General features: G+C 60.2%; 51 protein-coding genes and 1 tRNA gene (1 of these 52 running past the window's edge). 23 read left to right on the top strand and 29 right to left on the bottom strand.

What is annotated here, in order from left to right; genetic code table 11:
* Positions 1–60: 60 nt before the first annotated feature.
* From JDW18_RS04425 to hemA, 7 genes are all read right to left on the bottom strand, one after another.
* Positions 61–498 carry a reverse transcriptase-like protein gene (locus JDW18_RS04425; RefSeq protein ID WP_425514774.1) on the bottom strand — a complete coding sequence of 146 codons (438 nt, stop codon included), beginning with the start codon at positions 496–498 and terminating at the stop codon, positions 61–63.
* 44 nt (positions 499–542) lie between these two features.
* Positions 543–863, bottom strand: coding sequence for a Grx4 family monothiol glutaredoxin (gene grxD / locus JDW18_RS04430; RefSeq protein WP_218242505.1), 321 nt, complete (start codon positions 861–863; stop codon positions 543–545).
* Positions 864–997: 134 nt separating this feature from the next.
* Entirely contained in the window at positions 998–1,864 is an 867-nt protein-coding gene (gene prmC, locus JDW18_RS04435; protein ID WP_218242506.1) for a peptide chain release factor N(5)-glutamine methyltransferase, read from the bottom strand.
* A 23-nt stretch (positions 1,865–1,887) separates the two neighbouring features.
* Complete coding sequence (locus JDW18_RS04440) at positions 1,888–2,421, bottom strand: SUKH-3 domain-containing protein (RefSeq protein WP_218242507.1); 534 nt, start codon at positions 2,419–2,421, stop codon at positions 1,888–1,890.
* 10 nt (positions 2,422–2,431) lie between these two features.
* Complete coding sequence (locus tag JDW18_RS04445; protein ID WP_218242508.1) at positions 2,432–4,420, bottom strand: PEP/pyruvate-binding domain-containing protein; 1,989 nt, start codon at positions 4,418–4,420, stop codon at positions 2,432–2,434.
* Position 4,421: 1 nt separating this feature from the next.
* Positions 4,422–5,501, bottom strand: a complete 1,080-nt coding sequence (prfA, locus tag JDW18_RS04450; protein ID WP_218242509.1) for a peptide chain release factor 1 — start codon at positions 5,499–5,501, stop codon at positions 4,422–4,424.
* Between the two features lie 141 nt (positions 5,502–5,642).
* The gene (gene hemA, locus JDW18_RS04455; RefSeq protein ID WP_218242510.1) at positions 5,643–6,947 is read right to left on the bottom strand and encodes a glutamyl-tRNA reductase; all 1,305 of its coding nucleotides are present in this window, start codon (positions 6,945–6,947) and stop codon (positions 5,643–5,645) included.
* A 754-nt stretch (positions 6,948–7,701) separates the two neighbouring features.
* Here hemA and JDW18_RS04460 point away from each other — a divergent pair.
* Together JDW18_RS04460 and JDW18_RS04465 are read left to right on the top strand one after the other, a co-directional pair.
* On the top strand, positions 7,702–9,330 hold the full coding sequence (locus tag JDW18_RS04460) for an SEL1-like repeat protein (protein ID WP_218242511.1): 1,629 nt from the start codon (positions 7,702–7,704) through the stop codon (positions 9,328–9,330).
* Positions 9,331–9,506: 176 nt separating this feature from the next.
* Positions 9,507–10,490, top strand: coding sequence for a Bug family tripartite tricarboxylate transporter substrate binding protein (locus JDW18_RS04465; protein WP_218242512.1), 984 nt, complete (start codon positions 9,507–9,509; stop codon positions 10,488–10,490).
* Between the two features lie 292 nt (positions 10,491–10,782).
* Here JDW18_RS04465 and ugpQ read toward each other — a convergent pair whose 3' ends face one another.
* Entirely contained in the window at positions 10,783–11,559 is a 777-nt protein-coding gene (ugpQ, locus tag JDW18_RS04470; RefSeq protein WP_218242513.1) for a glycerophosphodiester phosphodiesterase, read from the bottom strand.
* Positions 11,560–11,764: 205 nt separating this feature from the next.
* Here ugpQ and JDW18_RS04475 point away from each other — a divergent pair, with 205 nt between their 5' ends.
* A complete protein-coding gene (locus JDW18_RS04475) occupies positions 11,765–13,201 on the top strand; it encodes an aldehyde dehydrogenase family protein (RefSeq protein WP_218242514.1) in 1,437 nt (478 codons plus the stop codon).
* 58 nt (positions 13,202–13,259) lie between these two features.
* Here the strand turns inward: JDW18_RS04475 and JDW18_RS04480 are convergent, their stop codons facing one another.
* The 4 genes from JDW18_RS04480 to ugpB form a co-directional block, all read right to left on the bottom strand.
* Positions 13,260–14,267, bottom strand: coding sequence for a sn-glycerol-3-phosphate import ATP-binding protein UgpC (locus tag JDW18_RS04480; protein WP_218242515.1), 1,008 nt, complete (start codon positions 14,265–14,267; stop codon positions 13,260–13,262).
* Positions 14,268–14,319: 52 nt separating this feature from the next.
* Positions 14,320–15,171 carry a sn-glycerol-3-phosphate ABC transporter permease UgpE gene (gene ugpE, locus JDW18_RS04485; protein WP_218242516.1) on the bottom strand — a complete coding sequence of 284 codons (852 nt, stop codon included), beginning with the start codon at positions 15,169–15,171 and terminating at the stop codon, positions 14,320–14,322.
* A 2-nt stretch (positions 15,172–15,173) separates the two neighbouring features.
* On the bottom strand, positions 15,174–16,055 hold the full coding sequence (gene ugpA / locus JDW18_RS04490) for a sn-glycerol-3-phosphate ABC transporter permease UgpA (protein WP_218242517.1): 882 nt from the start codon (positions 16,053–16,055) through the stop codon (positions 15,174–15,176).
* 119 nt (positions 16,056–16,174) lie between these two features.
* Positions 16,175–17,488 carry a sn-glycerol-3-phosphate ABC transporter substrate-binding protein UgpB gene (ugpB, locus tag JDW18_RS04495; protein ID WP_218242518.1) on the bottom strand — a complete coding sequence of 438 codons (1,314 nt, stop codon included), beginning with the start codon at positions 17,486–17,488 and terminating at the stop codon, positions 16,175–16,177.
* 595 nt (positions 17,489–18,083) lie between these two features.
* Between ugpB and JDW18_RS04500 the strand changes: the two genes are divergently transcribed.
* The 16 genes from JDW18_RS04500 to JDW18_RS04575 all read left to right on the top strand — a co-directional run bounded on the left by JDW18_RS04500 (position 18,084) and on the right by JDW18_RS04575 (position 35,919).
* Positions 18,084–22,001 (top strand): DUF3683 domain-containing protein, encoded by a 3,918-nt coding sequence (locus JDW18_RS04500; protein ID WP_218242519.1) that lies wholly within the window; start codon positions 18,084–18,086, stop codon positions 21,999–22,001.
* Positions 22,002–22,005: 4 nt separating this feature from the next.
* On the top strand, positions 22,006–22,449 hold the full coding sequence (locus JDW18_RS04505; RefSeq protein ID WP_218242520.1) for an HIT family protein: 444 nt from the start codon (positions 22,006–22,008) through the stop codon (positions 22,447–22,449).
* A 74-nt stretch (positions 22,450–22,523) separates the two neighbouring features.
* Positions 22,524–22,943 carry a gamma-butyrobetaine hydroxylase family protein gene (locus JDW18_RS04510; RefSeq protein WP_218242521.1) on the top strand — a complete coding sequence of 140 codons (420 nt, stop codon included), beginning with the start codon at positions 22,524–22,526 and terminating at the stop codon, positions 22,941–22,943.
* 243 nt (positions 22,944–23,186) lie between these two features.
* Positions 23,187–23,918 carry a bifunctional demethylmenaquinone methyltransferase/2-methoxy-6-polyprenyl-1,4-benzoquinol methylase UbiE gene (gene ubiE, locus JDW18_RS04515; RefSeq protein ID WP_218242522.1) on the top strand — a complete coding sequence of 244 codons (732 nt, stop codon included), beginning with the start codon at positions 23,187–23,189 and terminating at the stop codon, positions 23,916–23,918.
* A 51-nt stretch (positions 23,919–23,969) separates the two neighbouring features.
* A complete protein-coding gene (locus JDW18_RS04520; RefSeq protein WP_218242523.1) occupies positions 23,970–24,986 on the top strand; it encodes a Tim44 domain-containing protein in 1,017 nt (338 codons plus the stop codon).
* Between the two features lie 138 nt (positions 24,987–25,124).
* On the top strand, positions 25,125–25,733 hold the full coding sequence (locus JDW18_RS04525; RefSeq protein WP_218242524.1) for a hypothetical protein: 609 nt from the start codon (positions 25,125–25,127) through the stop codon (positions 25,731–25,733).
* Entirely contained in the window at positions 25,730–27,298 is a 1,569-nt protein-coding gene (gene ubiB / locus JDW18_RS04530) for a ubiquinone biosynthesis regulatory protein kinase UbiB (RefSeq protein WP_218242525.1), read from the top strand. The genes JDW18_RS04525 and ubiB overlap by 4 nt, the downstream gene beginning before the upstream one ends.
* Before the next feature lie 37 nt (positions 27,299–27,335).
* Positions 27,336–28,787: a high affinity choline transporter 1 gene (locus JDW18_RS04535; protein ID WP_218242526.1), complete on the top strand. Its 1,452-nt coding sequence runs from the start codon at positions 27,336–27,338 to the stop codon at positions 28,785–28,787.
* Positions 28,788–28,887: 100 nt separating this feature from the next.
* The gene (locus tag JDW18_RS04540) at positions 28,888–29,154 is read left to right on the top strand and encodes an FmdB family zinc ribbon protein (RefSeq protein WP_218242527.1); all 267 of its coding nucleotides are present in this window, start codon (positions 28,888–28,890) and stop codon (positions 29,152–29,154) included.
* A 14-nt stretch (positions 29,155–29,168) separates the two neighbouring features.
* Entirely contained in the window at positions 29,169–29,813 is a 645-nt protein-coding gene (locus tag JDW18_RS04545) for a DUF502 domain-containing protein (RefSeq protein WP_218242528.1), read from the top strand.
* An 18-nt stretch (positions 29,814–29,831) separates the two neighbouring features.
* Positions 29,832–31,637 (top strand): aspartate--tRNA ligase, encoded by a 1,806-nt coding sequence (gene aspS, locus JDW18_RS04550; protein ID WP_218242529.1) that lies wholly within the window; start codon positions 29,832–29,834, stop codon positions 31,635–31,637.
* A 236-nt stretch (positions 31,638–31,873) separates the two neighbouring features.
* Entirely contained in the window at positions 31,874–32,380 is a 507-nt protein-coding gene (gene nudB, locus JDW18_RS04555; RefSeq protein ID WP_218242530.1) for a dihydroneopterin triphosphate diphosphatase, read from the top strand.
* A 14-nt stretch (positions 32,381–32,394) separates the two neighbouring features.
* Positions 32,395–33,159 (top strand): endonuclease/exonuclease/phosphatase family protein, encoded by a 765-nt coding sequence (locus tag JDW18_RS04560; protein WP_218242531.1) that lies wholly within the window; start codon positions 32,395–32,397, stop codon positions 33,157–33,159.
* A gap of 227 nt (positions 33,160–33,386) precedes the next feature.
* Positions 33,387–34,112, top strand: a complete 726-nt coding sequence (folE, locus tag JDW18_RS04565) for a GTP cyclohydrolase I (RefSeq protein WP_218242532.1) — start codon at positions 33,387–33,389, stop codon at positions 34,110–34,112.
* A 196-nt stretch (positions 34,113–34,308) separates the two neighbouring features.
* Positions 34,309–35,199, top strand: a complete 891-nt coding sequence (locus tag JDW18_RS04570) for a DMT family transporter (protein WP_218242533.1) — start codon at positions 34,309–34,311, stop codon at positions 35,197–35,199.
* A gap of 72 nt (positions 35,200–35,271) precedes the next feature.
* Complete coding sequence (locus tag JDW18_RS04575) at positions 35,272–35,919, top strand: LysE family translocator (protein ID WP_218242534.1); 648 nt, start codon at positions 35,272–35,274, stop codon at positions 35,917–35,919.
* A gap of 147 nt (positions 35,920–36,066) precedes the next feature.
* Here the strand turns inward: JDW18_RS04575 and JDW18_RS04580 are convergent, their stop codons facing one another.
* Genes JDW18_RS04580 through JDW18_RS04600 form a run of 5 tightly spaced genes read right to left on the bottom strand, consistent with a single transcriptional unit; the run spans position 36,067 to position 41,424 of the window.
* Complete coding sequence (locus JDW18_RS04580; RefSeq protein ID WP_218242535.1) at positions 36,067–37,554, bottom strand: ABC transporter substrate-binding protein; 1,488 nt, start codon at positions 37,552–37,554, stop codon at positions 36,067–36,069.
* Complete coding sequence (locus JDW18_RS04585) at positions 37,554–38,522, bottom strand: ATP-binding cassette domain-containing protein (RefSeq protein WP_218242536.1); 969 nt, start codon at positions 38,520–38,522, stop codon at positions 37,554–37,556. Before JDW18_RS04585 ends, JDW18_RS04580 begins: the two co-directional genes overlap by 1 nt.
* The gene (locus tag JDW18_RS04590; RefSeq protein ID WP_218242537.1) at positions 38,519–39,556 is read right to left on the bottom strand and encodes an ABC transporter ATP-binding protein; all 1,038 of its coding nucleotides are present in this window, start codon (positions 39,554–39,556) and stop codon (positions 38,519–38,521) included. The genes JDW18_RS04585 and JDW18_RS04590 overlap by 4 nt, the downstream gene beginning before the upstream one ends.
* A gap of 18 nt (positions 39,557–39,574) precedes the next feature.
* The gene (locus JDW18_RS04595; RefSeq protein WP_218242538.1) at positions 39,575–40,465 is read right to left on the bottom strand and encodes an ABC transporter permease; all 891 of its coding nucleotides are present in this window, start codon (positions 40,463–40,465) and stop codon (positions 39,575–39,577) included.
* The gene (locus JDW18_RS04600) at positions 40,462–41,424 is read right to left on the bottom strand and encodes an ABC transporter permease (protein ID WP_218242539.1); all 963 of its coding nucleotides are present in this window, start codon (positions 41,422–41,424) and stop codon (positions 40,462–40,464) included. The genes JDW18_RS04595 and JDW18_RS04600 overlap by 4 nt, the downstream gene beginning before the upstream one ends.
* Before the next feature lie 300 nt (positions 41,425–41,724).
* Here JDW18_RS04600 and JDW18_RS04605 point away from each other — a divergent pair, with 300 nt between their 5' ends.
* Positions 41,725–41,985 carry a YfhL family 4Fe-4S dicluster ferredoxin gene (locus JDW18_RS04605; RefSeq protein WP_218242540.1) on the top strand — a complete coding sequence of 87 codons (261 nt, stop codon included), beginning with the start codon at positions 41,725–41,727 and terminating at the stop codon, positions 41,983–41,985.
* 92 nt (positions 41,986–42,077) lie between these two features.
* Here the strand turns inward: JDW18_RS04605 and pth are convergent, their stop codons facing one another.
* The 7 genes from pth to JDW18_RS04640 all read right to left on the bottom strand — a co-directional run bounded on the left by pth (position 42,078) and on the right by JDW18_RS04640 (position 47,904).
* Positions 42,078–42,710, bottom strand: coding sequence for an aminoacyl-tRNA hydrolase (pth, locus tag JDW18_RS04610; RefSeq protein WP_218242541.1), 633 nt, complete (start codon positions 42,708–42,710; stop codon positions 42,078–42,080).
* A gap of 129 nt (positions 42,711–42,839) precedes the next feature.
* Positions 42,840–43,466 (bottom strand): 50S ribosomal protein L25/general stress protein Ctc, encoded by a 627-nt coding sequence (locus tag JDW18_RS04615; protein WP_218242542.1) that lies wholly within the window; start codon positions 43,464–43,466, stop codon positions 42,840–42,842.
* Positions 43,467–43,622: 156 nt separating this feature from the next.
* Complete coding sequence (locus JDW18_RS04620) at positions 43,623–44,582, bottom strand: ribose-phosphate pyrophosphokinase (protein ID WP_218242543.1); 960 nt, start codon at positions 44,580–44,582, stop codon at positions 43,623–43,625.
* Between the two features lie 43 nt (positions 44,583–44,625).
* Positions 44,626–44,702: transfer RNA gene (locus JDW18_RS04625), tRNA-Gln, on the bottom strand.
* Positions 44,703–44,732: 30 nt separating this feature from the next.
* Positions 44,733–45,596, bottom strand: coding sequence for a 4-(cytidine 5'-diphospho)-2-C-methyl-D-erythritol kinase (gene ispE, locus JDW18_RS04630; RefSeq protein ID WP_218242544.1), 864 nt, complete (start codon positions 45,594–45,596; stop codon positions 44,733–44,735).
* A 53-nt stretch (positions 45,597–45,649) separates the two neighbouring features.
* Entirely contained in the window at positions 45,650–46,153 is a 504-nt protein-coding gene (locus tag JDW18_RS04635) for a lipoprotein insertase outer membrane protein LolB (RefSeq protein ID WP_218242545.1), read from the bottom strand.
* The gene (locus tag JDW18_RS04640; RefSeq protein ID WP_246610277.1) at positions 46,150–47,904 is read right to left on the bottom strand and encodes a tetratricopeptide repeat protein; all 1,755 of its coding nucleotides are present in this window, start codon (positions 47,902–47,904) and stop codon (positions 46,150–46,152) included. Before JDW18_RS04640 ends, JDW18_RS04635 begins: the two co-directional genes overlap by 4 nt.
* Before the next feature lie 83 nt (positions 47,905–47,987).
* Here JDW18_RS04640 and mutM point away from each other — a divergent pair, with 83 nt between their 5' ends.
* From mutM to mutY, 3 genes are all read left to right on the top strand, one after another.
* Positions 47,988–48,818 carry a bifunctional DNA-formamidopyrimidine glycosylase/DNA-(apurinic or apyrimidinic site) lyase gene (mutM, locus tag JDW18_RS04645; RefSeq protein WP_218242547.1) on the top strand — a complete coding sequence of 277 codons (831 nt, stop codon included), beginning with the start codon at positions 47,988–47,990 and terminating at the stop codon, positions 48,816–48,818.
* Positions 48,819–49,083: 265 nt separating this feature from the next.
* The gene (locus JDW18_RS04650; RefSeq protein ID WP_218242548.1) at positions 49,084–51,078 is read left to right on the top strand and encodes a dynamin family protein; all 1,995 of its coding nucleotides are present in this window, start codon (positions 49,084–49,086) and stop codon (positions 51,076–51,078) included.
* Between the two features lie 4 nt (positions 51,079–51,082).
* Positions 51,083–52,150, top strand: coding sequence for an A/G-specific adenine glycosylase (gene mutY, locus JDW18_RS04655; protein ID WP_218242549.1), 1,068 nt, complete (start codon positions 51,083–51,085; stop codon positions 52,148–52,150).
* 49 nt (positions 52,151–52,199) lie between these two features.
* On the opposite strand, the gene JDW18_RS04660 is transcribed toward mutY, so the two are convergent.
* The 5 genes from JDW18_RS04660 to rapZ all read right to left on the bottom strand — a co-directional run.
* Positions 52,200–52,499 carry a hypothetical protein gene (locus JDW18_RS04660; RefSeq protein ID WP_218242550.1) on the bottom strand — a complete coding sequence of 100 codons (300 nt, stop codon included), beginning with the start codon at positions 52,497–52,499 and terminating at the stop codon, positions 52,200–52,202.
* Positions 52,496–53,983, bottom strand: a complete 1,488-nt coding sequence (gene creD, locus JDW18_RS04665) for a cell envelope integrity protein CreD (protein WP_218242551.1) — start codon at positions 53,981–53,983, stop codon at positions 52,496–52,498. Before creD ends, JDW18_RS04660 begins: the two co-directional genes overlap by 4 nt.
* Positions 53,984–54,066: 83 nt before the next feature.
* On the bottom strand, positions 54,067–55,533 hold the full coding sequence (gene creC / locus JDW18_RS04670) for a two-component system sensor histidine kinase CreC (protein WP_218242552.1): 1,467 nt from the start codon (positions 55,531–55,533) through the stop codon (positions 54,067–54,069).
* 5 nt (positions 55,534–55,538) lie between these two features.
* The gene (locus JDW18_RS04675) at positions 55,539–56,252 is read right to left on the bottom strand and encodes a winged helix-turn-helix domain-containing protein (RefSeq protein ID WP_218242553.1); all 714 of its coding nucleotides are present in this window, start codon (positions 56,250–56,252) and stop codon (positions 55,539–55,541) included.
* Positions 56,253–56,255: 3 nt separating this feature from the next.
* Positions 56,256–56,721 carry the 3' portion of an RNase adapter RapZ gene (gene rapZ / locus JDW18_RS04680; protein WP_218242554.1) on the bottom strand. 449 nt of this gene lie beyond the right edge of the window, so 466 of the gene's 915 nt are visible here — the last part of the coding sequence; its start codon lies beyond the right edge, outside the window; the stop codon is at positions 56,256–56,258.

Genomic DNA, 56,721 nt, shown 5'->3' on the forward strand with positions numbered 1-56,721 from the left:
TATTCGACCACATAAAGTGTGTCGAGGGCGCTGGCATAGGCTTACGGTGCGGGCGGTGGCCTAGGCAGAAGCTGCATGGGCGGCGCGTGCCAGTGCATCAGCTTCGGTGTTTCGATGGCGCGGAACCCATTGCAGCACCAGTTCTTCAAAGCCGGACATTTGTGCGCGGGCCTGCTCGAACAGCGGGCTCAGGCGGGTGATGGGGCGGGCAGGCTTGGGGCCGGGCGGGCCTAGCTGCTCTAGCAGCACTTGCGAATCCGTGCGAATGCTCAGGTGCTGCGCGCCCAGTGACTGTGCCAGTTCGAGGGCAGCCATCAGGGCCAGCAGCTCGGCCTCGTTGTTGCAGCCGCTGCGGTGCAGGCTCTGCGACAGGCGGTGTTCGCTGCCGTCCGGCATGCGCAGCAAGGCACCCAGACTCATGGGGCCGGGGTTGGGCAAGGCACTGCCATCAATATGAATGCAGCAGTGGTGAGGCGGGGGAGGAGGAAGGGCTGGCATGAAAAAAGCCACCGGGGTGCCGGTGGCTTGTCTGGTGGTGTGGCTTACTTGGCGGCCAGCACTTGCTGCAGCTCACCCGACTCGTACATTTCCATCATGATGTCCGAGCCACCGATGAATTCGCCCTTGACGTAGAGCTGAGGGATGGTGGGCCACTGGCTGTAGTCCTTGATGCCCTGACGGATTTCCTGATCTTCCAGCACGTTCACGGTGGCGATGGACTTGGCATCCACGCCGCAGGCCTTCAGGATCTGGATGGCACGGCCAGAGAAGCCGCACTGTGGGAAGCTGGCGTTGCCCTTCATGAACAGCAGGATGTCGTTGTTCTTGACCAGGTCGTCGATGCGTTGTTGGGTGTTGCTCATAGTGGGCTCCGGATTCAATGAATGGCGGCCTGAGCCGCAATGTCTGCAATTATTTCACCGTCTTTAACAAGGCGGTAGTGTGAGGTGATTGAGAAAATTCTGCGCGATCATAGATCGGGTTGCAGGCCGCCAATTCAAGCCCTGCCAGGCCATTGCCCGCCGGTGCAGCGGTCTGTGCCGGCCAGGTCCTGGCGGTGCTGCACCTGTGCAAAGCCCGCATCCCGCATCAGCTGGGCTACATCGGCGGCCTGATCCCAGCCATGCTCGAACAGCAGCCAGCCACCGGGTTTGAGCACCTCAGGCGTCTGGCCGATGATGGTGCGAATATCTTCCAGACCGTCTTCTCCGCTGGCCAGTGCTGACAGTGGCTCATGGGTGAGGGCGGCCAGATGGGGGTCATCCGAGCGGATATAGGGCGGGTTGCTGACTACCAGATCGAAAGCAGCTTGACCCATCAGGGGCTCCAGCCAGCTGCCATGGGCAAACTGCACGGGCAGTTTCAGCTGCTGGGCATTGCTTTGGGCAACCGCCAGAGCGTCGGCGCTGGCATCGACGGCAATCAGCTGTGCCGCTGGGCGCTGGCTTTGCAGGGCCAGTGCAATGGCGCCGCTGCCGGTGCCCAGATCGACCACGCGGGTGGCTGCGCCTTCGGGCATCAGCTCCAGCGCCCAGTCCACCAGGGTTTCGGTATCGGGTCGGGGGTCCAGCACGCGGGCGTCTACGGACAGGTTCAGGCCATAGAACTCTTTGTGGCCGGTCAGATAGGCCACAGGCGTGCCTTGCTGGCGCTGGGTGCAGAGATCGACCCAACGCTGCTGTTGCTCGGTGCTCAGAATATCGGTGTCATGCGTGATAAGCCAAGCACGGGCATGCGCTGGCTGCTGCATTAAAGATAGCAGCAGCATTTGCGCATCTACGCGCGCCATGCCTTGCTGGGCAGCTTGTTGCAGCGCCTGGGCAACGGTGAGAGGGTAGGAGAAAGAGGAAGCGGAATCAGTCATGGCTTCGCCGTGGGCGATCTTCTTCAATAACGGTAAATCTCGGGGTCGCCAGCTTTGTATTTGCTGCCATACAGCGTGGCACTGGACTGGCCGGGCTCCAGCATGGGGCGCGAGCGTATGCCCAGCAGCAGATGTTCGATGGCTTGCTCTAGGCTATCTGCCTCGAAACTGAGGCCGACAAAAGACCAGGAAAAGCAGCGCCCGTCACGCGCCATCAGCAACTGGCTGTGGCAGTGGTGAACTTCCGCAATCGGTATCAGTCGGGTGTTCAGGCGCTTTTCCCAGGCAACGAGGGTGTCATCGACATCTTCGCCCGTGAAATGGTCTTCACACCAGTCAAACGCTATATCGCTGCAGGCGCATTCCCGGCCTGTGCCGACCTGGCCTATATGCAAATCCGCCAGACTTTGCAGTGCTGCCACTGCGGGATGGCGGGCCAGTCGGGGCTGAGCATCAAGAGCGCTTTGAATGACTGTAGGAATGGCGACTTCTCGCTCAGGGTTCCAGCCTTTGGCTTTCAGCGGCTTGAGCACGACAGGGGAGTCAAGGTACAGCATGGCGAATTCTTTAGCGCCCGGGCGCAGAAATAAACGGGCGCGACTGCAGGATGATGACCTGATTGCCTTGCACGGCCCATTCAATGTCCTGATCCTTGCTGCCAAAGCGTTGCTTGATGCCCGCACCCGCGCGGGCCAGACGCTGCACCAGCTCATCGCTGAGCACGGCGCGGCCAGCAGCTACGGGCACTTCGCGCACGCCGCCTTTGCTGTCCAGTTGCAGGGCAATATCGTCGTCCGAGCGGTTGAGCACCTGCACCGCCTTGCTGCGGCTGTTGTAGAGAATTTGCTCTGCCACGCGCTTGCCTTCCACCACGCGAATGCCAATGCCGCGCTTGGCGGCGATATAGGTGGCGTAGCGGCGGCTGGCATCAAACGGGTCGCGGGTAATCATCACGCCCGAGGCGGTGGAATCCACGGCTTTTTGCACAAAGACGGACATGACGACCTGCTGGTCATCAATGCCTGCGGCCTGGCGGGCCTCCCAGGCTTCGAAGTTATAGACCGAGGCCCAGACCTTGCGCACGGCGGCGGTCAGATCGGTGCTGCTGCGCACATTGGGCACGGTGGTGTACAGGCCCGCGCCGCTGAAGTTGGGCAGGTCTTCCGAGCTGGAAGAGCTGCGCACAAACACGCCCTGGCTGCCCAGTTGGTCGGCCCAGCGTTTGGCCCAGGCGTCAGCCGTTGCAGTATTCACAGGCCATTGTTCAATTTCGGCCTGCAGCGCAGACAGGGCTTGCCTGCGAACTCCTGCATCTGTAGCAAAGCCCGGCTGCTGGCGCATGCGGGCAATGCGCTCGCTCAGGCCGTTGCCGCGCATAAAGTCGGCATAGGCGGCAAAGGGAATGCAAAAACCGTCGGGCACGATGACATCGGCCAGCCGGGCCGATTGAATCTCGCCCAGATTGGCGGCCTTGGCGCCGCAGCGCTGACGGTCCGCACCGCGCAGGCTGGCCAGTGGCACCAGGTCGGCGCGTTTCAGATCAGGCTTGATGAGCAGGCGGTTGCCGTTGGCGGGTTTGGCTTGCGCCTTTTTCTCGGCAGCCTGGCGCTCTGCATCCGTAGCAGCGCGCAGTTGCAGGCCAGAGGCTTGCACGTCGATATGCACCCACTGGCCGTTGAAGGGCGCATATTGCTCGGCCGCTTTTTGCACATAGGCGTTGGGCACGCCCCAGCCCCGGGCCAGCAGATTGACGTGAGAGAGCACGGTGGATGGGCGCTCTGTGACAACGCCAGCCACGGGCGGCAGGCTGATGGGCACTTCGCGCAGCAGCACAATGTCCTGCGGCTTCAGGTCGTTGAGGCCTTCAACCGAGTTCACAATGCGCAGCCGCCCTGTGGCCTGGCCCAGGTTTAGCGGCAAAAAGGTCTGCGAGCCCAGCAATTGCGCCTGAGTGACGGCATCAATGCCAGCGGCTTTAGCGACGGATTCGTGCAAGGTGGAGTTGGCCTTGAAGCGCACCGGGGCGAAGAAGCCGGTTTTCAGCGCATCGGCTGTGGTCTTGAGCAGCTCTGGCGTGAGCTGGTCGCCTTCCCAGTACTCAAAACTGTAGTCCTTGAGCACGGGCTGCCAGCTCAGTGTGCCCAGAATGAAGCGCCGATCAGGCTCACGGTAATTGCGGTTGAGTGCCTGCTTGCCGCTACGCAGCAGCCCCTTGGCGTGCAGAAAGTCTTCGTGAAAAGCGTAGCGCGGTGTATTGATGAAATACAGCCTGGCGGGCTTGCTTTGTCGGTCAATGGCAAACAGCACATGGGGCATGGCGCTGCTGGAGTTGACCGGGTCATAGGTGCGTGCCAAGCGGTCAAAATCTGCGCGGCTGGTCAGGGTGCTGAGGCTGGCAGGGGCCACGCGGTTGCCACTGGCATCGACCGGGCTGCCTGCGCCCGAGTCATAGGCCGAGGGCTTGCGCAGCAGTTGCGCCTGGGCGGGGGCTGCGCAGGCTGCCAGCAGGGAGAAGGAGAGTAAAAGCGGTCCCAGTTCTGGCAGCAGTCGTTTCATATCAATGCGTTTCTAGTTCGGCAAGCAGTTCGGCTTCGCGGGCATGTTGCAGGGCTTCGATCACATCGCCCATATCGCCTTCCATCACGGCCAGCAGCTTGTATAGCGTCAGGTTGATGCGGTGGTCGGTCAGGCGACCTTGCGGGAAGTTGTAGGTGCGAATGCGGTCGCTGCGGTCGCCAGAGCCTATCAGACCCTTGCGAAGGGCGGCTTCCTTGGCGGCGCGTTCGCTGCGCTCTTTTTCTTGAATGCGGGCCTGCAGCACTTGCAAGGCCTTGGCCTTGTTGCTGTGCTGGCTGCGGCCGTCCTGACACTCGGCCACGATGCCGGTGGGCAGGTGAACCACGCGCACGGCGGAGTCGGTCTTGTTGATGTGCTGGCCGCCAGCGCCGCTGGCACGGAAGGTGTCGATGCGCAGGTCGGCGGGGTTGAGCGTGATGGCTTCGGCCTCATCGGGCTCGGGCATCACGGCCACGGTGCAGGCGCTGGTGTGGATGCGGCCTTGCGTTTCGGTGGCGGGAACGCGCTGCACGCGATGACCGCCGGACTCAAAGCGCAGCGCGCCATAGACGTTGTCGCCTTCTATGCGCAGCACCACTTCCTTGTAGCCGCCAATTTCGCTTTCGTTGGCGCTCATGACCTCGACCTTCCAGCCCACATTGGTGGCGTAGCGGGTGTACATGCGGGTCAGGTCACCTGCAAACAGGGCCGACTCATCACCGCCGGTGCCAGCGCGGATTTCTACAAAAGCGGGGCGGGCGTCGTCCGGGTCTTTGGGCAGCAGCAGGCGCTGCAGCTCGGCTTCCAGCTTGATCAGTTCCTGCTCGCCGCTGGCAATTTCTTCCTGCGCCATTTCGGCCATGTCCGGGTCGTCCAGCATTTCACGGGCGGCACTCATGTCGGCCTCGGTCTGCTGATAGCGCGCATAGCGGCTGGCAATGGCCGTGACATCGGCATGCTCGCGCGAAATGGCGCGGTACTGCTTCATGTCGCCCATGATGTCTTCGCGCGAGAGCAGGAAGTCCAGCTCCTGCAGTCGTTGGGCATAACGTTCGAGCTGGTTGCGCAGAAAGTCTTGCATGGTGTTTACCAAGGGCAAGGAACAGGCTGCGCTGCAGCATGTTCCTGAAGAAGATGGGAGAGATGGAGGCAGGCCGAGGGACGACCTTGGCACCGCAGCAGCATTGGGAGCTGCGGCAGTGCGATAAGCGGGCGAGCGCCGCTAAAGCTTGGATGCGTTGCGGCTGGAGCGCAGGAACAGGCGGGAGACGGCATCGGCCGTCTGGGCGCGCTCGTCGGCGTCGCCCTTGTGCAGCTCGGCCATGGTGCCGTGCAGCATTTTCTGTGTCAGGCCGCGTGAGAGGGCTTCCAGCACAGTATCAATGTCTTCGCCCTTGGCCAGCAGCTTCTTGGCGCGGGCGATTTCCAACGCGCGCCATTCGTCAGCCTGGGCGTTGACCTGCTGAATCAGGGAGACCGAGCCACCCATGGGGCTGCGCTGGTCCATCCACTGCATGAAGTTCTGCACGCCAGTGTCGATGATGACTTCGGCCTGCTGCACTGCAGCCTGACGCTGTGCCTGACCGGTGCGCACCACGGTGGCCAGATCGTCCACGGTGTAGAGATAAACGTCGTTGAGGTTCTTGACCTCGGATTCAATATCGCGTGGCACCGCCAAGTCCACCATGAAGATGGGGCGGCGTTTACGCTTTTTGAGAGCAGACTCCACAGCACCCAGGCCGATGATGGGCAGGCTGGAGGCTGTGCAGCTGATGATGGCGTCGTATTCGTGCAGATGCTCGGGCAGGTCGGCCAGACGCATGGTGCCCGCACCAAACTGGGCGGCCAGCTTCTCGCCGCGCTCCATCGTGCGGTTGGCGATGGTGATCTGCTTGGGGTTGCGTGCGGCGAAGTGGGTGGAGACCAGCTCGATCATTTCGCCCGCACCCACGAACAGCACGCGGATCTTGGTCAGGTCTTCAAACAGCTGACCGGCCAGACGCACGGCCGCTGCAGCCATGGAGATGGAGTGTGCGCCAATTTCGGTGGACGAGCGCACTTCCTTGGCAACGGCAAAGCTGCGCTGGAACAGTTGGTTGAGCGTGGTGCCCAGAGCGCCCGCAGTCTCTGCAGCACGCACGGCATTTTTCATCTGGCCGAGGATCTGTGCCTCGCCCAGCACCATGGAGTCCAGGCCGGAAGCCACACGGAAGGCATGGCGGGCGACGGAGCCGTCTTGCAGCAGATAAGAGTGCTGGCGCAGCAATTCAGGCGCCACACCACCGCTTTGGGCCAGCCAGCGCACGGTGTGCTCCATGGCGGGCGCGTTGGCGGCGCAGTAAATCTCGGTGCGGTTGCAGGTGGAGAGAATGGCGGTTTCCACAGCGTCATGGCTGCGACCCGAGGTCGTCAGAGAGCTGCGCAGACCCTGCAGCGTCGGCGCGATCTGATCGAGCGCGAACGCAAAACGGCCCCGCATATCGAGCGGCGCCGTGTGGTGATTGATACCTAAAGCCCAGACTGCCATAAGTGCCGATTATAAAATTTCGTACCGAATTGGGTATCCATCCGATTCAAAGCCTTGGAATCGATTGCTGTCATGGGCCTTGTTGCGAGCGTGAATCATTTATTGAACTTTGTGGCCCCGGCTTTCTTCCTGGCTCTGGGTCTGGCTGTGTGTGCTCGCATTTTCAAGCAAAACAAGGCTGGAGCCCAATCCTTTATTGCGCAGGTAGCTATCAATTTCATACTGGGAAGTCTGGTTTTGCTGGCCGGTCTCTGGCTGTTTTCACGAGATGGAAAGATGGCCAGCTATGCAAGTCTGGTGCTTGTAAGTGCCTTTTGCCAGTGGGTGCTTTCACGCAGCTGGCGCTGATTGCAGCCTGTAGCGCAGGGCTGTTTTGCGCCAAAGCTTGATGTGACTCAAGGCCGGAGAGGTCTTTGAGTCGGCGCTTTACAACACGCTGCGCCCGGACTGGGGCTTTGGCAGGGCGGATGTGCCCTTCTATTAAGCAATGCGGGGGCCTGTCTGCCGTGCACCTGATGATGGAGGGCTGCGGTCATCGTTTATCTGACGGGTGATTTCCCGCAGTGCCTACCCATTTTGCGGGCGTGCCGGGCATTTTCATGGCCTTCGGAAATGTCAAAAAACTGTGGTGAGGAAGCTGCGATTGAGGGATTCCTTACCTCATCTGCTATCAGAATCAGTTACGCTCGCAGGTTAGTGTCATCGTATATCTGATGTAACAACACGAAAACAAGCGTCTAGGAATCGTACCGGAATGAAGTTCAATCCCATCGCAGCGTTGGTCATGTCGAGTCTGGCGGCCCTGGCCCAGAGCGCATACGCGCAAGCCGGTGCGGAAGGTCGTATGAACTTCCTGCGCGATGCCCGTGGCAGCACTTCCGGCCCTCAGTTCGAGTTCAGCCGCCTGCAGTACGGCCCGTTGCCGATTTCTGGCGCACGTGTGGCTTCTACCGCAGGCCCGCTGCAAGCTGCCGAGCGTGGCGATGCCAAGGCGCAGAACCAGCTGGGCGAGATGTATGTGCATGGCCAGGGCGTGCCCCAGAACGCTGCCACGGCGGCCCAATGGTTCCGCAAGGCGGCTGCCCAGAACCACGCTGGTGCGCAAAACAGTCTGGGCGCCTTGTATGCCAACGGCCAGGGCGTACCGCAGAACTACCGCGAAGCTGCCCAGTGGTACGGGCGCTCTGCCCAGCAGGGCAATGCGGTTGCACAGTACAACCTGTCTCACCTCTATCAGGAAGGTCTGGGCGTGCCCCAGAGCTTCAGCACCGCCGCACAGTGGCTGGAAAAATCTGCCGCGCAAGGTCATGTGACTGCCCAGTTCGAGCTGGGGCAGCGCTACCTCAAGGGCAATGGCGTGGCCGTCAATTACATGACGGCAGCCGACTGGTTCAAGAAAGCCGCCGATCAAGGCCATGCCGAGGCGCAGAACCAGCTGGGCTCCATGCTGTCTGACGGCGTAGGCGTGAAGTTGGATCCTGTGCAGGCCGCCCAGTGGCTGCAGCGCGCTGCCGAGCAGGGCGACGCACGCGCACAGAACAGCCTGGGCCGCATGTATATGGATGGTGTGGGCGTTGCGCGCAACTACCAGACGGCAGCGAGCTGGTTCACCAAGAGTGCCGAGCAGTGGAATGCCGATGGCCAGAACAATCTGGGCCGTCTGTACCTGTATGGCCTGGGTGTGGAGCAAAGCCCCGCCTACGCCGCGCAGTGGTTCCAGCGCGCAGCAGACCAGAATCACGCAGACGCTCAGTACAACCTGGGTACTGTCTATGCCGAAGGCCTGGGCACGCCCCAGAACTACGGCACAGCACTGCAGTGGTATCAGAAGGCAGCCGAGCAAGGCCATGCCGCCGCGATCAACAACGTGGGTGCGCTTTACGCCGAAGGCCGTGGCGTGCCGCAAAGCTATGCCAGCGCCATGCAGTGGTTCCGCCGCGCTGCGGACAAGGGCGATGCGTCGGCCCAGTTCAATCTGGCGCGTCTGTATGCCGATGGTCAGGGGGGCGCAGCCAGCCCGGCACAGGCTGTGAAGTGGTACACGGCTGCGGCAGAGCAGGGGCATTCCGGCGCGCAGAACCGTCTGGGCGTGATGTACGCCGAAGGTCAGGGCACAGCGCGTGACTACGGCAAGGCCGTGCAGTGGTATCAGCGCGCCGCCGAGCAGGGCGATGCCGCAGCCCAGTTCAATCTGGGCATGGTCTATGCACAGGGCCAGGGCGTGCCGCGTGACAACGCCAAGGCCTACTTCTGGTACAACCTGGCAGCCATGGAGCTGGGTGGCGATGCCGCCAAGCGCCGTGACGAAGCGGCCAACAAGCTGACCATTGCACAAGTGGCAGAGCAGCAGAACAAGGCGCTGGCCTGGCAGCCCAAGCGCTGAGCGAGTTCAGCCTCCATCCCGAAAACGCTTCTCTGTGAGAAGCGTTTTTTATGCCCGCCATGCCTCAAATGCAGGTGTTGAACGGCAGGGATGGGCGCTACAGTACGTTCCGGCGGACTCATGCGGTGCAAACGGATGAGCCGCAAAGCACACACGCAAAAATCTAGGAGACATTGATGAAAAAAATCACCATGAACATTCTGGCGGGCCTGCTGGCGGGCACAGGTTTGCTGATGGCGGCGGGCGCGCAGGCGTCTGATGCCTTCCCCAGCAAGCCGATTCGTCTGGTGGTGGGCTTTCCTGCAGGCGGCCCGCTGGATCAGCATGCCCGTTTGCTGACGGACAAGCTGCAAGCCGTGCTGGGCCAGCCTGTGGTGGTGGATTACAAGCCGGGCGCCGGTGGCTCTGTGGGCGCGCAGGATGTTATGCGCTCGCCTGCGGATGGCTACACGCTGATGCTGGCCAATACCGGCGTGATGGTCATCAACCCAGCGCTGTACAGCAAGCTGCCCTACAACACGCTAAAGGACTTCACCCCCATTGCCCGCACTGCCATGCAGCCGCTGGCGCTGCTGGTGAACAACAAGGTGCCCGCCAAGACGCTGGGCGAGTTCACAGCCTATGCCAAGGCCAACCCCGGCAAGGTCAATTTCGGATCGGCAGGCAATGGCGGCATCAGCCATCTGGTGCCTGAGATGTACAAGAGCGCGGCGGGCGTGGACCTGGTGCACATTCCCTACAAGGGCAGCGCACCTGCGTTCACCGATCTGATCGGCGGTCAGGTGCAGTTCATGGCTGAGAGCATTCCTCAGGCTGCTGCCTATCACAAGCAAGGCAAGGTGCGAGCGCTGGCGGTGACCAGCAAGGAACGCAACCCTGCGCTGCCCGAGGTGCCGACCGCGATTGAATCCGGCCTCAAGGGTTTTGAGGTGGTGGGCTTCTACGGTTTCCTGGCCCCAGCCGGAACACCCAAGCCTGTGGTGGACAAGCTTAGCGGCGCTTTCCAGCAAGTCATGAACAACCCGGAGGTCAAGAACCGCATGGTGGAGCAGGGGGCCGACCCCGCGTTTCTGGGCTCTGAAGCTTTTGGCAAGTTCCTGAGCAGCGAAATGCCACGCTGGGCGGCGGCGGTGAAGGCTTCAGGCACAAAACTGGACTGACACCCCCTGAGCGGCTGCGCCTGGGCGGCCCCTCCGCTTCCACCTCTCTCTACGCGCTTTGCGCTATGGGAGGGGGACGACAGCTTCGGTGCGGGGCGGCCCTTCCTCGCTGTCCCTTGGCCGGGGTACGCCAGTTTTTGATGTCTTTGAGCGCAAAAAAGCCCAGTCACTTTGCGGTGGCTGGGCTTTTTTGTTTGCTATCGGGCTGGAAGCTGTTTTCGCATGTATTTAAAGAATTTCAGATCTAATCATTGCTGAAATCCAGTCAATGCATACGTAGGCAGCTCCTGATTTAGATGCGGTCGCCAGTTTGCGCGGGGCTGAACAGGTCCACGCGGTCGGTGATGATGCCGTCGGTGCCCAGGTCGATCAGGCGCTGTGCGGCCCATTCATCGTTGACGGTGTAGCTGCTGCAGCGCAGGCCTGCGCCGTGCACCTTGGCCACCAGCTCTGGGTTCCACAGGCCTTGGTTGAGCACCATGGCGCTGCAGTCCAGATCCAGCGCAATCTTCAGGTCGGCGTCGCCTGTGCCATCGGCAAATTTGTCCACCAGCAGGCCGCGCGGAATGTGCGGGGCCACGTCTTTGGCGCCTTTGAGTGAGTCGGGCTTGAACGAGGTGAACAGCGGCTGGACGATGTCCTTGGGCCAGATGCGGTTCATCAGCTCGCCACAGGCGCGGCCTGTTTCTTCGTCCTGGCCGGGCGTGGGCTTGATTTCCACATTCAGATGCAGATGGTTGGCCAGGCACCAGCGGGCCAGTGCTTCCAGCGTGGGCAGGTTTTCACCTGCATAGGCGCGGGAGTGCCAGCTGCCAGCGTCCAGCTGGGCGATTTCGCCCATGGTCAGCTCGCCACCAATGCCGTGGCCGTTGGTGGTGCGCTCCAGCGTGGCATCGTGCATCAAAAACAGCACGCCATCCTTGCTGAGCTTGGCATCGCATTCAAAAAAACGATAGCCGTGGTGCGCGCCCAGGCGAAAGGCGCTCAGGGTGTTTTCCGGTGCCAGCTTGCCAGCGCCGCGGTGGGCTACCCAACGTGGGTAGGGCCAGGGTTTCAGTGCAGTAGTCATGACCATATTGCGCCCCGGTGCGCAGGGCGCCAGGGCATTGGTAAACAGTGATAGCAATGGTACTGCGCTGACTCTTGCGCCGGGTGCTTCGGGATGTATTCCATTACTTCATTTAAACGATGAGTGCGGGCTGCGGCGGCCAGACCATGCCTGCTGTCACAACCGTTATTGGCAACCTCATGGCCAATGCATTCAAGGAGATGGGATGAACCAGCGCGTGTTGCCGGATTCTCTGGAGGAGGAGCTGATTGCCCAGCAGTTGCAGCTGCAGAAGGCGGCGTTTGTGGCCGAGGGGCCGGTGCCCGCTGCCGTGCGCCAAGACCGCCTGCAGCGCTGCGTGGATTTGCTCAAGACCCATGCCGATCGCATCTGCGAAGTCATCAGCGAAGACTTTGGCGGGCGCCATCCGGTCAGCACCTTGACCATGGATGTGCAGACCCCCATCGGGCACCTGAAATACGCGAAGAAAAACGTGGCGCGCTGGATGCGCCCGCAGCGCCGCGCCAGCGTCTTCCCCTTCAATCTGTTTGGTGCGCGGGCGGAACTGCGCTTTCAGCCCAAGGGCGTGGTTGGCATTGCGGGAACGTGGAACTGTCCGCTGTTCATGCTGTTTGGCCCGCTGGCTGGGGTGTTTGCGGCGGGCAACCGGGCCATGCTCAAGCCTTCGGATTTGTCGCCAGCAACCTCGCAATGGCTGGCTGAGACCGTGCCTCAGTATTTCGACCCGCTGGAGCTGAGCGTGATTACCGGCGGCGTGGCGACGGCGCAGGCATTTACGCGCCAGGCTTTTGACCATCTGGTGTTTACCGGCAGCACCCAGGTCGCCAAGCAGATCATGCGCGATGCGGCAGAAAACCTGGTGCCGCTGACGCTGGAGCTGGGCGGCAAATCGCCCACGGTGATTGGGCGTTCGGCTGATATCCAAAAGGCCGCGCTGAGCGTGGCGCTGGCGCGAATTCAGAATGGCGGTCAGGTCTGCGTGATGCCCGATACCGTCTATGTGCCCCGCGAGCGCATGGCCGAGTTTGTGGCGGAGTTCAAGGCGCTGTGGCAGCAAATGCTGCCCACGGTGGCGGGTAACCAAGACCTGACGGCCATTGCCAATGCGCGGCATCTGGAGCGGCTGGAAGGCAAGATTGCGCAGGCTGAGGCTGCCGGTGCCAAGGTGGAGAGCCTGGGCGCAGCCAGTGTGAATGCGGCAGACAGGCGGCGACCACTGCGGCTGGTGCAGGATGCACCCACTGACACGGCCTTTGCACGCGAGGAAATCTTTGGCCAGGCCATGGCGCTGGAGAGCTATGACGATGTGCAGGCCGTGGTGGCGCGCATCAACGTCGGCGCCAGACCGCTGGCGCTGTACTACTACGGCAAGGACAGGCAGGAGCAGGAATATGTGCTGGGCCACACGTTGTCTGGCGGTGCTTGCGTGAACGAGGCCATGCTGCATGTGGCGGTGCATGACATGCCGTTTGGCGGCATTGGTGCATCAGGCATGGGCTGCTACAACGGCCCGGAAGGCTTTGCAGAGTTCAGCCACTTGCGCGGCGTGTATCACGCGGGCTGGTGGGATCCGCGAGTGAAGCTGGGCATGGTCCCGCCCTATACGGACAAGCTGGTGCAGATGCTCAAGAAAGCGCTGTAAAGGCGTAAAAAAAGAGAGTCCTGAGACTCTCTTTTTTGTAGCTGCTGGCGCAGGTGTATCAAGCGCGCTTGCCGGTTTCGGCGTTAAACCAGTGCAGGCGGTCTTCGCGTGCGCTGATGCGGGCGGTTTCGCCGGGCTTGGGGAAGGGCTTGCCTTCTTCCACGCGCACGGTCACGTCTTCATCGCCCACCTTGCCGTACACCAGGCGCTCGGCACCCAGCAGTTCCACGGTGTGCACCTTGAACTCCCAGCCGCCAGCATCGACCAGGTCTATGTGCTCTGGGCGGATGCCCAGAATCATGCCGGGCTTGCCGTTGGGGGCGTTCTTGAGCAGGTTCATGGGGGGCGAACCAATGAAGCCAGCCACAAAGGTGGAAGCAGGCGTGTGATAGACCTCTTCGGGCGTGCCGAACTGCTCCACATAGCCGCCGTTCATCACGACCATGCGCTGGGCCAGGGTCATGGCCTCGACCTGGTCATGGGTCACGAACAAGGAGGTGATGCCCAGTTCGGCGTGCAGCTTTTGAATTTCCAGACGGGTCTGGCCGCGCAGCTTGGCGTCCAGGTTGGACAGCGGCTCGTCAAACAAAAAGACCTGAGGCTGACGCACGATGGCGCGGCCCATGGCTACGCGCTGGCGCTGGCCGCCGGAGAGCTGACGCGGCTTGCGGTCCAGCAGGTGGCTCAGCTCCAGAATCTTGGCAGCCTTGTCCACGCGCTGCTTGATTTCCGCTTCGGGCACCTTGGCGAGCTTCAGGCCATAGGCCATGTTCTCGTAGTTGCTCATGTGCGGGTACAGCGCGTAGTTCTGGAACACCATGGCGATGTTGCGCTTGGCGGGCTCCAGGTTGTTGACGACTTGGTCGCCAATACGCAGCTCGCCGTCGGTGATTTCTTCCAGGCCGGCAATCATGCGCAGCAGCGTGGATTTGCCGCAGCCTGAGGGGCCGACCAGCACGATGAATTCGCCGTCCTTGATCTCGACGTTGATGCCGTGGATCACGGGCACGGCAGTCTTGCCCGTGCCGTAACGCTTGACGATGTTTTTGAGGGAAATGGAAGCCATAGCTAAAAATCCGTTTTAGCGCAGGCAGGATAAGCGCTGCCTGCTATCAAAATTATTTCTCGGTGTCGACCAGGCCCTTGACGAACCATTTTTGCATCAGCATCACCACCAGCGTGGGGGGCAGCATGGCCAGGATGGCTGTGGCCATCACGATGTTCCAGTCCACGCTGGCGTCACCGCCACCGCCCAGCATGGCCTTGATGCCCACGACCACGGGGTACATGTCTTCCGAGGTGGTCATCAAGAGGGGCCACAGGTACTGGTTCCAGCCGTAGATGAACTGAATCACGAACAGGGCGGCAATCGAGGTCTTGGACAAGGGCACCAGAATGTCCTTGAAAAAGCGCATGGGGCCGGCCCCGTCAATGCGGGCGGCTTCCACCAGCTCGTCCGGCACGCTCAGGAAGAACTGGCGGAACAGGAAAGTGGCGGTGGCCGAGGCGATCAGCGGCAGGGACAGACCCGCGTAGCTGTTCAAAAGGCCCAGTTCAGCCACAACCTTGTAGGTGGGCAGAATGCGCACTTCCACGGGCAGCATCAGCGTCACGAAGATGGCCCAGAAGCAGAACATCTTGAACGGAAAGCGGAAGTACACGATGGCAAAGGCCGACAGCAGAGAGATGGCGATCTTGCCCACGGTGATGATTATGGCGACCACAAAGCTCACCCACATCATCTGCACGACGTTGGTGTTGGAGCCCAGTTTGCCGGAGCCCAGCAGCGCGGCCTTGTAGTTTTCCCACATATGGCTGCCTGGCAGCAGCGGCATGGGGGACTGCACAATCTCGCTGGCCGTGTGCGTAGAAGCCACCAGTGCCAGGTACAGCGGGAAGGCCACGATGGCCACGCCGAGAATGAGCACGGCGTGGGAGAAGAAATTAAGCCAGGGGTTACGGTCAACCATGATCAGTACTGCACTTTCTTCTCAACGTAGCGGAACTGGATCACAGTCAGCACAACCACAATCAGCATCAGGATCACGGACTGCGCAGCCGAGCCGCCCAGGTCCAGCGCCTTGAAGCCGTCCAGATACACCTTGTAGACCAGAATCGACGTGGACTGGCCGGGGCCGCCGTGGGTGGCCGCGTCAATGATGCCGAAGGTGTCGAAGAAGGCGTAGACGATGTTGATCACCAGCAGGAAGAAGGTGGTGGGCGACAGCAGCGGCAGCTGGATATTCCAGAAACGGCGCCATGGGCCGGCACCGTCAATCGAAGCGGCTTCGATCAGGGCCTTGGGGATGGACTGCAGGCCTGCAAGGAAGAACAGGAAGTTGTACGAAATCTGTTTCCATACCGAGGCCAGCACGATCAGCGCCATGGCCTGGTTTTCGTTCATCAGGTGGTTCCAGGTATAGCCCAGCTTGTTCAGGAAATACGCCACCACGCCGATGGAAGGGGAGAACATGAACACCCACAGCACACCCGCGATGACGGGGGCAACGGCGTAGGGAATGATCAGCAGGGTCTTGTAGACCATGGCGAAGCGCACGATGCGGTCCGCAAAAATGGCCAAGGCCAATGAGGTCGCAATACCCAGGCCAGCGACCAGAACGGAAAACAGTGCTGTGCGCTTGAAGGACGTGAGATAGGACGGGTCAGAGAAGATCTGACGGAAATTATCAAACCCCACCCATTCGGTGCTCATGCCGAACGCGTCTTCCATCTGGAATGACTGGAGGACAGCCTGACCAGCGGGCCAGAAAAAGAAAATACCGATGATGAGCAGCTGCGGTGCGATCAGCACCCAGGGCAGCCATCTCGATCGGAAAAGAACGCGTTTTTCCATGAGGAGTCACAAATAAAAAAACCACCGGAGCCTGGGTTCAGTCAACGTGGCATTCAAGGGGCTGTGCCCTGGTTCACAAGGCACAGCGGGCCTGCAGGCGCCTTGCGGCGCCAGCAGGATTACTTCTTATACGAACGCTCGAAGCGCGCCAGCAGCTCATTGCCGCGGGTCACGATAGCGTCCAGCGCTTGCTGGCCGGTCTTCTTGCCAGCCCACACTTGTTCGAGTTCTTCGTCCTCGATGGTACGAATCTGCACATAGTTGCCCAGACGGATACCACGCGAGTTGTTGGTGACCTTGCGGATCATCTGCGTCACAGCAGTATCAGTGCCGGGGTGCTTTTGATAGAAGCCGGACTTGTCGGTCAGGTCATAGGCGGCCATGGTCACAGGCAGGTAGCCGGTGCGCTGGTGCGAAGCGGCTTGCACCTTGGTCTGCGAAAGGAATTCGAAGAACTTGGCCACGCCCTTGTAGTGCTCGGCCGACTTGCCAGCCATCACCCACAGCGAAGCGCCGCCAATCACGGTGTTCTGGGGTGCGCCCTTCACATCGGGGTAGTAGGGCAGGGGAGCCAGGGCGTAGTTGAACTTGGCGTTCTTGGCCACGTCGCCGTAGAAACCGGACGAAGTCTGGATCATGGCGCATTCACCTGCGGTGAACGAAGCCTGGGCAGTCGATGCGCGGCCCTTGTAGACAAACTCACCGGCCTTGGCAGCAGCGGCCAGGTTGTCGATGTGCTTGACGTGCAGAGGCGAGTTCACCTTCATGCGGGCCTTGTAGCCGTTGGTGGACAGACCGTTTTGCTCAGTGGCGAACTCCACGTTGTGCCAGGTGGAGAAGGACTCCAGCTGGGTCCAGCCTTGCCAGGCCAGGGTCATGGGGCAGCTGTGGCCGCTTTCCTTGAGCTTCTTGGCGGCAGCAAACACTTCAGGCCAGGTAGCGGGGGCTTTGTCGGGGTTCAGGCCAGCCTTCTTGAAGGCGTCCTTGTTGTAATAGAAGATGGTGGTTGAGCTGTTGAAGGGGAAGCTCAGCATCTGGCCGTTGGGGGCGGTGTAGTAACCGGCCACGGCGGGGATATAGGCCTTGGGGTCGAAAGCGACACCTGCATCAGCCATCACCTTGCCCACAGGCACGGTCGCGCCCTTGGAAGCCATCATGGTGGCGGTGCCCACTTCAAACACTTGCAGAATATCTGGCGCATTGCCCGAGCGGAAGGCTGCAATCGCGGCAGTCATGGACTCGTCGTACACGCCCTTGAAGGTTGGCACAACCTTGAAATCCTTCTGGCTTTCATTGAACTGCTTGGCCAGATCGTTGACCCACTCGTTGTTCACGGCGGTCATCGAATGCCACCATTGAATTTCGGTGGCGGCTTGTGCCGAGAAGGCGGTGGCGGCGACGGCGGCGGCCATGGCCAGTTGCTTGAATTGCATGAGGGCTCCTCTAACTATGGGTGACTTAATGTGCAGGCACATTAGGTCATGCATATGACATATACGTGTCATTGTTTGCCAGGACTTCGCGGACTGTCGTAGGTCTCAACCCTCAGAGGTTTGACAGTTTGATGACGCCAGAGTGACGGTCAAAGCTCGCGCGAAGCTGCGCCATTCTAGGTCAAGCCAATTTCGTTTGATGTTGGTAGTCTTTCGTATTGAGTTGTTTTTGATTCGTAAATGTATGGTTTTGCCGTAAATCACCTATAGGGACGTTACGCAGGGTTTCTGTCCAACCTTTGATGGAGATGCGCGGCTGAAGGCGTGCAGGGCAGTAAAGGGCTTTGGGCAACTGCGTGGGCAGGCTCATTTCGCCGTGGATGAAATCCGGGCGGGGAAATTCAGGAACTGCGGAAATGGCCTCAACCCCTTTTCTGGTGCGCGCAGACTGCTATCACTTGTTTGACGTTGGCATGGCTCGCTCTTGGCGTTTACGGCACATAGCCCACAGCGCAGCATAAGAAGGCGGGCGTCGCTTAAAATCGTCATCCCACTGGCTTAGGGGCGCCACAGGGCGCCCAACACGGTCTACCCCATGAATGTACCGATTGCGTTGGCTGCCGCCTTGCAGGCTCAGGCTGCCGAACCCGCACGACTGCGCGAGATTCCCTATAACTACACCTCGTTCTCTGACCGTGAGATCGTGATCCGTCTGCTGGGCTCATCCATGTGGGATGTGCTCAACCAGCTGCGCCAGGAGCGTCGCACAGGCCGTTCTGCGCGCATGCTCTATGAGGTGCTGGGGGATATCTGGGTTGTGCAGCGCAATCCTTACCTGCAGGACGACCTGATCCACAACCCAGACCGTCGCAAGTCGCTGGTCGAGGCGCTGGAGCACCGCCTGTCCGAAATCGACAAGCGTCGTGAGCCCAATGAAGACGCCATTCGCGATCAACTGGTGGGCCAACTGGTGGATGCCGCGCATCGCGCCGTGCATGAGTTCAATGCCACGTTTGTCGAGGCCGAGCAACTGCGTCGCCGCGTGCAGAAGACGCTGCGCCCCTATACAGCCAAGGACAACATCAAGTTCGACGGCCTCTCGCGTGTGGCCCATGTGACTGATGCGACCGACTGGCGCGTGGAATACCCGTTTGTGGTGCTGACTCCGGATACCGAAGCCGAAATGGCAGGCTTGGTCAAAGGCTGTATCGAACTCGGTCTGACCATCATTCCGCGTGGAGGCGGCACCGGATATACGGGCGGCGCTATTCCTTTGACATGGCGCTCAGTCGTCATCAACACCGAAAAGCTGGAAGCGCTGACCGAAGTCGAGATGCGCAAGATCCCCGGTGTGGATCACGATGTGCCCACGATTTATTCCGAAGCCGGTGTGGTCACCCAGCGCGTGGCCGATGCCGCCGAGCGCGGTGGCTTTGTGTTTGCGGTGGATCCCACCTCCATCGAAGCATCCTGCATTGGCGGCAATATCGCCATGAATGCGGGCGGCAAGAAGGCCGTGCTCTGGGGCACAGCGCTGGATAACCTCGTTTCCTGGCGCATGGTGACGCCTGACGCGCAATGGCTGGAAGTCACGCGTCTGGATCACAACCTGGGCAAGATTCACGATGCCGAGATGGCCTGCTTCGAGCTGAAGTATTTCCAGGCCGACGGCAAGACCCATATTCGTACCGAGCGCCTGGATATTCCCGGCAAGACGTTCCGCAAGGAAGGTTTGGGCAAGGACGTGACGGACAAATTCCTCTCGGGCCTGCCAGGCATTCAGAAAGAAGGCACGGACGGCCTGATCACCAGCGCACGCTGGGTGGTGCACCGCATGCCTGCGCACACGCGCACGGTGTGCATGGAGTTCTTTGGCAATGCCAAGGATGCTGTGCCTTCGATCGTCGAGATCAAGGACTATATGTTCGCCGAGCAAAAACGCTCGGGCGTGCTACTGGCGGGTCTGGAGCACCTGGACGACCGCTACCTCAAGGCCGTGGGTTACGCGACCAAGAGCAAGAAGGGCAACGGCCATCTGCCCAAGATGGTGCTGCTGGGCGATATTGCCGGCGACAACGCCGATGAAGTGGCCCGTGTGGCCGCCGAAGTGGTGCGTATTGCCAATTCGCGCAACGGCGAGGGCTTTACGGCCGTGAGCGCCGAGGCACGCAAGAAATTCTGGCTGGACCGCAAGCGCACAGCGGCTATCTCGCGCCACACCAACGCCTTCAAGATCAACGAAGACGTGGTGATCCCGCTGCCGCGCATGGCCGAGTACACCGACGGCATTGAGCGCATCAATATTGAATTGAGCCTGCGCAACAAGCTCAAGCTCTGCGATGAGCTGAGCAGCTTCTTCAAGCATTCCGATCTGCCCCTGGGCAAGAGCGACGATGCGGGCGATATTCCCAGCGCAGAGCTGCTGGAAGACCGCGTGCATCAGGCGCTGACGCTGGTGGCCGAAGTGCGTGCGCTGTGGCAGGGCTGGCTGGATGGCGTGGCAACGCTGTTCCCCGAGCTGCAGGACCACACGCTGCGCGCCAGCTGGAGGAGCCAGATCAAGGAGCCGTTGTCCAAGATTTTTGCAGGCGCTGCCTTCCAGCCGCTGCGTGAATCCATCAATGAAATTCACCAGAAGGTGCTCAAGGGCCGCGTCTGGGTGGCGTTGCACATGCACGCCGGTGACGGCAATGTGCACACCAACATCCCCGTCAACTCTGACGACTATGAAATGCTGCAGACCGCGCACGAAGCCGTGGCTCGCATCATGGAACTGGCACGCAGTCTGGATGGTGTGATCTCGGGTGAGCACGGCATTGGCATTACCAAGCTGGAATTCCTCTCGGATGCCGAGCTGGCACCGTTTGCCGACTACAAAAAACGTGTGGACCCCGAAGGCCGCTTCAACAAGGGCAAGCTGATTCGCAATGAGGAGTGGGATGCCTCGGCACACCAGAGCCACGACGGTCGCTCGCCCCGTGAATCGCTGATGTTTGCCGACCTGACCAATGCCTACACGCCATCTTTTGGCCTGATGGGCTATGAGTCGCTGATCATGCAGCAGTCGGATATTGGCGCCATTGCCAACTCCGTCAAGGACTGCCTGCGCTGCGGCAAGTGCAAGCCCGTGTGCGCCACCCATGTGCCACGCGCCAATCTGCTGTACTCGCCGCGCAACAAGATTCTGGCGACTTCGCTGCTGGTGGAGGCTTTCCTCTATGAAGAGCAGACCCGCCGCGGTGTCTCCATCAAGCACTGGCAGGAGTTTGAAGATGTGTCCGACCACTGCACGGTCTGCCACAAGTGCTTCAATCCTTGCCCGGTCAAGATCGACTTTGGCGATGTGACCATGAATATGCGCAATCTGCTGCGCAAGATGGACAAGAAGAGCTTCCGTCCCGGCAACAAGCTGGCCATGGCCATGCTCAACGCCACCAACCCCGACACCATCAAGTTCATGCGTTCGGCCATGGTGGGCGTGGGCTTCAAGGCCCAGCGTCTGGCCGCCGATGTGCTGGGTGCCGTGGCCAAGAAGCAGACGGCGCATCCACCGGCATCGGTTGGCACAGCTCCCATCAAGGAGCAGGTGATTCACTTCATCAACAAAAAGCTGCCCGGTGGCCTGCCCAACAAGACGGCGCGTGCCCTGCTGGATATCGAAGACAAGGATTACGTGCCCATCATCCGTAATCCGCAATCGACCCGTGCGGATACGGAAGCGGTGTTCTATTTCCCCGGTTGCGGCTCGGAGCGTCTGTTCAGCCAGGTGGGCTTGGCCACGCAGGCCATGCTGTGGCATGCCGGTGTGCAGACTGTGCTGCCGCCAGGCTATCTGTGCTGCGGCTATCCCCAGCGCGGCTCGGGCCAGTTCGACAAGGCCGAGAAGATGATTACGGACAACCGTGTGCTCTTCCACCGTGTGGCCACCACGCTTAACTATCTGGACATCAAGACCGTAGTGGTGAGCTGCGGTACCTGCTATGACCAGTTGCAGGGCTACCAGTTTGACAAGATTTTCCCCGGCTGCCGCATCATCGACATCCACGAATATCTGCTGGAAAAGGGCATTACCCTGCAAAACAAGGGCGCCTACCTGTACCACGACCCCTGCCACACGCCTATGAAGACGCAAGACCCCATGAAGACCGTCAAGGCCTTGATGGGCGACCAGGTCATGAAGAGCGAGCGCTGCTGCGGCGAATCCGGCACGCTGGGTGTGACGCGTCCTGATGTCTCGACGCAGATTCGTTTCCGCAAGACCGAAGAGCTGCGCAAGAGCGAAGCTGTGCTGCGCGAGAGCGGCGCTGTGGGCGAGAAGGAAAACGTCAAGATTCTGACCAGCTGCCCAAGCTGCCTGCAGGGCCTGAGTCGCTACGGCAATGACCTGAACAACGGTCTGCTGGAAGCCGACTACATCGTGGTCGAGATGGCGCGTGACATTCTGGGTGAGAACTGGATGCCCGAGTACGTCAAGCTGGCCAACGCTGGCGGCATTGAACGTGTTCTTGTGTAAAGCCATGAATCATCAAGACAATTGCCCTTTGTGCAGCACCGATGGCGGCACCTTGATCTGGCGCGGCGAGAAGCTGCGTGTGATTCGGGCTGCGGAAGAGGGCTTTCCTGCCTTTTATCGTGTGGTCTGGGCCGAGCATGCTGCCGAGTTTTCGGACCTGAGTGCAACGGACCGTATTCATTGCATGGATGCCGTGGCGCTGGTGGAGCGTGTGCTGCGCGAGCAACTGGCGCCCACCAAGATCAATCTGGCGGCCCTGGGCAATATGGTGGCGCACCTGCACTGGCATGTGATTGCACGGTATGACTGGGATAGCCACTTTCCCGCTTCCGTCTGGGCGCCTGCCGTACGAGAACGTGACCCGTTGCGTGAAGCCCAGCTTGCCCAGCGTTTACCGCAGGTCGATGCGCAGTTGCAGCTGGCCCTGAGTCTCTGGGCTGCTGCCTGATATTTTTGATCTCCGTCAGGAGATCCAAAGGGCAGCCCGAGGCTGCCCTTTTATGCTTTGAATAGGAGAGAGCCATGGCCGGATTGCAAGCCGATACTCCCACCCCCCAGTCACTGACCGTGCATGGTGCATCGCGCGTGCTGGAAGTTTCTTACTCCGACGGCAAGACCTTCCGTATTCCGTTTGAGCTGCTGCGCGTGTATTCGCCTTCTGCCGAAGTCCAAGGCCACGGCCCCGGCCAGGAAGTGCTGCAGACCGGCAAGCGCAATGTGGGCATCAGCACGATTGAGCCTGTGGGCAACTACGCCATCAAGCCGTTCTTTAGCGACGGCCATGAAAGCGGTTTGTTCACCTGGGAATACCTCTATCAGCTGGGCAGCCAGCAGGATGCGCTGTGGCAGCAATATCTGGAGCGTCTGCAGGATGCCGGCCTTGACCGTGATACGCCCATGCCGGAAAAAGGTGCGGGCGGCCATGGCTGCAGCGTGCATTGATATTTGACCTGCACAGGCTTGCTGCAGCGAACCAAAGCGTGCAGCAATGTCCTGTAGCCACCACATGCCCCATGCGTCATGCGCAGGGTTATTGAGGCTGGTGCTATATTTCCAATAGCTTGCAGCGCTTATCTAATAAGCGCTGCGGGCGAATTTCCTTGAAAAACCATAGTGCTTCAAAGCCTGTAGTCATACGGGGTTGTCGCTGTACGCGCAAGCACTGCCTGCTTAGCATTCTTTGTTATGAGCTCCACACACTTCGGATTCCAGACTGTTGATGAAAGCGAGAAGGCATCGCGCGTACGCGGTGTGTTCGACTCCGTGGCCTCCAAATACGACGTCATGAATGACGTGATGTCCGGTGGCCTGCACCGCGCATGGAAGGCCTACACCCTGATGGTGGCCAACCTCAAGGAAGGCGACAAGGCGCTGGATATCGCTGGCGGCACTGGTGACCTGGCACTGGCATTTTCCAAAAAAGTGGGAACTTCCGGCCAGGTGGTGCACACCGATATCAATGAAGCCATGCTGCGCGTGGGGCGTGACCGCCTGACGGACAAGGGCGTGATCCTGCCAACGCTGGTTTGCGACGCTGAAAAGCTGCCTTTCCCTGACAACCATTTTGATCTGGTCAGCGTGGCTTTTGGCCTGCGCAACATGACCCACAAGGATGCGGCGCTCAAGGAAATGAACCGTGTACTGCGTCCTGGCGGCAAGCTGCTGGTGCTGGAGTTTTCCAAGGTGGCCAAGCCCCTGGAAAAAGCCTATGACTTTTACTCGTTCAAGGTTTTGCCGGCCATGGGCAAGCTGATTGCTGGGGATGCCGAAAGTTACCGCTATCTGGCTGAATCCATCCGCATGCACCCCGGCCAGAAGGAACTCAAGGCCCTGATGCAGCAATGCGGCTTTGGCCATGTGGACTATCACAACATGACTGGAGGCATCTGTGCCTTGCATGTGGGAATCAAGTGTTAAGAGCGCCTTGTGCGCGGATTTGTAGCGATTTTCCAGAAGAAGGGAGATGAGATGAAAAAACTTTGGTCAATTGCCTTGGTGGCAATGCTGGTTGTGGCCCATGGCCAGGCAGATGCAAAACGCATGGGCGGTGGCTCGTCGTTTGGCAAACAGTCTGGCAATGTCACTCAGCGTGAAGCTTCTCGTGCTCCCGCTCAGAACCCTCAGCAGGCTCCTGCGCAAAACGCAGCCCAGCAAAACCGTCCCGCAACGCCTGCAACACCGGCTGCAGCACCCAAGAAGCCTTGGGGCGCCATGCTGGGTGGCCTGGCGGCAGGTCTGGGTCTGGCCTGGTTGGCAAACTCGCTGGGCATGGGTGAAGCCTTTGCCAATATGCTGATGTTCGGTCTGCTGGCCATGGTGGTCATGGTGGTGATCGGCATGATCATGCGCCGCCGCAAGGCCGCGCCTGCAGCGCAAGCCAGTAGCAGCCCCTTTGCATTCCAGGGCGCCGCCCCCGCAGGTGCTGGCAATCTGGGTGGCAATATCAATGCCCCTCAGGCCCGTCAGTACAACCCTGAAAAGATTGGCAATGACGCATCGGCCCGTCCATGGGAGCAAAACCATCTGCCTGAAGCCGCTGGCGCTGCAGCCGGTGGTTCCATGATTGGCTCGGCCCTGTCTGGCTCGCAAAGCTGGGGTGTGCCTCCCGGTTTTGATGCCGAAGGCTTCCTCACTGCAGCCAAGCGCAACTTTGTGTCTCTGCAGGCGGCCTGGGATAGCTCGGATATCACATCGCTGCGCGCCATGATGACCGATGAAATGCTGTCGGAAATCCGCAACCAGCTGAGCGAGCGCGAAAGCCAGCGCGGTGGTTCGCCCAACCACACGGAAGTGCTGATGATTGATGCCCAGTTGCTGGGTATCGAAGACCTGGGCAACGACTACATGGCCAGCGTCGAATTCTCCGGCATGATCCGCGAAGAAGCCTCTGCAGGCCCAAGCCCCTTCCGCGAAGTCTGGAACATGACCAAGCCCAAGAGCGGCTCCAGCGGCTGGCTGGTCGCCGGCGTGCAAGCACTGCAATAAGCAGCGACGGCTTGAACTGGCATGCCCCAACAGAGGGGCACCCAGCAAGGGCCGCCCCGCAGCGATGGTGCCGTCCCCCTCAGGGGGAAGGCGCAAAGCGCCACAGGGGGGAATCAATTTCATGAATAATCGGGGACTATGGCAACACAGTCCCCTTTTTCTTTTCTGGGCGGTCTCGTCGAACGCGTGATGGCCGGACCTCAGGCTCCCCAATGGCTGGTGAGTGAAATGCACCAGCGTCTGGTGCTTTTCCTCAACCACGTGCTGATGCAGGAGAAAGAGGCAACCGATCGTCTCGTGCGTCAGAAAGGCCGCATTGCACGCGTGCAATGGCGCCAATACTCCATCGCCCTGATGGTGACCCCTGCAGGTCTGTTTGATGTGGCTCCCGAAGAGTCCACGCCTGACCTGATGCTGGAAGTGACCGAGACTTCTCCTTTCTCCCTGGCCCAGACCGCTTTGCGTGGTGACAAGCCTTCCATTCGCATTGAAGGCGATGTGCAGTTCGCAGCCGAGATCAACTGGCTGGTGGACAACGTCAAGTGGGATGTGGAAGAAGACCTGGCCCGCGTGATTGGTGATGTGCCCGCACACACCATCGCCAAGGTGGCGCGCACGGCTTCTCAGGGTCTGCGTCAGTTTGTCGGTGCACGCATGGGCGGCAAGTCTGCGGCCTCTGCAGAATCTGCCCCTGGCAGCTCTGCACCCGTGGCGTCCATGCCCGGCGTCGATCACACACAGCTATGAGCCGTTTTCTGCGAGGCTGGGCCATCCTCTGGGTGGTGTTCCGTTATGGACTGGACGAGTTGGTGCTCTCCGGTCTGCCCCACCCATGGCTGCGCAGCCTGCGCAGCGTTCTGACTTTTGGCCGCAAGCTGGACAAGCCGCGTGGCCAGCGCCTGCGTGAGGCGCTGGAGGAACTGGGGCCCATCTTCGTGAAGTTCGGTCAGGTGCTGTCCACACGCAGTGACCTGATGCCGCCTGATGTGGCAGAAGAGCTGGCCAAGCTGCAGGACCGCGTGCCGCCATTCGACTCGCAAATCGCGGTGGATACGATTGAGCGCGCGTTTCGCAAGCCGATCGACCAGATTTTTCTGAGCTTTGACCGCCAGCCGGTGGCCAGTGCCTCCATCGCCCAGGTTCACTTTGCCGTGATCCGTGACAAGGCTGGCGTGGAACACAATGTGGCCGTCAAGGTGCTGCGCCCGGGCATGAAGTCCGTGATCGACAAGGACCTGGGGCTGATGCACATGATGGCCAGCTGGCTGGAGCGTCTCTCCAGCGACGGCAAGCGCCTCAAGCCCAAGGAAGTGGTTGGAGAGTTTGATAACTACTTGCACGACGAGCTGGACTTGATTCGGGAAGCCTCCAATGCCGCGCAACTGCGCCGCAATATGGAAGGGCTAGATCTGGTGTTGGTGCCCGAGATTTTCTGGGACTACTGCCACACCGATGTCATGGTGATGGAGCGCATGAAGGGCGTGCCCATCAGCCAGGTGGAGCGTCTGCGCGAAGCCGGTGTGGATATCCCCAAACTGGCGCGGGATGGCGTGACCATCTTCTTCACCCAGGTGTTTCGCGATGGTTTTTTCCACGCCGATATGCACCCGGGCAACATCATGGTCAGCCTGGAGCCTGAAACCTTCGGGCGCTATATCTCGCTGGACTTTGGCATCGTCGGCACGCTCACCGAGTTCGACAAGGAATATCTGGCGCAGAATTTCCTGGCCTTCTTCCGCCGCGACTACAAGCGTGTCGCCGCGCTGCACGTGGAATCTGGCTGGGTGCCAGCGAACACCCGTGTGGAAGAGCTGGAAGCCGCCATTCGCGCCGTGTGCGAGCCGTATTTCGACCGCCCTCTGGCAGAAATCTCGCTGGGCATGGTGCTGATGCGCCTGTTCCAGACATCGCGCCGCTTTCAGGTCGAGATTCAGCCTCAGCTGGTGCTGCTGCAGAAGACCCTGCTCAACATCGAAGGCCTGGGCCGTCAGCTGGACCCCAACCTCGATCTGTGGAGCACGGCCAAGCCATTTCTTGAGAAGTGGATGCTGGACCAGATGGGCCCGCAGCGCCTGTGGCGCGAAATTCAGGCGCAGGCTCCGCGTTACGCGAAAATCCTGCCCGACATGCCGCGTGTGCTGCACCAGTACCTGTCCAGACAGGGCGCAGACCGCGAGCACGATGACTTGCTCAAAGAGCTGCTCAAACAACAAAAGACCACGAACCGTCTGCTGCAGGCCATTCTCTGTGGCGGCATTGGCTTTGTGATTGGTCTGGTGGTGCTGCAGGTTCTGCTGCGCATCCGCTTCTAAGAAAAACAACCCCACTTTTTGCAACAGGAGTGCCAGCGTGCTGCTCTCAATGGTGATTGCTTACCTGTTTGTGACCATAGGCATTGGCCTGTGGGCAGCCAGACGGGTAAAGAACACGGCTGACTTTGCCATTGCCGGGCGTCATCTGCCGCTCTACATGATCATCACCACCACGTTTGCGACCTGGTTCGGGTCGGAGCTGGTACTGGGTGTGCCTGCCAAGTTCATCGAAGGCGGTCTGCATGCGCTGGTGGAAGACCCGTTCGGCGCGGGCATGTGCCTGATTCTGGTGGGCTGCTTCTTCGCAGCCAAGCTGTACCGCATGAATCTGCTGACCATCAGCGATTACTACCGTGCGCGCTATGGCCGCTCTATCGAGGTCGTCTGCTCCCTCATCATCATGCTCAGCTATCTGGGCTGGGTTTCGGCCCAGGTCACGGCGCTGGGGCTGGTGTTCAACCTGCTCTCCGGTGGCGCGGTCAGCATCCCGATGGGGATGACGATTGGCATTCTGTCGGTGCTGGTCTACACCTTGTTTGGCGGCATGTGGTCGGTGGCGGTGACAGACTTTGTGCAGATGATCATTCTGGTGGCGGGCCTGCTGGTGCTGGCCTTCTTTGCGGGTGACATGGCCGGTGGTGCAGGCAAGGTGGTGGATCTGGCGACCAGCCGCGACCTGTTCAAGTTCCTGCCCGAGCCTTCGCTGCATGAGATCGTGTTCTTCATCGGCGCGGCTGTGACCATGATGCTGGGCTCCATCCCCCAGCAGGACATTTTTCAGCGCGTGATGTCGGCAGATACCGAGAAATCTGCCGTGCGCGGCACCATCATCGGCGGTGCCTGCTATGTGATCTTTGCCTTTGTGCCCATGTTTCTGGTGGCCAGCGCACTCATCATCATGCCCACCGAAGCCACCGCGCTGCTGGCAGACGATCCGCAAAAAGTGCTGCCGACTTTGGTGATGGACAAGATGCCGTTTGCCATGCAGGTGCTGTTCTTTGGCGCGCTGCTGTCGGCCATCAAGTCCTGCGCTTCGGCCACCTTGCTGGCCCCCAGCGTGACCTTTACCGAAAACATCTGGCGCCAGTTCCGCCCCTACACCACGGACAAGGACAATCTGCGCACCATGCGTATCAGCGTGCTGGTGTTTGCGGCCTGCGTGCTGGCCTATTCCATCATCATGCAGGGCACGCCCATTTATGAACTGGTGGCCAGCGCCTATCAGGTGCCGCTGGTGGGGGCTTTTGTGCCCCTGGTCTTTGGTCTGTACTGGAAGCGCGCAACCACCCAGGGCGCCATCAGCGCCGTGGTGCTGGGCATTGGTGTGTGGCTGATCTTCATGGTCACCCCAGCGCTGAACACGGCTTTCCCACAGCAGCTGGCTGGTCTTTTGGGGGCAGTCTTCGGAATGCTGGCGGGGTCGCTGCTGCCACAGTGGATCAGCAACCACCAGCGTGAAATTGAGGATTACGCACAGGCCAAAGCCTGAATCTGAACTTGGGGCGTTGTCGGAGATGTCGCTGCAATGCAGCAAAACAAGGGGCGGCGCCTATAATTGAGGGTTTTTGCACTTCCCTCGTTTTAGCGCTATGCCTATCTATGCATACAAGTGTGGCTCCTGTGGTCATGCCAAGGATGTGCTGCAGAAAATCTCGGACGCGCCGCTGACCGTGTGCCCAGCTTGCGGGGCCGAGGCCTTTTCCAAGCAGCTCACCGCTCCGGGCTTTCAGCTCAAGGGTTCTGGCTGGTATGCCACGGACTTCAAGAACAGCGGCAGCAAGCCGTCTGCAAGCACTTCTTCGTCCAGCGACAGCACGGCTGCGCCTGCAGCCGCTTCTTCCACCGCTAACTCCTGAGTCTCTGAGGCACTATGTCTGCATTGCGCAAGTGGCTGATTGCTGGTCTGCTGGTCATCGTTCCGCTGGTGATCACGCTGGGTGTGCTCAACTGGATCATCGGAACGCTGGATCAAACTCTGGCAATCCTGCCCGAGGCCTGGCAGCCCGACCGGGTGATCGGCATGCATATCCCCGGTTTCGGGGTTATTCTGACTTTGCTGATTCTGCTGCTGGTTGGCGGCATTGCCAGCAACTTCATCGGCCGCAAGCTGGTGGGCTGGGGCGATGCGCTGGTGCGCCGCATCCCTGTGGTGCGCTCCATCTACTCCAGCGTCAAGCAGGTCTCGGATACGGTGTTCTCGGACAGCGGCAACGCGTTTCGCACGGCCGTGATGGTGCAGTGGCCGCGTGAAGGTGTCTGGACCGTGGCTTTCGTCACCGGCCAGCCCAGCGGCGAAGTGGCTGCGCTGCTGCGCGATGACTATGTCAGCGTCTTCGTGCCCACCACGCCTAACCCCACGGGTGGTTACTTTGTGCTGGTGCGCAGAAGCGAGTGCATTGAGCTGGAAATGAGCGTGGATGCTGCGCTCAAATACATTGTTTCGATGGGCGTGGTGGCTCCGCCAGACCTCGCTGCGATCGAAGAATCCAAACAAACAACCTTGTCGCACCCATAAGGTGCAGGAAGACTTTTCATGGCAATGCGTTCTCAATACTGCGGTCTGGTGACCGAAGCCCAAATGGGCGAAACCGTGACCCTGTGCGGCTGGGTGAACCGCCGCCGTGACCACGGTGGTGTGATTTTCATCGACCTGCGCGACCGCGAAGGTTATGTGCAGGTGGTGTGCGACCCCGATCGCGCCGACATGTTCAAGACCGCCGAAGGCGTGCGCAACGAGTTCTGCGTGCAGGTCAAGGGCCTGGTGCGTCCCCGTCCCGAAGGCACGACCAACGACAAGCTCAAGAGCGGCCAGATCGAAGTGCTGTGCCACGAGCTGACCGTGCTGAACGCTTCCGTCACGCCTCCCTTCCAACTGGACGACGACAACCTGTCGGAAACCGTGCGCCTGACTAACCGCGTGCTGGACCTGCGCCGCCCCGTGATGCAGCGCAACATGATGCTGCGCTACAAGACCGCCATCCAGGTGCGCAACTATCTGGACAAGCTGGGCTTCATCGACATCGAAACCCCCATGCTGGGCAAGTCCACACCCGAAGGTGCTCGCGACTATCTGGTGCCTTCGCGCGTGCATGACGGCGAATTCTTCGCGCTGCCCCAGTCGCCCCAGCTGTACAAGCAGATGCTGATGGTGGCCGGCTATGACCGCTACTACCAGATCACCAAGTGCTTCCGCGACGAAGACCTGCGCGCTGACCGCCAGCCTGAATTCACGCAGATCGACTGCGAAACTTCGTTCCTGAACGAAGAAGAAATCCGCGCCATCTTCCAGCAGATGATCAAGGAAGTGTTCCAGACCCAACTGAACGTGGATCTGGGCGAATTCCCCATCATGACCTACCAGGATGCAGCCTTCCGCTTTGGCTCGGACAAGCCCGACCTGCGCGTCAAGCTCGAGTTCACCGAGCTGACCGACTGCATGAAGGACGTGGACTTCAAGGTCTTCTCCACCCCCGCCACCACCAAGGGCGGCCGTGTGGTGGCCCTGCGCGTGCCCGGCGGCGCCCACATCTCGCGTGGCGAGATCGACGGCTACACCGAGTTCGTAAAGATCTACGGCGCCAAGGGCCTGGCCTGGATCAAGGTCAACGAAGTGGCTAAGGGCCGTGAAGGCCTGCAGTCGCCCATCGTCAAGAACCTGCACGATGCAGCGATTGCCGAAATCCTGAAGCGCACCGGCGCACAAGACGGCGATCTGATCTTCTTTGGCGCTGACAAGGAAAAGATCGTCAACGACTCCATCGGCGCTCTGCGTCTGAAGGTCGGTCACAGCGAATTCGGCAAGAAGAACGGCCTGTTCGAGAACAAGTGGGCACCGCTGTGGGTGGTGGACTTCCCCATGTTCGAGCAGGACGAAGAAAACAACCGCTGGGCGGCTGTGCACCACCCCTTCACATCGCCCAAGGATGGCCATGAAGAGCTGATGGTGTCCGACCCCGGCAAGTGCATCGCCAAGGCCTACGACATGGTGCTGAACGGTTGGGAACTGGGCGGTGGCTCGGTGCGTATCCACCGCGCCGACGTGCAGGCCAAGGTGTTTGCTGCCCTGAACATCACCCCCGACGAGCAACGCGCCAAGTTCGGCTACCTGCTGGATGCGCTGCAATACGGCGCGCCTCCCCACGGTGGCCTGGCCTTCGGTCTGGACCGCCTGATCACGCTGATGACCGGCTCCGAATCGATCCGCGACGTAATCGCCTTCCCCAAGACCCAGCGCGCCCAGGACTTGCTGACGCAAGCTCCTTCGCCCGTGGACGAGAAGCAACTGCGCGAGCTGCACATCAAGCTGCGCAACGTGGCCGTGAAGACCACCGAGGCCTAAGTTCCTCTGCCAGCTGCCCTTGCGGCAGTTTGCGAAAAGCGCCAGTTCGCGAAAGCGGCTGGCGCTTTTTTATTGCTTGCATTTTGAGAGCTGCCAGCGCAGGTTGATATTGGGTTTTTGCATGATTGATGTCTGAATTCATTAAGTGACAGGCGCTTGCAGCTATGAAGATTGATGCTTATCAAGCGTGCAGGTAACTCAGCCAGCTGTCATCGTTAGCAGGCTAATATGGGCTGATGGATGTCAAGCCCTACAAGATTCCGCAGTCAGTGCTGGTTGTGATCTACCGTGACAGCGGGCAGGTTCTGCTGCTGTGCCGCACGGTGGCGGCGCCCGGCGGCGAGCCTTTCTGGCAGTCCGTCACAGGCAGCAAAGACAGCCTGGATGAAGACTGGCGCGAGACGGCCGTGCGCGAGGTGCAGGAAGAGACCGGCATCGATGCCCAGGCCGATGGATGCCAGCTGACGGACTGGGAACTTGAGAACATCTACACCATCTATCCAGAGTGGCAACACCGTTATGCGCCAGGGGTCTGGCAAAACCACGAAAGAGTTTTTGGGCTGCGTGTACCGTCCTACATGCCTGTGCACTTGAATCCGAGAGAGCACACCGCACATGATTGGCATGATTGGCGCGACGCAGCTCAGCGCTGTTTTTCCGCTTCCAATGCCGAAGCCATTTTGCAGCTGCCGCGTTTTGCGCCGGAGATTCCCGACGCCGCAAAGCGCGCGCAGCAGTCATGAAGAAGTCAGAGCCTATGTCTGAAATTGAGTTGTCAACCGCCGCAGATTCGCCGATTCTGCGTGTGGCCACCTACAACATCCACAAAGGCGTGCAAGGTCTGGGCCCGGCCCGGCGCCTGGAAATACATAACCTGGGACTGGCGGTAGAGCAACTGGATGCCGATATCGTCTGCCTGCAGGAAGTGCGCAAGATGAACCGCAAGGAGGCCAATTACTTTGACCGCTGGCCCGATGTGCCGCAGGCCGAGTACCTGGCGCCCGAAGGCTATGAGTCCGTCTATCTGACCAATGCCTATACCAAGGATGGCGAGCACGGGAATGCGCTGCTCAGCCGCTGGCCGGTGATTGGCTACCAGCACGAGGATATTTCCGACCACCGCTTCGAGCAGCGCGGCCTGCTCCATGTGGAGCTGGATATTCATGGCAAGCGCGTGCATTCCATCGTGGTGCATCTGGGGTTGATTCACGGCAGCCGTATTCGCCAGATTGCACAACTGCACCGCTTTATCGAGCGCGAAGTGCCGCCCAACGCGCCTTTGGTGGTGGCGGGCGACTTCAACGACTGGGGCAACCAGATCAAGCGCATGCTGGCCGGTTTCGGCCTGTTTGAATTTGAGGGCGATCGTGGGGCTCTGACCTATCCCTCACGCCTGCCGATTGCGCAGCTCGACCATATCTATGTGCGTGGGCTCAGGCCACTGGGTCTGCAAGTGCCCAAGGGCCGCATCTGGTGGCGCATGTCGGACCATTTGCCGTTGATTGCAGAGTTTCAGTTGTAGCACCCCCTGAGGCGCTGCGCGCCTTCCCCCTCTCTCTACGCGCTTCGCGCTAGGGGAGGGGGACGATGCCTTCGCCGCGAGGCGGCTCTTGCTCGGCTTCTCTGTGTTGCACCGTTGTAGACGGTGGGTGCTACTGAAACCATAGCTTGCAGCGCCTTGTAAACCTGCATTTGGATGGCAAATCCTTTGGGGCATCGGGTGGTTGATTCACTGGTACCATGACTGCCATGTTCAGAGAACTCGCCGACATGAAAAAAGACAAGCAGACCGACGAAGGCACGCCCGTTTCGGTCAAGATCCGCGAGCGGCTGCAGGCAGCGAACAAGCGCTTTCACGCCAACGACAATATTTCCGAATTCATCGAGCCCGGCGAGCTGGAGAAACTGCTGGACGAAGTGCAGGAGAAGATGCAGGGCGTGCTTGACTCCATGGTCATTGACACAGAGCACGACCACAACACCCGCGCCACGGCCCGCCGTGTGGCCAAGATGTATGTGAACGAGGTGTTCAGCGGCCGCTATGTGGCACAGCCTGCGATTACCGAATTCCCCAACGCCGAGCACCTGAACGAGCTGATGATCGTCGGCCCCATCACCGTGCGCAGCGCGTGCAGCCACCATCTGTGCCCCGTGATCGGCAAGATCTGGATTGGCGTGCTGCCCAACAAGAACACGAATGTGATTGGCCTGTCCAAGTATGCCCGTCTGGTGGACTGGATCATGGGCCGTCCGCAGATTCAGGAAGAAGCCATCATCCAGCTGGCTGACCTGATTGTGGACAAGACCCGCCCCGATGGTCTGGCGGTGGTGATGGAAGCTTCGCACTTCTGCATGTCCTGGCGCGGTGTGCGCGAGATGGACAGCAAGATGCTGAACTCTGTGATGCGCGGTGCTTTCCTCACCAACCCCGAACTGCGCCGTGAGTTTCTGTCGCTTATTGCCGCTAGAAAATAAATGAGCCCCCTGTGGCGCTTCGCGCCTTCCCCCGAAGGGGGACGACACCTTCGCTGCGAGGCGGCTCTTGCTTGGTGTCCCTCACATGTGCTGCGCCAGTCACATCACGCACTGGCCATGTTCAGCCAGATGAGCCACTGAATTTTTCCTCTCAAAAAGGCTGCGCGTCGCGCGGCCTTTTGTATTTCTGGCTTTTATGTCGCTGCAAGCGTTCACTCTCATTATTCTGGCTGGCCTGATTCACTCGGGCTGGAATATTGTGGCTAAGAAGGCGGGGGGCGATGCACGCTTTTCGCTCTATGTCTCGGTCTGCAACGCGCTGATCTGGGCACCGCTGGGCTGGTGGCTGGGCAAGGATGTGGTGCCCGGCTGGGGCTGGATGGAGTGGGCTTTTGTAACCGCCAGTGCCCTGCTGCATGTGGCTTATTTTGTGGTGCTGCTGCGCGGCTACCGCATGGCAGACCTGACGGTGGTCTATCCACTGGCACGCGGCAGCGGCCCGCTGATGTCATCGCTGGTGGCGGTGCTGTTTCTGGGCGAGCAGATTTCCACGCTGGGCGCTGCCGGTATTGCTGGCGTGGTACTGGGCGTGTTTTTGATCGCAGGTGGCCCGCGCATGATTGTGGCCATTCGTGACGGCAAGGATGTGGAGGCCCGCCAGCGTGTGTTGGCCGGGCTTTACTATGGCTTGCTTACGGGCATGTTCATTGCCAGCTATACGGTGGTGGATAGCTATGCGGTCAAGATGCTGCTGATGTCGCCGATTCTGGTGGACTATGTGGGCAACCTGATTCGTCTGGTCGTTCTGGCCCCGCTGGCTGCCAAGGACTGGCCCGAGACCAAGCGCCTGTGGCGTGTGCAGTGGCGTTATGCCGCTGTGGTGGCCTTCTTCAGTCCGATTGCCTATGTGCTGGTGCTGTACGCGGTACAAAGCGCACCGATCTCGCATGTTGCGCCTGCGCGTGAAGTCTCCATGCTGTTTGCAGCCCTCATTGGCGGCAAGCTGCTGGGCGAGGGGGACCGGGCCTTGCGCATTGTGGGCGCCATCATGATTGCGCTGGGTGTGACTGCGCTGGGATTGGGCTGAGTTTTAATAAAAAGTGCCTGAACCCATTGCCCATCAAGCGCAGGCAGCTATTGTTTTAAGAGAGATTTGAACATGCCAAGCTGGGATGTATTGCTCACATTCTTCGGGGTTGCCGTGCTGCTGGGGCTGAGCCCCGGCCCGGATAACCTGTTTGTGCTGGTGCAATCGGCCCAGCGCGGCTGGCGTGTGGGCCTGTGCGTGGTGCTGGGCCTGTGTCTTGGCATTGTGGGGCACACCACGGCCGTGGCGCTGGGGCTGGCGGCGGTGGTGGCTGCATCGCCCATGCTGTTTACCGCGCTCAAACTCTGTGGCGCTGCCTATCTGGCCTACCTGGCCTGGGGTGCGTGGAATGCTCCGGTCAGCGTGGAAGAAACCACGGCAGCGCAGGCCCAGCGCGATGTGCTGACCCTGCGTGGTGCCCTGCGCTGGGTGGGGCGTGGCACGGTCATGAATCTGACCAACCCCAAAGTGCTGATCTTCTTTCTGGCCTTCTTGCCGCAGTTTGCCGACCCTGCGCGTGGCAGTGTGGGCCTGCAGGTCATGGTGCTGGGCAGCGTCTTCATGCTGGCGACGCTGCTGGTGTTTGGCTCCATTGCCTGTGGCTCTGGCCTGTTTGGGCAGATTCTGCAACGATCTGCCCGTGCTCAGCGCTGGTTGAACCGCATTGCAGCAACCGTTTTCGGCGCTCTAGCTCTGCGACTAGTCATGGTGCAGCGCTAAAAGCTGGCGCGATACAAGCCAGAGCACCGAGCAAGAGCCGCCTCGCGGCGGGGACGCCCAGTCGAAGGTGCAGTCCCCCTCCCGCGAAGCGAGAGAGGGGGAAGGCGGGGCCGCCTAGGCGCGAAGCGCCTCAGGGGGAGATCAAAGTCACGCCCAGGAGAGTGACGACAAGTCGTTCACAAACACCGGCATGTCCTTCCACAGCCCGCGTAGCTTTTTGTCTGCCACGCTCACCCATTGCGGGGTGTAGAGGAAGCCGTGCACCGCATCCTTCGCCAGCAGGCGCTGCGCATCACCCAGCAGGCGCGCGCGGTCGGCGGGACGGGGGGTGTCTTTGACCTTTTCAAACAGCTCGTTGAACTCCTGCGAGTGGTAGCCCCAGTAGTAATCCGGCTTGGCAAAGTTGCCCAGGTCGAAGGGTTCAACGTGCGAAATGATGGACAGGTCGTAGTTTTTGTTGGTGTAAGTGCCAGACAGCCACTGCGCCCATTCCACGTTCTGCAGCTTGCACTGAATACCAATCTTGGCCAGCTGAGCTGCAATGAGCTCGCCGCCCTGGCGGGCATAGGGTGTGGGCGGCAGCGTCATGGTCAGGCTCAAAGGGGTTTTGATGCCCGCTTCGGCCATCAGCGCCTTGGCTTTTTCCAGATCGAAGGGGTTGACGCCTGTGGTGTCCACATAGCCAAAGGCCGTGGGCACGTAGTAGCTGCCAATGGGCACGCCATAGCCGTCGGCGGCACCGGCAATCACAGCCTTGCGGTCAATGGCGGCGGCAATGGCGCGGCGCACGCGCACATCGTTCAAAGGCTTGCGCGCGTTGTTGATGGCCAGAATGGTCTTGGCGCGTGAGTTGCTGACCACGACCTGAAAGCGCGGGTTGCGCTGGAACTGGGGCACGCTGCGTGGCGTTACGCGCGGGAAGGCATCCACATCACCGGCCAGCAGGGCTGCAACCTGGGCCGCCGGGTCTGGAATGAAGCGGAACACGGCGCGCTTGATGCGAATGCTTTGCGGCGTGCGAAATTGCGGCCAGGCGGTCAGCGTGACCGATGCACCCTTGCGCCAGGCGCTGAGCACATAGGGGCCGGTTCCCACGGGCTTGGTGGCATTGGAGGCCGCGCTTTTGGGCTCGACAATGATGGAGGTGGCCTGGCCCAGCACAAACAGAAAATCAGGGTCTATGTCCTGATTGGTGATGACGATGGTGTACTCGTCCGCGACCTTGGTGCTGAGGTTGGCAAAGGTGCGCTTGTCCTTGTTCGTGCTTTTGTCTGCGCCAGCGCGGTCAAACGAGAACTTTACGGCAGCGGCGTTGAAGGGTTCGCCGTTGTGAAACTTCACACCTTTGCGCAGGCGGAAGGTGTAGGTCTTGAGGTCGGAAGAGACTTCCCAGCTCTCGGCCAGCAGGGGCGAGACGCTGCCGTCCGAGTTGATCTTGGTCAGCGTCTCGAACAGGTTGTAGTGCACGACTTCGGCAATGGACGAAGCTGCGCCGGAGGTGGGGTCCAGTCCTGGTGGCTCCAGCGTCATGGCCAGCGTGACACTGTCTTTCTTTGCCTGTGCCAGCGCGGGCCAGGCAGTGAACAAGGGCAAGCTGGCAGCCGAGCTGGCCAGCAAGGAGCGGCGATTAAGCATTAACAAAGTCTCCGATGGAGCGCGTCCTGCAGGCGCGCAAAAGGCGGTTCAGTCCATGCCGTGAAGCCTGGGCTTTTCATATGCCTTTTTACACCACAGATGGCGATGTACCTGCCGTCAGCAGGCATATCAGCGTTAACTTCCGTCAGGAGATGCGCGGCGCGCACCAGCGACTGGGTATAGGGGTGCTCTGGCGCGCTGAACAGTTTTTGCGGTGTGCCGCGCTCCACAATTTCCCCTTGATACAGCACGATGACCTGATCGCAGACATGCTGCACCACGGCCAGGTCGTGGCTGATGAACAGGTATGAAAGGCCTAGCTCCTGCTGCAGATCGCGCATGAGGTTGAGGACCTGCGCCTGCACAGAGACATCAAGAGCGCTGACAGGCTCGTCCGCCACGATCAGGCGCGGCTGGGTCATCAGGGCGCGGGCAATGGCAATGCGCTGGCGCTGGCCACCCGAGAATTCATGCGGGTACTTTTGTGCATCCTGCGCACGCAGCCCCACCTGCTGCAAAACGGTCTGTACGCGCTGCAACTGCTCTGCGGGGCTGAGTTTTTCAGGCAGTGTGACCAGAGGTTCTACCAGAATTTTCTGCACCGTCATGCGCGGGTCCAGCGATCCGTAGGGGTCCTGAAACACCATCTGAAAATCGCGCCGCGCAGCACGCAGCTCTTTTTCAGGCAACTGGTGCAGATTGCGCCCCAGCAGTTCTACGCTGCCTGCACTGGGCTGGTCCAGCGCCATGACCAGGCGGGCCAGCGTCGATTTTCCGGAACCAGATTCGCCCACCACCCCTAGACTTTGCCCGACTGGCAGCTCAAAGCTCACGCCGCGCAGGGCTTGCAGTGGTTCACTGGCGCGCCACAGAGAAGTGCGAGGTCTGGAATAAGCACGTTTTAGCCCGCTAACCTTTAGCAGTGGTGTGCTGGAAGCTTCTGTTTTTGTAGCAATAGACTGGCTCATGCCTGGTCTCCGGCGGGCAGGGCTTGAAGCGCTTCTTCATGCAGACAGCGCACGATATGGGGCTGGCGCCACGAGGACAGAGAGGCGGGGGCTGCGCAGCTGGGGGCATCCAGCGTCAGCGGGGGAGGTGGCAGGCGGTAGCAGTCATCCTGGGTATAGCTGCAGCGGCCTGCAAAAGGGCAGCCTGCGGGCAGATCAACCAGCTCTGGCACTGTGCCTGCAATGGTGGGCAGGTGAAGGCCGCTGCCCACACTATTGAGCTGGGGGCGCGCAGCAAACAGGCCACGGGTGTAGGGGTGGGCGCGGCGCTGGAAAACCGCTTCCGTCATGCCCGATTCCACCACTGTGCCGCCGTACATGACCAGCAATTGCTCGGCATTCTGGGCAATCACGCCCAGGTCATGACTGATAAGCACCAGCGCCATGGAGTGCTCGGCCACCAGCTCCTGCAGCAAATCAAGGATGCGCTGCTGCACGGTCACATCCAGTGCGGTGGTGGGTTCATCGGCCACCAGCAGGTCGGGGCCGCAGGCCAGTGCCATGGCAATCATGATGCGCTGGCGCTGCCCGCCAGAGAACTGATGCGGATATTCATCCAGCCGCTGTGCGGCCTGGGCAATGCCTACGCGCTCCAGCAGCTCGGTGGCGCGGGCGCGGGCCTGGGCACGACTCAGGCCTATATGCAGGCGCAGCGGCTCTGCCATCTGGCGGCCAATGCTGTGCACAGGGTTCAGGGCGCTCATCGGTTCCTGAAACACCATAGCCATACGGTTGCCGCGCAGGGCGCACAGCTGGCGCTCGTTCAGGTCCAGCAACTCCTTGCCATCCAGGCGAATACTGCCGTCCAGCTGGGCATGCTCGGGCAGCAAGCCCATCAGGGCCAGAGCCGTCAGCGATTTGCCGCAACCCGATTCACCGATCAGGCCCAGCGTGGCGCCGCGCTCCAGAGTAAAGCTCACGTCGCGCACGGCCTGAGCGCGGCCTTGCGGGGTTTGCAGCTGTATGCAGAGGTTGGAGACTTCAAGCAAAGGCATGGCGCATCTCTTGTGGCATCAGCGATCGCGGCTCAGCCTGGGGTCCAGCAGGTCGCGCAGACCATCGCCCAGCAGGTTCAGGCCCAGCACGGAAAGCGCAATGGCCACACCGGGCCAGACGGCCAGCAGGGGGGCCTGGAACATCAGCGTCTGGGCTTCGCTGAGCATGCGGCCCCACGAAGGCTGAGGCGGCTGGGTGCCCAGACCCAGATAGGACAGGGCGGCTTCGGCCAGAATGGCCAGTGCGAACTGAATCGTGGCCTGCACCACCAGCACTGCTGCGATATTGGGCAGCACATGGCGCAAGGTAATGGCCATGCGGCTTTGCCCGCAGGCGCGTGCGGCCATCACATAGTCGCGCGCCCAGATGGCATTGGCCGAGGCGCGGGTGATACGGGCAAAGGTGGGAATGTTGAAGATACCGATGGCGATGACGGCATTGACCATGCCCGGCCCGAAGACGGCGGTGAGCATGATGGCCGAGAGCAGGGCGGGGAAGGCAAAGGTGAAATCTGCCAGCCGCATGATGATTTCTTCCACCCAGCCACGGCGGGCGGCAGCAATCAGGCCCAGAACTACGCCCAGCGCCAGGCCGATGCCAACCGCAATCAGGCCCACGGCAATCGATGCGCGTGCGCCAATCAGAATCTGCGAGGCCACATCGCGCCCATAGGCGTCCGTGCCCAGCCAGTGCTGCGCGCTGATGGGCTGCAGGGCGGCATCCATGTTCATGTCGTAGGCAGAGCCGGGTGTCCATACAAAGGACAGCAGGGCTGCGGCAATCAGCAAGGCGGTCAGCACAGCGCCCAGCACAAAGCTGTGGTGCTGCAAGGCGCGCTGCAGCGGGCTTTGTGGCTGCTGGCGGCTGAGGGCTCGCGTGGGGTAGGAAGTGGATTCTGGCGCGCTCATATATCGCCGGCCTGAATGCGGGGGTCGATAGCAGCGTAGAGCATGTCAACCACAAAATTGACCACAACCACCATGGCTGCCAGCAGCAGCACGCAGTTGCGCACCACGATCACATCGCGGTTGGAGATGGACTGAAAAATCAGCCGTCCAAGGCCGGGCAGGTAAAACACGTTTTCCACCACGATGGTGCCTGCCAGCAGATTGGCAAACTGCAGGCCCATGACGGTGATGACGGGAATCATCGCATTGCGCAGCACATGCCCCCAGAGCGCGGCGCGGCGTGACAGCCCCTTGGCGCGTGCAGTGCGTACAAAGTCTTCGCGCAGCACTTCAAGCACGGCCGAGCGGGTGATGCGCGCCAGTATGGCGGCCTGCACCACGGCCAGAGAGACGGCGGGCAGTAGCAGTGCCTGCAGCGCAGGCCAGAAGCCGCCGCCGTCTTCCTCGCGCCAGCCCGGAAAGCCACCCGCCGAGAACCATTGCAGCTTCACCGAAAACAGCAGAATCAGAAGAATCGCAAACCAGAAGTTGGGGATGGCAATGCCAATCTGCGCCAGGCCCATGACGCCAATATCCCCCCAGCGCTTGTGCCGTGCGGCAGCATATACACCAGCGGTAATCGCCAGAATCGCGGTGATAACCATGGCCAGCACCGCCAGGGGCACGGTCACCAGCAGACGTTCCCAGACCAGCTCCGACACGGGCGAGCCATAGGCATAGCTGGTGCCCATATCACCGTGCAGCAGGCCGCTGATCCACTGGCCGTAGCGCGTCAGCACAGGTTGATCCAGACCCAGTTGATGTGCCATGGCCTGCACGGCTTCGGGGTCAGCATCGGGGCCCATCAGCATCTGGGCCGCATCGCCGGGCAGAATTTCAAGCACGCCAAAGACCACCAGGGATGCGCCGATCAAGGTGGCTATCAGGGTGAGCAGACGTTTGAGCAGAAAGACGCTCATGACTTCAGGCGGGGTTTATCTATTTAAAAGGGAGCAGGCAGGCAATGTGCTGCGCAGCATAGCGGCAATTGTGCCGCGTTGTGCTGCAGCCCCGGACTTTGCCTGATGGGCAGCGCTGTTTCTTGGCGCACCCGATAATGCGGCTTCGAATAACGTAAGCCTGCGAAAATTGGCGCGGCCCAAGCCAGAGAAGCCAAGCAAGGGCCTAGGCGGCCCCGCCGCCCCGCAGCGATGGTGTCGTCCCCTTTGGGGGCGCCGTGCAACGGGAAGGCGCGCAGCGCCTCAGGGGGAAAGGATGATATGGCATTGATGATTACCGATGAATGCATCAACTGTGATGTGTGCGAGCCCGAGTGCCCGAACGATGCCATCTACATGGGCGAAGAGTTCTATGAAATCGATCCCCACAAATGCACAGAATGCGTGGGGCACTTCGATGAGCCTCAGTGCGTGCAGATCTGCCCCGTCGCTTGCATCCCGGTGAACCCGGAGTTTGTGGAAAGTCGTGAAGTGCTGCTCAAAAAATATGAGCTGCTGACGCAGGCAAAGAAAGAAGACTGATGCCTTTTGAGGTGTGAATGAGCACCAATCAAGCGCAAACAGCTCCTGTTTCAGGAGCTGTTTTTGTTTAGGGCAGGTGTTTTTGCCAGCGGTCAGGCTTTATCTTCGGCTGCTGCATCGGGTGCGGGCTTGCGCGGTGGCTTGGGGCGGGGCGCCTTGGTGGTGTGAATGGCAAGCGTGGCCTTGTCCATCTGGCCTGCCACCATTTCAGGCCAGGACTTGAGGGAGTGAATCAGGGCATCCTCGATCAGCTTCATGTGATCGGGTGACGGCTTTTTGAGCACCCAGTTTGCCACTTCACCCTTGTTGCCAGGGTGGCCTATGCCCACGCGCAGGCGCCAGTAGTTGGGAGAGCCCAGCTGGGCATGAATATCGCGCAGGCCATTGTGGCCGCCGTGGCTGCCGCCATGCTTGAGCTTGACGATGCCGGGTTCAAAGTCCAGTTCATCGTGCACAACCAGAACTTCTTCGGGCTGTATCTTGAAAAAGCGCGCCAGCGCGCCGACGGACTTGCCTGAGAGGTTCATGAAAGTCTGCGGCTCTAGCAACCAGACGTTCTGCCCGTTGATGGTGGTGCGAGCCATCAGGCCCCAGTAGCTGCGCTCTGGCATCAGGGTGACTTTGAGTTCGCGTGCCAGCGCATCAATCCACCAGAAACCTGCGTTATGGCGCGTATCTTCGTATTCAGGGCCGGGGTTGCCGAGGCCGACAAACAGTTTGATCATGGAGCGATTATCTTCTTCTGGGCAAAATCAGGCTGGCTGTGCCGTTGTGCAAAATCCCAAAGAAAAAGCCCACCGGAGTGGGCCTTTTCTTTGAGTACAGCGACGGGCGCTGTACTGCAAGCACAAGAATTACTTCTTGCCCTTCTTGGCGGGAGCGGCAGCAGGAGCTGGAGCTGCATCACCTTCAGCAGGAGCCACTTCGGGCAGCTTGATGGAGATCAGCGAAGGGTTCTTGTTGGCGCCACGCACCACAGCCTTCACGCCGTTAGGCAGCTTCAGAGCTTGCAGGCCCAGCACGGACTTGGAAGTCAGAGCGCTCAGGTCCACCTTGATGAACTCGGGCAGGTTTGCGGGTTCGCAGATCACTTGCAGTTCGTGCATCAGAGGAGTCACGGTGCAGTTCTCGCCCTTGACGGCGGGAGACTCTTCCAGACCTTCGAAGTGCAGAGGCACGTTCATGTGCAGCTTGGTGTTGGCTTCAACGCGTTGGAAGTCCACGTGCTGGATCAGCTTCTTGTAGGGGTGGAACTGCACGTCGCGCAGCACAACCTTGGAGACTTGACCGTTCACTTCCATGTCCAGAATGCTGGAGTGGAAAGCTTCCTTGTGGACAGCGTGCCACAGGGCGTTGTGATCGATTTCGATCATCAGGGCTTCACCAGCACCGAAAACGATGCCAGGGGTCTTGCCCGACAGACGCAGACGGCGGCTCGCACCCGTACCTTGCTTAGCGCGCTCAGTAGCGACGAATTGCATAACTAACTCCTAGATGGGTGGACCGCGACCAGTCTCACCCGATTGATAAAAGAATCTGCACCTTGCTGGAAGGCCGTGGATTCTTGCGTTGGCCTCGAACGAGACAAACCTCCCTAGGGAGGTTTGCTTTGGCTCAAGGCCGAAAAACCAGAGATTTTAAGCGGTAAACAGGCTGCTCACCGAATCACCTGTGGAAATACGGTGAATTGTCTCGGCAAACAGACCAGCTACGGACAACTGGCGGATCTTGCCGCACTGCTGGGCAGCGGGGCTCAGAGGAATGGTGTTGGTCACAACCACTTCGTCCAACGCTGCGCCGTTGCCGATGCGTTCCAAGGCAGGGCCCGAGAAGATGGGGTGCGAGCAGTAGGCGTACACGTTCTTGGCGCCGCGCTGCTTGAGCACTTCGGCGGCCTTCACCAGGGTGCCTGCGGTGTCGATCATGTCGTCCATGATCACGCAGTTGCGGCCATCAATATCGCCGATCACGTGCATGACTTCCGACACGTTCGCCTTGGGGCGACGCTTGTCGATGATGGCCAGATCGCAACCCAGTTCCTTGGCCAGGGCGCGAGCACGCACCACACCGCCAACGTCGGGGGAGACAACGATCAGGTCTTCGTAGTTCTTCTGGCGCAGATCATTGAGCAACACGGGGGTTGCGTAGATGTTGTCCACAGGAATATCGAAGAAGCCTTGAATCTGGTCGGCGTGCAGATCCATGGTCAGCACGCGCTCAACGCCAACGGCCTGCAGCATATTGGCCACCACCTTGGCGGTGATTGGCACGCGGCTGGAGCGGGGGCGGCGGTCTTGACGGGCATAGCCGAAGTAGGGGATCACGGCGCAGATGCGCTCAGCCGATGCGCGCTTGAGGGCATCGACCATGACCAGCAACTCCATCAGGTTGTCGTTGGTCGGAGCGCAGGTGGACTGAACCACGAAAACGTCGCGAGCGCGAACGTTCTGCTTGATCTCGACCGCGACTTCTCCATCGGAGAAACGGCCAACGTCAGCAGCACCAAGGGTAGTGCCAAGGTGCTTAACAATCTCTTCAGCCATGCCAGCATTGGCATTGCCTGTGAAGACCATGAAATCAGAGTGATGTGAATGCATGTGAGCGTCCCGGTGCTAAGGGTGCCTAACGCAAGAAGATGTTTGGCAGGGGAAGAAAGATTCGAACCTTCGCATGCTGGAATCAAAATCCAGTGCCTTAACCAACTTGGCGACTCCCCTACACAGGCCTTTTGTCGAAAACAAAAAGCCTTATAACTTGTTATCTGAAACCCAACTCGAAAGAGGATGAATTTCAAGATTTTTGCAGATTCTGACTTTCCATGTGCGCGGTGCACTATTCAAGTCAATGTCCTGCGTTAGTGGTGCAAAGACTGCACTTCCTGAGCCTGTCATTCTAGCATGCAATTTGAAGGAGTTGAGCCACTCTATGGCTTCGCTCACTTCGGGTTGCAGTGCTTGCGCAACGGGCTGCAAGTCGTTCCGGCCAAAACCGTAGTGCTCTGCAGCAAAGTCGGCGATTGTAGCAGTCTTTGTGTCGCGCTTCAGATTCTGGCTTTTGAAGATCTGCATGGTGTCCAGTCCGTGCTCGGGCTTGACCACCACGAACTGTTGTGCGGGCAGAGCGTTCACGTCCGTCAAAGGCTCAATGTTTTCGCCAATGCCGCTGACCCAGGCGGAGCGCCCGCCAATGAAAAATGGCACATCTGCGCCCAGTGTCAGGCCAATGTTCTGCAACTGCTGGCGCGTCAACCCCAGATTCCAGAGCCGGTTCAGGGCCATGAGGGTGCTGGCGGCATCTGATGAGCCGCCGCCCATGCCTGCCTGTGCGGGCAGGTTTTTATGAATGCCAATGTGTACGCCCTGCGTGCAGCCGGTGGCCTGCTGCAGTGCACGGGCTGCGCGGGTAATGAGGTCGTCGGCAGGCAGCGGCATGCCGCTCAGGTCTTCACGGCTGATCTGCCCCGACTGGCTGCGTTCAAAGTGCAGCACGTCGTGCCAGTCGATCAGCATGAAGACGGATTCGAGCAGGTGATAGCCATCGGGCCGGCGGCCGGTGATGTGCAAAAAGAGATTGAGTTTGGCCGGAGCCGGCACGTCATAAAGCGAGTGCATGGCGAAATATCAGAGAAATAGTGGGGCGCAAGCATGGCGCCAGGAAAGAAGACTCAGCGAGCGTCCTGGTCGAGAACAATGCGCAGCGAGGCTTCGGGAGGGGGATTGAAGCGCTCTGCGCGCAGGCGGCCTTGGGCCACATTGCTCAGATCCGTCTTCCAGCCGCTGACCTGGGTGTCTTTGCCCTGCAGCCAGTCAAACAGTGCAGTCACAGGGATGTCGCTGCCCGTCATGCGGCCAATGAGTTCGGACAGGGATTCGGACTCGGTAATGTTCTCGCCTTGCTGCAAGGTGGCGCCTTGCGGGGTCCATTGCAGGCGTGCAATGACAGAGCCCAGCGGGTTGAACACCAGCAGCGTGCCTTGTTCCGGGCGGCCTTGCAGCTCAAAGCCTGCACTGAAAGACTGCTGCTGCGAGTTCTGCACCTGCAAAGCCATGCGGCCAGACCAGTGCTGGCTGTTGCCCGCCTCGCTTTGCAACTGGCGCGCGGGCTGGGCGCAGCCACCCAGGAAAAGTGCGGTCAGCAGCAGTGCGGAAAAGCGGTGCTGCAGCTTCATGGCTTGATGTTCAGGCGCTTGAGTGTTTCAAGCAAAGTGGCATTGCTGGCGTCGGTCTGCAGGCCTTCCCTCCAGATTTTCAGGGCGCGCTCGCGCTTGTTCTGAGCCCAGAGAACTTCGCCCAGGTGGGCCGCAATCTCTACGTCCTGACGCGTGGCGTAGGCTTGTTCCAGCAGCTTTTCGGCGTCATCCAGATGGCCTCGGCGGAAATGCACCCAGGCCAGGCTGTCGGTAATGAAGGGGTCGCCCGGCGTCATGTCCAGCGCTTTTTGAATCAGAGACTGGGCTTCGTCCAGTTTGATATTGCGCTCTGCATAGGAGTAGCCCAGCGCGTTGTAGGCATGCTGAAAGTCGGGCTTGCGCTCAATGATTTTGCGCAGCAGGTGCTCCATTTGCTCGGTCTTGCCCACTCTTTCGGCCAGCAGGGCCGTGTCGTAGGTCAGTTCCATATCGTCGGGAAACTGGCTCAGCAGCTTGGTTTGCAGCTCATAGGCTTCTTCGTTGAGCTTGGCGTCGCGCAGCAGCTGGACTTCAGCGACCTGCTTGAGTCTTTGCTGATTGGGGCCATCGGCAGGAACTGCGCGAATGATGGCGCGGGCTTCCTGGATCTTGCCCTGACGGGCCAGCAGGTCGGCGCGGCGGGTCTGCACGCTCAGCAGATTGGCTGCATCGGGAATGCGCTGCAGGTAGGCATCGGCTTCGTCATAGCGATTGCGCTTTTCTGCCAGGTCGGCCTGCAGCAGATTGAGCTGGGCAAGGCCTGCTTTGCGGGCTACGCCTTCGGGGAGCTTGGGTTGCAGAGCGGCAAACTGGTTGATGGACTGCTGGGCAGCGTCCAGCTCTTTATCCTGCAACTGCAAATTGGCCAGAACGGCCCATGCTTCTGGAAATTCAGGAGACTCGGTCGTGATGGTCTGGATCTGCTTTTTGGCGTCGGCAAAGCGCTTTTGCCCGATCAGCAGCCGGGCAAAGCCCATACGAAGCTGGGGAGACGGATTCTTGTCCAGATAACGCTGAACCAGCGGCTCAACTTCGGCGGACCCTGCTTCCAGCAGCTCCATGGCCAGCAAGGCAATGGCGCTGGAGCCCGGGTTGAGCTTCTCACCGTTTTGCAGGGCCTGCAGTGCGGCAGGCTTTTGGTCTGCTATCAGGCGCAGATGGCCGATGGAGGCCCAGGCCACGGGGCCGTTCTGCGGGTCTTTCAGGCTGCCGTCCAGCGCCTGCTCGACCACATCGGCGGCCAGCGGTTTATCGGAGGCATTGCTATACAGCTGGGTAATGCCAAGGAAGCTTGCGCCGCGCTTTTCGGCAGGCGTCAGCTCCACTTCGCGGCGCAGATAGGAGGCTGAGTCTGCAATGCGGTTCAGTGCCACCATCAGGCGCAGCACGGCGCGGTTGGCATCTTTGGAGTCGGGGTAGGCGTTCAGCCATGCCCGGGCATTGCGCAAAGCCTGATCGCCAGAGCGAGACTGCACCGCCAGCTCGGTGGCGCGGCGGTAGAGCTTTTCACTCTCGCTGGCGCGCGCAGCTTCCATCATCAGCGCCTGGGCATCGCCCAGTGCACCTTCCTGGGCCGCCATTTCGCCCAGCAGAATCTCGTAGAACAGCTCGGCCGACATGGCAGCCTGGCGGTTCTCGGTGTCCATGGCTTTTTCCAGGTCAGAGGTCTGCTCCGACTCGGTGGGCTGAACGGGCGGGTCCGCCAGTTGAGCGGAGGCGATTGCTGTTCCCATGGCCAAAATAGCGGCCACGGCGAGTCCCTGAAAACGAAGAGGATGAGCCATCGGCCCATAATAATCGAAGCTTGTTGAACACTTGGCGAAGATGAGATTGCATGCCTGAATTGCCCGAAGTTGAGGTTACGCGCCGTTCGTTTGCGCAGCGCATAGCGGGCGCGCAAATTCTTTCTGCGGCGCTGGGTAAGCCGTTGCGCTGGCCGCTGGGCCTGTTGCCACAGGCGCTGGTGGGGCGGCAGGTGCTGGCAGTGCGCCGCCGAGGAAAATATCTGCTGCTGGATTTGAGTGAGGGGCTGCTGCTGATTCATCTGGGCATGTCCGGCAGCCTGCGCTTTGTGGCCAGTGATGAACCTGCGCTGGGCGCGGCGGGCCCGCATGACCACTTTGATCTGCAGACCACGCGGGGGCTGCTGCGGCTGCATGATCCGCGCCGCTTTGGTGCGGTGATTTATGTGCCGTCAGAAACAGATGGTCTGGCGCGCAAGCTGCTGGACCATCTGGGAATGGAGCCGCTGGAGGATGGCTTTACGTTGCAGGCCTTCAAGGAAGGGCTGGCGGCAAGCCGTGCGCCCATCAAACAATTGCTGCTCAGTGGCAGTGTGGTGGTCGGGGTAGGCAATATTTATGCTTCTGAGGTGTTGTTCATCTCTCGTATTCACCCGGCAACACCGGCACGCGATATAGGGGCGCGCAAGGTCAGGGCGCTGTACGAGGCTATTCGCGCTGTTCTGGCGCTGGCGGTGGAGCAGGGCGGCACCACTTTGCGTGACTTCTCGTCAGCCAATGGCATGGAAGGGCACTTTCAGCTGCAGGCCAAGGTCTATGGCCGAGAGGGCCTGCCATGCACGCATTGCGCGTCGCCCATTCGGCTGATGAAGCAGGGCCAGCGCAGCACTTACTATTGCGCGCGCTGCCAGAAACTGCAGTGAGCTATCAATATTGATAGCCGCTTGCGCTTGACTGATAAGCGCTTGATGTTGATTTGATTGAAATTCGGTGGCTGAATTTGATATACATCAGCAAGCAGCCCCAAGCAGTCTGGCTGCGGACTGATGCGAGGAAGGTCGAACGATACTCATCAGCTCGGACCATCGGGCCTAGCCCTGTGCAGCTCCGTCTTGGGCCAGTGCTATATTTTGCAGGCTCGGGCAGCTGGCGCTTGCTAAGTCTGCAGCAAATACAAAGAGGATTCACGTGGGAGCTTCATTCAACGAGCAGTTTGATCAGCACGGCGCATGGCGACGCGGTTTTGCCACGCAACTGCAGGAACTGCGCGAGTGGCTGATGGCGCAGGATCTGCTGGACGTTTCAGTGCAGGAGCGTCTGCAGCGGCTCGAAGAACAAATGCGCAGCGACAAGGTCATGGTGGCCTTTGTGGCCGAGTTTTCCCGCGGCAAGTCCGAGCTGATTAACGCCATTTTCTTTGCCCACTATGGCCGGCGCCTCATGCCCGCCAGTGCGGGGCGCACCACCATGTGCCCGGCCGAGCTGGCCTGGAATGCCGAGCTGCAGCCCTGTTTGCGCCTGCTGCCCATTGAAACCCGTGCCTCGGTGGAAAGCCTTGGACAGTGGCGCATGCGCAGCGATGCTTGGCAGGAGCATGCGCTGGATATTGCCAATGCCCAGCAAATCGCCGATACCCTGGCCAAGGTGGCCGAGGTGCGCAAAGTCACCATCGAGCAGGCGCGCGAATGGGGGCTGTGGCATGACGGTGAAGCGGCGGACAACCCGCTGGTTGATGCCAGTGGGCTGGTGGAAGTGCCCCGATGGCGCCATGCCCTGATCAATATGCCGCACCCATTGCTGCGCCAAGGGCTGGTGATTCTGGATACACCCGGCCTCAACGCAGTGGGCGCCGAGCCTGAACTGACCGTCAACCTGATTCCGCAGGCCCATGCCGTGGTGTTTGTGCTGGGCGCTGATACGGGGGTGACCAAGTCCGACCTCGCCATCTGGCGCGACCACGTATTGCCTGCCGGTGCAGGCAAGGCGGGTGGCGATGAGGTGCTGATGAGCTCGCGGCTGGTGGTGCTCAACAAGATCGATACCTTGTGGGACAGCCTGAGCTCGGGTGCTCAGGTACAGGCCCAGCTACGACGTCAGCAGCAGGACTCTGCCCACCTTCTGGGCCTGCCTGAAGACCAGGTACTGCCTGTGTCTGCGCAAAAAGGTCTGGTGGCCAAGGTGGGCAAAAATGATGCGCTGCTGCAGGCCAGTGGTTTGCCAGCGTTCGAAGACCTGCTGGCCAACGGCATCATGGGGCGTCGCCAGCAGGTGCTGCAGGCGGCCATGCAGGCCAATGTGACCCAGCTGCAAACCCAGGTTGAGCGCGTTATCAATATGCGCCGCAACGATCTTGATGACCAACTGGCCGAGCTGTGCAGCCTGCGCGGCAAGAACGCCAATGTGATTGGCAGCATGCGCAGCCGCATCGAGGCGGAGCAAAAAGAATTCGAGCAAAGCACGACCAAGATTCTGGCCATGCGTGCGGTACATATGCGCATGCTCAAGGAGTTATTCCAGCTGCTGAGCTCGGGCACGCTCAAGGCCGAACTGGCTGAACTCAAGGAGGCGCTGGAGCAGCGTGGCCTGAAGCTGGGTGCGCGCAAAGTCTATGCCCAGACCTTCGAGCGCTTGCATGCGCTGGCTGCCAAGGCACTGGGCCAGGCCAATGAAATTCACGCCATGCTCAGCTCCTCCTTCAAGGAACTCAATGCGGAGTATGGATTTTCGCTGCAGGTTCCACCTCAGCTGGTGCTGCCTGAATTCACCGATGACTTGCGCAGCATTGAAGCCAGCTATACCCAGTATCTGGGGCTGGGCAGTGCTATCAAGCTCAGCGGCACAGAGTTTTCGCAGCGACTGATCAAGGCGCTGGCGCTGCGCATGCGCACAGTGTTTGAAGCCGCATCCAACGATGTGGATATGTGGAGCAAATCCCTGACTGCGCCAGTCGATGCACAATTGCGGGAACGCAAACGCAGTTACACACGCCGCCTGGAAGCCGTGGACCGCATACGAGGTGCAGCCACGGGACTGGAAGAACGTATTTCCGAGATGGAAAGCGCACAGCTCAGGCTGGGTGTGCTGCAGTCACAACTGTCCAGAGTGACCGGGCAATTGCTGCTTCCACTGGTGTCCGGAAAGCAGACCAATGCCGTGCAGCTGGACATTAATCTGGTAGCTTGAAATCTTGACTCTCCCTTCGATTGCCACTGCTGTTGTGCAGTGGCAGGCCAGCCATGGCCGCAACCACCTGCCCTGGCAGCAAACCCGTGACCCCTATCGTGTCTGGCTGTCGGAAATCATGCTGCAGCAAACGCAGGTGAGCACTGTGCTGGGCTACTACCAGCGCTTTCTGGATGCTTTTCCCGATGTGGCCAGTCTGGCGGCTGCCCCTCAGGATGCAGTGCTGGCGCTGTGGAGTGGCCTTGGCTATTACAGCCGTGCGCGCAATCTGCACAAATGCGCGCAGGCCGTGATGGAGCTGTGGGGCGGCGCTTTCCCGCGCATTGCGCAAGAGCTGGCAACACTGCCAGGCATCGGTCGCTCAACGGCGGGTGCCATTTCATCGTTTTGCTTTTCCGAGCGGGTGCCCATTCTGGATGCCAATGTGCGCCGTGTGCTGACTCGTGTGCTGGCTTTTGATGCCGATCTGGCGCAGTCACGCAATGAAAGGCAGCTATGGGAATTTGCGCAGCAGCTATGTCCAACGCAGAATCTGCAAGAGGCCATGCCGCGCTATACGCAGGGCATGATGGACCTGGGGGCCAGCATCTGCACGCCACGCAAGCCCAGCTGTCTGGTCTGCCCTCTGCATGGCGAATGCCGCGCAGGCAAAGCGGGGAACCCAGAAAACTACCCCGTGCGCACACGCAAGCTCAAGCGCTCGGCAGAATCCTGGTGGCTGCTCATTGCCATGGACGAGCAAGGCCAGGTGTGGCTGCAAAAGCGCCCGCAGGCTGGCATATGGGCGGGGTTGTACAGTCCTCCGGTTTTTGAAAGTGAAGATCAGCTGCAGCAGTATGTGCAGCGTAACTGGAGTGGCGCCGACGCTGCAAAGTGGACGCATCTGCCTGCTTTTTTGCATGTGCTGACCCATAAGGATTTGCACTTGCATCCGGTGATTGTGCCCGTCCAGAAAGCGCATGCAGCTATGGTTTCAGAAGCGGAAGCCGCTTGCTGGGCAGGCCCGTCTGCCTGGGCTGAAATGGGCTTGCCAGCGCCCGTACGCAAGCTGCTGGATGCCCAGCTGAGCTGAATAAAAAAGGTGACGTCTGAGTCACCTTTTTTCATGGGATTCACGCGCTTCAGAAGCGCACGCGCGGAATCACCATGGAGCAGCGCAGACTGAGCCAGTCCAGCCACAGCATGCGGTTTTGCGGGGTCTGTCTGCGCTGCTGCAGATCCTTGCCCACATGAGTTACCTGCTGGCGCAGTGCGCGCAGCAGCTGTCTATCCCCTTGCGTCTGGGCGGCCTGCCATAGCTGGCGGTAGTTCTGTACATCGATGTCCAGGGCTATGTCCAGGTTGGTGACCTGTAGATGCTGTGCCGAGATTTTGAGCATAGCCATGGCTTCAGGGCTCAGCGAAGTGCGGGAGGTGTTCATGACAGCTCCTCGTTTGTGCTGGCTGCGGGTGCGGGGCGCTTGTTGGCTGCGCTATCGCCGTCATTGGCGGTGAAGGCATACCAGTCCACATGGCGGGTGCAGATCATGACCAGGGCCAGCACGGCAAACAGTGCGATCGAGCCCACTACCAGCGCGGTCTGCTCCAGTTGCAGCAGCACGTAGAGCAAGCCGTAGAGTGCGCCAATGGCCAGTGCAAATGGTAGCCCCCGCTTGATGCTGCCCAGAATATGGCTGGCATAGAAGCCCAGCAAAGTCACGCAGGCACTGGCTGCAATGGTGTAGGCAGTGGCAAAGCCCAGATGCTCGGAAAAGCTGATCAGCAGCAGGAAAAAGCTGCACAGGGCTGAACCCACCAGCAGGTACTGCACCGGGTGAACGCGCAGCTTTTTCATCACTTCAAACAAACCCACGGCCAAGAAGGTCAGGATCACAAACAGGGCGCCGTATTTGGTGGCGCGGTCACTAAGTGAATAGATGTTGACGGGGTTGACGAAGGCGGTGTCCATGGACTCTAGGCATGGGCCGCTGCCGTCGGCTCCGGTGCTTGCCGCACGCACGGTGTTGTCGATTTCGTATGAGGAGTCATTGCCGTAATAAGAGGCGCTGCACAGACTCTGCTGGCGGTTGAAGGCGGTGCTGGCCGAAGTGGCGAGCGAGGAAATTTCCCAGTCAGCCGTAAAGCTGTTATCTGTCACTTCGCGACGTGAAGGCAGGAAGCTGCCGCCAAACGAGGGGTGAGGCCAGTCGGCAGTCAGCGTTACTTTGTTTTCGGATGCGATGGGAGTGAACGCCAGGCGCTCAGTACCCAGCAGTTGCAGCTTGAGGCGGATGTTCAGAGGCTCGCCTTTTTTGATGGAAGCGCTGGGGATGACGGCCTGAATGCCTTTGCTGTATTGCTCAAGTGAGGTGCCGGATTCGACGTTCAGTTCTTTGCCGTTGACTTCGATGGTGGCGCTGCGAATGCCACGTGGGTCGCTGAGCGCAAAAGACACGTAGAGCTTGTCGCAGCTGGTGGTGGATTTGCCCGCGCTCAGAGGATGCGTCACACGCACTGCACTGCTGACTTCTGCGGGTTGCGCAAACTGGTCTGCATTGGTGAAGCTGGCTTCAATCTGGTCGTGCAGCACATAGGCGTTGATGCGATGCAGGCCGCGTGAGCGCTCTTCCATTGCGGCATTGGCATTGTGGTTCACGCTATCTGGCAGCAGCTGGCGCTGGAATTCACGCGTGGTGTATTCGATCTTTTTACCGTTGGCGGTGCTGATGGTTTCGGTACAGCTCTGCACCAGAGCCGGGCCAATCAGGGTTTGTGGCCCGGCCAGGCTGGAGACTACGGATTGAATGGCGTAATCACGGTTGCGAATACGGTCGCGTACCACGTCCTGAATCATGCTCAGACCCAGCATCAGCAGGGCTATGACGATCAGCAAAGAGACAACTTTGAATAGCAGCCGGTGTTTCATGAAAGCTCCCGAAAAATGGTTTTCGGGGGCAGTTTCGTCAGCGACTGTGTGAAGGCAATGAAGTCTGTGAAGTCAGTGTGAAGTCACGCCATTTTTTGCGATGGGGAAGAAAAATCCAGAGTAACCGCCAGGCCTGGGGCCATATTGCAGATGCGCATGCTGCCGCCGTGCAAGTGCATGATGCGCGTGACGATGGACAGGCCCAGGCCCGTGCCGCTGCGCTCTCCGTTGGGTCTGGCTGTGGTGAAGAAGCGCTCGCCAAGTCGGCTGAGCAGCGCGTCTGGAACGCCGGGGCCCTGGTCACGTATGGTGATGCCATGGGGCTTGAGAGCGATGTCTATGCTGCTGCCGCTGGGGGCAAAGTCCAGCGCATTTTGCAGAAGATTGCTGATGGCCAGCTCTACTAGTCCGCGCTCCCATGGGCCGGTACTGTCCACGCCGTGCAGTTGCAGCGTAATCTGGCGCTGCGCTGCCTGGCTGCGAAGCGCATCTGTGGCCTGCTGCGCGCATTGCATGAGGCTGCAGGAGTGGCTGGCATCCAGCTGCTGGCGCTGCTCCAGCCGGCTCAGTTGCAGCAACTGATCGATGAGGTTCTGCAGGCGCAGGCTCTGGTCCATGACCTGCTGGGCAAACATCTGGCGATCTTCGGCGGGCAAATCTTCCAGCAGCAACTCAGCTGCACCGCGAATGGCAGCTACCGGGCTTTTGAGCTCATGGGTCAGGGCGCGTACATAGCCTTCGATGTAGTCACGGCCTTCCAGACGTTTGCGCATATTGTCCATGGCCTGGGCCAGCTCGCCCAGCTCGCCCGGCATGGCGGGAACGGCCAGCGGCGGCGGAGCCTGCTCTGGATGGGCTGACTCATGCAGCGTGGGTGCCTGCACGTGCTGGGCGTAGTTGCGCAGCCTGCGCACATGCACCACAAACCACCAGGTTACGGCGCAGCCCACTCCTGCAGAGATCAAGACAAACAGCAGGCCGCCGCGAAGAATCTTGCGCTCTGCGCTGTCGATGATTTTTTGTACCGACCGTGAGGGCTTGGAGGTGGTCAGCACGCCCGCAATCTGGCCGTTGACCCAGATAGGGGCCGAGACATACATCACGCTGCTGGATTCGTCGTCCTTGATAGCTCTGGTGGTACGGGCGCCGTATTCGCCGCGCAGCGTCAGGTAAACATCTCGCCAGCGCGAGTAGTCGGCACCTTCGTCACGGCCTTGCGAATCGAACAGCACTTTGCCCTGTGCATCGGTGACGGTCACGCGCAGGTCCAGATGTGTCTTGCGGCTGTCCCAGATCCACGCCTGTATGGGTTTGTCTGTGTAATGCGACAGCTGCTGGCTGAAGGCACTGCTTTTGCCCGGCTGAAACTGGCCGCCAGCCATGTCGGCGCTGGCCAGTGCAGCCAGTGCGTATGCGGTTTCAACCAGTGTGTCCTCAGTCACCTTGCGTACGCTGGGTTTGACTTCCACCATGAAGACCTGCAGCACGAAAAATGCGGCCAGCCCGTTGATCAGGAAGAAGGCGAAAAACAGGCGTAGACCCAGGCGCATGATGCTTATTCAGGCAGGCTCAGGCTGTAGCCCAGGCCACGGTGGGTGGTGATGAGTTCCTGGTCGGGCAGGCATTCGCGCAGCTTGGCGCGCAGGGTTTTGATATGCGTGTCCACCGTGCGGTCGGTGCTTTCGCTGTGCAAGCCCCATATCTGCTCCAGCAGATGTTCACGGCTCAGAATGCGCCCAGCGCTGCGGCTCAGGCATTGCAGCAGCTGGAATTCGCGTCGGGTCAGATCCAGAGTCTGAGAATGGATCAAAGCACGCTGCCCTTGCTCATCTATTTGAAGTGCTTGCGCAGGCTGGGTCTGCGCTACGGGCTGAAATTGCCTTGATCTGCGAAGCAGGGCACGCATGCGGGCCAGCAATTCGCGGGGGCTGAAGGGCTTGGTCAGATAGTCGTCTGCGCCCAACTCCAGCCCCAGAATCTTGTCCATTTCTTCGCTGCGAGCGCTGAGCACCAGAACCGGTGCAATTGAGCCGCCCGAGCGCAGCTCCCGGCACCAGTCCAGTCCATTGCCATCCGGCAGGCCCACATCCATCAGCAAAGCGTCAAATGAGCGGGACGCCCATTGCTGCCTGGCATCTGCAATCAGCAGGCTGTGTGTCACAGCAATGCCTTCGCGCTGCAGTGCGTAGCAGATGGTGCGGGCGATGGCAGGGTCATCTTCCAGCAGAAGAACCTGCGGGGCATCGGTTGACGGGGCAAGGCCGGGCATGGATCAGCTGGCGGCAGGTACGGCCAGAAATTCCTGGGAAACCTGCAGGAAGCGGCCACGGAAATCCAGAGAGCGGTGGCGGCGCACGGTGGGCCACTTTTTCTCGAAGTGTTTGGCCAAGGCTTCGACCAGATAGACCGAGCGGTGCTGCCCGCCTGTGCAGCCAATGCCAATCGTTACGTAGCTGCGGTGGTCTTTGGCCAGCAGGGGGAGCCAGCGTTCCAGAAATTGCTGAATGTCCTGCTGCATCTGCTGCACTTCAGGCATTTTTTGCAGATAGCTGGCCACGGGCTCGTCCAAGCCCGTCAAGGGGCGCAGGTCTTTTTCGTAGTGCGGATTGGGCAGCATGCGGACATCGAACACATAGTCGGAGTCGGAGGGCATGCGGTGCTTGAAGCCAAAGGACTGGAACACCAGCGTCATCTGGTCTTCAGGGGCTTGGATGGCCTGCTTGATGTAGCTTTGCAGC

The organism is Comamonas fluminis (assembly GCF_019186805.1).
Lineage (GTDB): Bacteria > Pseudomonadota > Gammaproteobacteria > Burkholderiales > Burkholderiaceae_C > Comamonas > Comamonas fluminis.

Excerpts from the sequence above, each read along its gene's own strand:
- JDW18_RS04425 (WP_425514774.1), bottom strand. The coding sequence starts at position 498 with ATGCCAGCCCTTCCTCCTCCCCCGCCTCACCACTGCTGCATTCATATT.
- grxD (WP_218242505.1), bottom strand. The coding sequence starts at position 863 with ATGAGCAACACCCAACAACGCATCGACGACCTGGTCAAGAACAACGAC.
- prmC (WP_218242506.1), bottom strand. The coding sequence starts at position 1,864 with ATGACTGATTCCGCTTCCTCTTTCTCCTACCCTCTCACCGTTGCCCAG.
- JDW18_RS04440 (WP_218242507.1), bottom strand. The coding sequence starts at position 2,421 with ATGCTGTACCTTGACTCCCCTGTCGTGCTCAAGCCGCTGAAAGCCAAA.
- JDW18_RS04445 (WP_218242508.1), bottom strand. The coding sequence starts at position 4,420 with ATGAAACGACTGCTGCCAGAACTGGGACCGCTTTTACTCTCCTTCTCC.
- prfA (WP_218242509.1), bottom strand. The coding sequence starts at position 5,501 with ATGCAAGACTTTCTGCGCAACCAGCTCGAACGTTATGCCCAACGACTG.
- hemA (WP_218242510.1), bottom strand. The coding sequence starts at position 6,947 with ATGGCAGTCTGGGCTTTAGGTATCAATCACCACACGGCGCCGCTCGAT.
- JDW18_RS04460 (WP_218242511.1), top strand. The coding sequence starts at position 7,702 with ATGAAGTTCAATCCCATCGCAGCGTTGGTCATGTCGAGTCTGGCGGCC.
- JDW18_RS04465 (WP_218242512.1), top strand. The coding sequence starts at position 9,507 with ATGAAAAAAATCACCATGAACATTCTGGCGGGCCTGCTGGCGGGCACA.
- ugpQ (WP_218242513.1), bottom strand. The coding sequence starts at position 11,559 with ATGACTACTGCACTGAAACCCTGGCCCTACCCACGTTGGGTAGCCCAC.
- JDW18_RS04475 (WP_218242514.1), top strand. The coding sequence starts at position 11,765 with ATGAACCAGCGCGTGTTGCCGGATTCTCTGGAGGAGGAGCTGATTGCC.
- JDW18_RS04480 (WP_218242515.1), bottom strand. The coding sequence starts at position 14,267 with ATGGCTTCCATTTCCCTCAAAAACATCGTCAAGCGTTACGGCACGGGC.
- ugpE (WP_218242516.1), bottom strand. The coding sequence starts at position 15,171 with ATGGTTGACCGTAACCCCTGGCTTAATTTCTTCTCCCACGCCGTGCTC.
- ugpA (WP_218242517.1), bottom strand. The coding sequence starts at position 16,055 with ATGGAAAAACGCGTTCTTTTCCGATCGAGATGGCTGCCCTGGGTGCTG.
- ugpB (WP_218242518.1), bottom strand. The coding sequence starts at position 17,488 with ATGCAATTCAAGCAACTGGCCATGGCCGCCGCCGTCGCCGCCACCGCC.
- JDW18_RS04500 (WP_218242519.1), top strand. The coding sequence starts at position 18,084 with ATGAATGTACCGATTGCGTTGGCTGCCGCCTTGCAGGCTCAGGCTGCC.
- JDW18_RS04505 (WP_218242520.1), top strand. The coding sequence starts at position 22,006 with ATGAATCATCAAGACAATTGCCCTTTGTGCAGCACCGATGGCGGCACC.
- JDW18_RS04510 (WP_218242521.1), top strand. The coding sequence starts at position 22,524 with ATGGCCGGATTGCAAGCCGATACTCCCACCCCCCAGTCACTGACCGTG.
- ubiE (WP_218242522.1), top strand. The coding sequence starts at position 23,187 with ATGAGCTCCACACACTTCGGATTCCAGACTGTTGATGAAAGCGAGAAG.
- JDW18_RS04520 (WP_218242523.1), top strand. The coding sequence starts at position 23,970 with ATGAAAAAACTTTGGTCAATTGCCTTGGTGGCAATGCTGGTTGTGGCC.
- JDW18_RS04525 (WP_218242524.1), top strand. The coding sequence starts at position 25,125 with ATGGCAACACAGTCCCCTTTTTCTTTTCTGGGCGGTCTCGTCGAACGC.
- ubiB (WP_218242525.1), top strand. The coding sequence starts at position 25,730 with ATGAGCCGTTTTCTGCGAGGCTGGGCCATCCTCTGGGTGGTGTTCCGT.
- JDW18_RS04540 (WP_218242527.1), top strand. The coding sequence starts at position 28,888 with ATGCCTATCTATGCATACAAGTGTGGCTCCTGTGGTCATGCCAAGGAT.
- JDW18_RS04545 (WP_218242528.1), top strand. The coding sequence starts at position 29,169 with ATGTCTGCATTGCGCAAGTGGCTGATTGCTGGTCTGCTGGTCATCGTT.
- aspS (WP_218242529.1), top strand. The coding sequence starts at position 29,832 with ATGGCAATGCGTTCTCAATACTGCGGTCTGGTGACCGAAGCCCAAATG.
- nudB (WP_218242530.1), top strand. The coding sequence starts at position 31,874 with ATGGATGTCAAGCCCTACAAGATTCCGCAGTCAGTGCTGGTTGTGATC.
- JDW18_RS04560 (WP_218242531.1), top strand. The coding sequence starts at position 32,395 with ATGTCTGAAATTGAGTTGTCAACCGCCGCAGATTCGCCGATTCTGCGT.
- folE (WP_218242532.1), top strand. The coding sequence starts at position 33,387 with ATGTTCAGAGAACTCGCCGACATGAAAAAAGACAAGCAGACCGACGAA.
- JDW18_RS04570 (WP_218242533.1), top strand. The coding sequence starts at position 34,309 with ATGTCGCTGCAAGCGTTCACTCTCATTATTCTGGCTGGCCTGATTCAC.
- JDW18_RS04575 (WP_218242534.1), top strand. The coding sequence starts at position 35,272 with ATGCCAAGCTGGGATGTATTGCTCACATTCTTCGGGGTTGCCGTGCTG.
- JDW18_RS04580 (WP_218242535.1), bottom strand. The coding sequence starts at position 37,554 with ATGCTTAATCGCCGCTCCTTGCTGGCCAGCTCGGCTGCCAGCTTGCCC.
- JDW18_RS04585 (WP_218242536.1), bottom strand. The coding sequence starts at position 38,522 with ATGAGCCAGTCTATTGCTACAAAAACAGAAGCTTCCAGCACACCACTG.
- JDW18_RS04590 (WP_218242537.1), bottom strand. The coding sequence starts at position 39,556 with ATGCCTTTGCTTGAAGTCTCCAACCTCTGCATACAGCTGCAAACCCCG.
- JDW18_RS04595 (WP_218242538.1), bottom strand. The coding sequence starts at position 40,465 with ATGAGCGCGCCAGAATCCACTTCCTACCCCACGCGAGCCCTCAGCCGC.
- JDW18_RS04600 (WP_218242539.1), bottom strand. The coding sequence starts at position 41,424 with ATGAGCGTCTTTCTGCTCAAACGTCTGCTCACCCTGATAGCCACCTTG.
- JDW18_RS04605 (WP_218242540.1), top strand. The coding sequence starts at position 41,725 with ATGGCATTGATGATTACCGATGAATGCATCAACTGTGATGTGTGCGAG.
- pth (WP_218242541.1), bottom strand. The coding sequence starts at position 42,710 with ATGATCAAACTGTTTGTCGGCCTCGGCAACCCCGGCCCTGAATACGAA.
- JDW18_RS04615 (WP_218242542.1), bottom strand. The coding sequence starts at position 43,466 with ATGCAATTCGTCGCTACTGAGCGCGCTAAGCAAGGTACGGGTGCGAGC.
- JDW18_RS04620 (WP_218242543.1), bottom strand. The coding sequence starts at position 44,582 with ATGCATTCACATCACTCTGATTTCATGGTCTTCACAGGCAATGCCAAT.
- ispE (WP_218242544.1), bottom strand. The coding sequence starts at position 45,596 with ATGCACTCGCTTTATGACGTGCCGGCTCCGGCCAAACTCAATCTCTTT.
- JDW18_RS04635 (WP_218242545.1), bottom strand. The coding sequence starts at position 46,153 with ATGAAGCTGCAGCACCGCTTTTCCGCACTGCTGCTGACCGCACTTTTC.
- mutM (WP_218242547.1), top strand. The coding sequence starts at position 47,988 with ATGCCTGAATTGCCCGAAGTTGAGGTTACGCGCCGTTCGTTTGCGCAG.
- JDW18_RS04660 (WP_218242550.1), bottom strand. The coding sequence starts at position 52,499 with ATGAACACCTCCCGCACTTCGCTGAGCCCTGAAGCCATGGCTATGCTC.
- creD (WP_218242551.1), bottom strand. The coding sequence starts at position 53,983 with ATGAAACACCGGCTGCTATTCAAAGTTGTCTCTTTGCTGATCGTCATA.
- creC (WP_218242552.1), bottom strand. The coding sequence starts at position 55,533 with ATGCGCCTGGGTCTACGCCTGTTTTTCGCCTTCTTCCTGATCAACGGG.
- JDW18_RS04675 (WP_218242553.1), bottom strand. The coding sequence starts at position 56,252 with ATGCCCGGCCTTGCCCCGTCAACCGATGCCCCGCAGGTTCTTCTGCTG.